This window comes from Halorubrum sp. Atlit-26R (assembly GCF_003666015.1).
Lineage (GTDB): Archaea > Halobacteriota > Halobacteria > Halobacteriales > Haloferacaceae > Halorubrum.
This window is the reverse complement of the sequence record NZ_QPLT01000017.1, coordinates 1-57,671: the sequence shown is the minus strand read 5'-3', so window position 1 is coordinate 57,671 and position 57,671 is coordinate 1. Positions and strand designations below refer to the sequence as shown.

Below are 57,671 nucleotides of genomic sequence, written 5' to 3'. Positions count from 1 at the left end.
CCCGACAGTGACGGCGACGAACGACGCGTTCGACGTGGTGGTCGGTGTCGATCCTGGGGTGCCAGTTTCGGCCCTTTTCGAGCGGTTCGACACGGTAAAATTGTCTGGTGAGGAGCCTCTCGACGAACAACTCCGTGCTGGCGAAGCGGTTGAAATCCTGTTAGAGACCGCTGATGACGGCCAGTACGTAGCTCACGTACTCGCGCCCGACGTAGACGGCGGAGCGATAGTTTTCAGCTCCCGCGACGTCGCCGCCCCGTTCGCCGATGATGTCGACGTTGGACAGGTCGCGAGCGTGATCAGTCACGATCTGCGGAACCCGCTCGATGTGGCCGGCGCACACCTGGAAGCCGCACGCGAGACGGGGGCGGACGAGCACTTCGATGCCATCGACGCCGCTCACGATCGAATGGAGCGAATCATTCAGGACGTGCTGACGCTCGCTCGTGGTGAGGCAGCGCTGAACCCTGAGCATAGTGTCTCAGTTTACGAGACGGCGGAGCGCGCGTGGCAGACCGTCGAGACCGAGACATGGACGCTCCAGTTCGACGGGTCGCTCCCGACGGTGAGAGCCGATCCCGATCGCTTCCAACGACTGTTCGAGAATCTCTTTCGGAACAGTATCCAACACGGATCCGACGACGGAATCGTTCGAGTGGGAACACTGACAGATGGAACGGCTGGGGTGTTTGTAGCCGACGATGGCCCCGGTATTCCTGTACCCGAGCGTGACGCCGTCTTTCGACCGGGATACACCGTTGACGAGGTCGGCACTGGCCTCGGCCTCGCGATTGTTGATCGGATCGCGGCGGCCCACGGCTGGACGGTTTCGATCGCCGAAATCGAACGTGATGGGACACGAATTGAGATCCGGTTTAACGCGGAGGAGTGACGATGAAGGATCGTCTCCGGAACGCGCCGATCGGCGTGATCACGGTGCAAGATCGGACCGTGATGGCGAGCAACGATATTGCGTCGGAGCTCCTCACGGCCGATGACCCCAGTAGCGAACAGATAGTTGACGTGTTTCCCAGATCAGTTGCGGACTCACTCTTGAGAGCGTTCGACGGGGAGTCGGTGACGGATACGACGTTCGAGGAGTACTACCCGACGATCGACCGATGGTTATCGGTATCGGTCGTTCCAGGCAACGGAACCGCGACTGTCTACGTCGATGACGTGACCGAGCGAAAGACCCACCAACAGGCGTGTGAACGGCTCCGTGCCGAACACGAGCGAGTTGCCGTCGTCGACCGTCTGATCGCCGACGTTCTCCGGGGACTGGTTGGTGCCGCCTCACGAGAGGAGATAACGGAGACGATCCGGGAGCGATTGGGGAACTCCGACCAGTATCAGTTCGCGTGGACCGGCGTCCGCGTTGCTGACGGCGAGGGCTTGGACGTGGAGGGCGTCGCGGGCGACCGAGGTGAGACCTTCCCGGCGGTCCGCGCGGCGGTCGAGCGCGGCGACACCACTCCCGAACAGCGGGCGGTTGAGCGACAACGCCCACAGCTAATCCAGTCGCTGAGCGGAGACGAAACGGTCCCGGAATCGGTCCGCGTCGCCGGGTTCGGAGACGGTATCCAGTCGGCGCTGGCTGTGCCACTGGTATACGGATCTAGCGTCTACGGGGTCGTCGGCGTCTACGCGGCAATGAAGGAGGCGTTCAGCGATCACGAGCGATCAAGCTTCGAGGCGCTCGGTGAACTCGCGGGGCTGGCAATCAACGCAACCCGAAACCGTCAGCTGCTACTCGCGGACACGATCACCGAGGTTACGTTCGAGCTCGGGTCGCACTCCCCGATCGCCCGACTCAGTGAGTCCTGTGACGCGGAACTCACACTCGACGGCACGGTCCCCGCTGGCGACGACGGCCTCACCTGTTTCCTCACCGTCTCAGGGGCTGCCCCGGAAGTGGTCGTCGACGCGACTGAACCGTCGAAGGACATCGATGGCGGGCGGGTTGTCCGACAGTTGGACGAAGGACACGGACGAATCGAACTCACGCTCGGGAGTGAGACACCGCTCGTGGCAGCCGTCACCCACGGGGCGACCATTCGGACGGCGACGTTCGAGGGTGGCACCGGTCGATTCGTCGTCGAACTGTCCACCGACGCTACTGTTCGCCGATTAGCTGTCGAAATCGGTGACGATGAGCCTGCACCTGTCCTCGCCCGCCGGGACCGGACGCGGTCGCCGACGACGGCACGAGAGTTCCGGGACGAACTGAGTGAACGGCTCACCGATCGACAGGAAACCGTGCTTCGGACGGCCTACCTCGCGGACTACTTCGAGTCGCCACGGGGGAGTACGGCCGAGGAAGTCGCCGAGTCGCTCGGGATCACGGGATCGACGCTGCTACATCACCTACGTGCGAGCCAGCGGAAGTTGCTTGACGCGTTCTACGACGAACACAACGACGACAGATCTTGACATCCTCCCACGGCTTCAGCCGTGGGATTCCTCTCGCGGGATATTGGCTATGCCGTCTCCCCGGAGGCAATTTTCCCGTCACTATCGACGGTACTCCGGTCTGTGCGCACTTCTTTAGGACTGTCGTGAGGGTGTGGTTGCCCCGACCAGTCGTGGTCGTCCCACTCGAATCGCACGGGCCGTGCCATCGGCCTGACTTCTTGCTCTGTCTGCCGCTCGAGAAACGTCTTCGACGCCGTGAGATCCGCGTGTCCCTCGAACCCACACACACACGTCAGCGTCTCCTGATTCCGCGTGGTTCGATCCGTCGACCCGCACTGCGGACATTCCTGACTCGTCCACGCTTCCGACCGCACTACCACCGAAATCCCGTACTCTTCAGCGGTACAAGCAAGTCGGTCCACGAATTTCCTGAACGCCCAGAAATTGTGCGTCTTGGCGTTTGCCTCGACGGACCAGTGTGTTTGTGAACTACCCTACCCTACTCGCTCACGGCCGACGCCGTCCGCTCCTTGAGGGTAGGGCTTCCTGTTTCCACGAAGCGCTTTACAGACACCGAATCGGTGTCCGTAGGGAGCGCAGTCTCCACAGGCGTTGATTCGGAGTATCCCACTCCTACGTCTTCGAGGCCGCGAGAAAGAATGTTCCACGCCGCGTTCGCGTCCCTGTCCGCCTCAAACCCGCAGGCGGGACAGGAGTGTTCACGGACCCACAACGGCTTCTCCGTCGAGACGCCGCAGGACGCACACTCTTTGGTCGTCCCTCTCGGGTTGACTGCCACGAAGTGCGTCCCCTCGCGCTCACACTTGTCATTCACCGCGAAGTCGGAGCGCGTAAGCGTCGGCGACCTCCCGCTCGTCGTCGACGACGAGAATCCTGGGGCCCTGGTCGGTTTCGGTATCCGCCATGGTGGAGCGTGTCCAAGACTCTCTACCGGATCAACATAACTGGTTTTGTTCGACGTGGGATACCGTGGTGGCCCCTCGCAATCTGTATAGTGAGATACGTGCAGATTCGCTCGTCTGGATACTGGGCATGTTCGACCAAGAGGGTTCCACCGCACCGTAGTCGTATGGCTGCACGTCCCCAATCGAGTCATGAACGCGCAGAAGAGCCGACTTCTCGACCGACGACCGCAGAGCTTCTTGATCTACTCGGCGACGAGTACACCCGTCGCGTGTTCGAGGCAGTCTCGGAACGCCCCCGCGGCGGGCGTGCCGTCGCGGAAGCGGCCGGCGTCTCGCGGGCGACGGCGTACCGACGCCTTAATGAGCTCCGGGACGCCGGGCTCGTCACGAGCGAGCATCAGATCTCTTCCGACGGTCACCACCGCAAACAGTTCGCTGCGTCGGCCCGACACCTCTCGATTTCGCTCGACGACGGCGACATCGAAGCGGCCGTCAGTTTCGGTCTGTAGCGTCGCCGGACGGGTCCCTCCTCTCGTCAGTGGACCTATTGGCATCATGAAAGCGGACGACGACGACGGTCCCTTCGGCGCTGGCCTGCTCGAATTCGAGTTCGGAACCGAGTTGATTGACCGCCCAGTTGACAAACCACAGCCCCACACCGAGCCCGTGTTCGAGCTGAGTTTCCCCCGTCCCGGTGAGCAGTTCGCGCTCGCGATCGGGGATGCCGGGACCCTTATCGGCGACGCGGAGTTGTGGAATCCCGTCGGTGGTCGTGCTGACTTCAATGTCGACTCGTACGGGAGCAGTCGAGTGGACGATCGCGTTCTCGACGAGTTCGACGACGAGTCGGCGAACTATCGTCCGATGGGAGGAGATTTGCAGGCTTTCGGGCGCATCGACCGAAACGCTGCTCTCGGGATGGTCCTCTCGGGCTGTCGTAGCGACCTCCCGGGCCACGGAGGCGAGATCGACCGGCGATGGGGGGCCGCTGCTCTCAGTCATCACCGCCTCGGCGTCCCGGGCTTTCCGGCTAATTGACGACAGATCGGTAGCACTGTCCCGGATCGCCGTCTGATGGACCTCATCATTGACGTAATCGGCGTGGGCGAGAATCACGTCGAGCTTGTTCCGCACATTATGTCTCAGGACGCGGTTGAGCACGGAAAGTCGCTGCTCCCGGGTGCGTTGGTCGGTCACGTCTCGGAGTAACACCGCTCTGGCGACCGGGGTTCCTCCGCTGTCGGTATCGTTGCCTTCGACGGCGGAGACGGTGAACTGGAACTGGCGGCGGCCTCGGGTCGTTCTGAGGGTGACGTTGCCGGTCGTTCCGGGTGACAGGTCCACATTGTCGATCCCATCGACGATCGACCCCATCGGCGTGCCGATCATCTCCTGAGTCGACTGGTCAAACAGGCTCTCCGCCGTTTCGTTGGTGTCGAGGACGTGACCGTCCCAGTCGACGACGACCACGGCCTCCTGTAGCGCTTCGAAGACGCGTGAACGAGCGACGTAGTCCGCCTTCGGGAATCCCGTCAGCACGGGGTAGCGCCGGATCGAGATTGCCAGCAGCATCCCGGAGAGGAGCAGTCCGGCCGTCACTCCGTCGACGATGCGACTGCCGTCGAGCCACGTGCCGACCACGTACGGTGCTGAGACAGCACCGAGCTGCGCCGCAAGCTGCGCCTTCGAGATTCGTCCGTGGCTCCACCCGTAGCTGAGGAAGACGGCAGCCGCGTAGACGTACACGATGAACAGGAGCATCAGTTCGGTCCCCGCGAGAGACGCCAGCGAGCGTTGGACCGCCTCCGTTGATGGGTCGCCCTCGAACGTGGCCGCCGCGCCGACAAGCGGAAGCGCGAGGAGGACGAACAACGCGCTCCGCGGGCGAGTCAGTCCGGTACCGCGACCGGTGTAGCCGAGCACGTAGACCAGCCATATCGCGGGGATGAATACGATCGGTAGAATCTGTCCGACAGCGGCCATCCCCGCACCCACCGACCACTCGTGTGGGAACTCTGAAACAAGCGACAGAAGCGCCCATAACAACAATCCGGCAGTCATGGCAGCGAAGGCGGTCGCGTTCGGTGGCGATCGATCCTTGGCGGCCTGCCACGTCACCCACGCCAACAGCCCGACGGCAACTCCGTCGATGGCCAGCGAGGCCGAGAGGGAGAAGACGTTCATCGTGTCGTCGAGACCGCTTGACTCTTCCGCCGCACCCGTATTGAGGCCGGTGATCGATCGCGGCAGCGTCGGTGTGAGCTCACTGTCGATCTCGCCTCCGAATTTGTCGGAACGTGTTGTCAACACTCCCCCCGGTTGTGATATTTCCATCACCGGCACCGCCGGGTGTACTCGTACTTGCGACGATGTCACCGACGGAGGCAGTTGACGGTGAGCGGAGCATGGGCGGGAACACGGCCACACCAAAGCGTAACAGCCAGTATTTCAGTCCATGATCGACCGATCGGCAGATGGAAACCGCCATACTGGTTATTGGGGTGGCCCCTCAATAACCTCACAGTGTGCGTTGCTGGCTCAGAAACACGATGAAGACCTGTTTCAGACTGCGAAACACTCCATCTCCTTATTTTCTTCCTGTATACGAAGCAGAAGATGCCCGTCGTGACGACCGACGGGTTGTGGTCCGCACCGCTCCCCCGCCGGCATTTCTCTCCCTCTGCCGGCAGTTCCCCCGCTGGCCCTCCAAGACGCTACGATCCACACCCCTTCGGGGGGACAGAACGGCCGGTCACTACCGGTCTCCCGCACTCGCTGTGCGTCATGGCTTCATCCGAAGAGCTTGACATCCTCCCCGAGCTGAAGCGCGATGATTCCCACGATGGAATATTGTCCACTATTTCGTGCGGGTACGTCACCAAGGGGGCGGTGTTCAGATAAGGATTGAAAGGTGAGGTGGTGCGTTTTCAAAGTGATCAATGCCCGAAAGCGACCACCTCAGCGACTGTTTAGACGATATCAACGGCTCTGTTGAAATCCTCAACCGGAGATATGTTCTTGGAGCCGTGCTGAATACAGAGCGCGAATTCAGTACGACTTACCGCTCAAGTTGAAGCATCGGTCTTACAAACCAGATTACTGGTAACGACACTGGAGTTCGATTTGGATCGGGAGAGCCCCCCGCTCTGCCCATCCTCCGTTTTCGGGTCTCACTCTGTTGAATCCGGTCACAGCAAGATCGCAACACAACTCCTATCATCAATATTCTACAAAGAATGGCTTCTCAATATTATCCCAGCATTTCAAATGGCATTAGATCATTATACCCGTATGTCTCGGTCGATTAACCGAAGGGACGTATTAAGAAGTGGAGGTGCTGTCCTGCTCGGATCAGTGGCTGGGTGCACGTCTTTAGAGTCGACCGCTCCAGAGGAAGTTCGCATCGTAAGAGCGTACATCATCAATTCAGTACCGTCACCGTTCGAAGTCGATTTCCATCTCTTAGATGGCGAAGAAACCGTGTATTGGGACACTGTCGCAGTAAATGCTGATTCCTCCGGATTGGAGACAGGCGGAACAACCCTTGATGATGTTCCTGAGGTCCCCGGCGAATACGTCGCATCTGTCCGATTAGCAAACATGCCCTCCGTCGAACCAGTGACGTTCAACATTGCCCGCGCCGCCAGAGAACACGACTCCGAATGTGCCCGCATCAGGTTGTTGATCAGAAAGTGGAAGGACGATGAACGGCCGTCCATCTCGTTCCGGGGGAGCCCCGCAGACGAATTCTGGAGTTGTGACCCAAATGCCAAATGACTCCTGAGGCGGGTTAATTTCTTAAATACACTGGATTAAATTAGATAGGCAATATTCTTCGATGCGCTGACTATATCCTCTGTATCTCGCACGCCGATCCTATCAATTCTTAAGGATTTCAACCAAAGCCGATTCGACTTAATCACTATCAGTCCCGGTAACCGTCGGCGTGGACTTCCTGAGCGCCACCCAGTCGGTGATGTCGACCACCGTCTCGTTGGTCAGGTCGACCGTCACCGAGTACTTCAGCTGAGTCTCCGGATCATCGGTTGGATCGCTAATCCTGACATCAGCTCGATCCTCGACGTAGGAGGGCTCGCGGTCGACGACGACCGACCGCTCTCGACTGTCCGACTTGTTGATTTCGACCTGGTACACCGAGACGTTGCGGGACGTATTTACCGACGTGACGTTGCTACTTACGTCGAGCGTCCTCATATCGAGTTTGTAGATCGGGTCGACCGAGAACTCGACGCGGTCCATCTCGTCGACCCGCTGTCGAACCGTTTGGTTGGCGCGGGCAATGTCGACGGCGCGCTCGCGCTCGGTGGCGGTCAGCGGTTGGCGGCGCTCGGCGTCGACCCGAAACTGACCGGCGTCGGTTTCCTCGATTTCGACAGTGGTGACGTTCGACAGGTTGTCCATCACTGTCACGGTCCGGTTGCGGTCGGCGAACGTGACGTTCTCTTCGGAGACGACGAACTCCGCGGCATCGTCGCCGGTCGCGTCGGCCGTCGGATTCCCGAAGCTGACACCGATCCCGGCCACCATCAGGCCAACGACGGCGAGCACGAGCAGCACCCCGAGTCGGGACCGAAGCGCTCGGTTCATTCTACGCCTATGTTGACTGAAAGAGCCTATGAATCCTGTGATAAAACGCGTTCCAAACCGGTTGTAAACGCGTTTCACGGCCCTTTCACGCGGAAAAACGGTAACTGTTAAGCCCCGGTGTTAGATATCCGGCCGTATGGATCGCCGTGGGTTTCAGGGTCGACAGCTCATCGCAGCGGTCGGATTCGTGGGTACGGTGGTCGTCCTTGCCGTTCAGCTGATCACTCCCTCGCCCGTGATGGTGTCGCTCGGCGAGAATGGCGCGGAAGCGACACAGGTCGGGCAGTATTTCACCTACACGGACGTCTCGCTGATCGTCGTCAGCGCCATCCTCTGTGGGGCGAGCGGCACGTGGCTACTGGTCGGCGGTACAGTGCTGAGAGGGTCCTCGAACACGTCTACCGCCCAACACGATGCGACCGGTAACCACGATACGACCGACAACCACGGCACCACGACACAGCACCCAACCGGCGACTCCGACCCGCCCGACATCGGGTCGAGCGACGGGACGCCGCCTGACCCCGAGCCATCCCCGCAAGACCGCTGGGAGCAGGCGGTCGACCGGCTCCGGAACAACGAGGAGACGATCTACGCGCTACTGGTCAAGGCCGACGGCAAACTCCCACAGCGGGAGCTCGTCAAGTCGACCGACCTCTCGAAGGCGACGATCAGCCGGACGCTCGACAAACTCGAACAGAAGGAATTGGTCGAGCGCAAACGCCGCGGCATGGGCAACGTCGTCCACCTCAAATAACCCCTTTCGCCCGGGTTTCGAACCGGTTTCAAACGCGTTCCGAACAGTTACCAATAAACACACATCTGGGCTTTCACACAAGCCAGAGTCGGGGCAGCGCGGACGGCTACGCAGCCGCTGAGGTCGCGTCGACGATCCGGCTGGCCCGAGACTATGCGATATACGACAGCAACACTCGCGGCACTGGCGCTGGTGGCCCTCGTGGCCGGCGGCGTCAGTGCGGCACCGATGACCCATCCGTCGACCGCAGCGTCGGCGGACGTCGCACAGCCAGTTAACTACACTACCGACACGGTCGACCCCGACGACAAACTGACCGACAGCGACGTCGAGACGGCCCGTGAACTCGCGTGGGCCAACGACTCCGTCCGGGCGGTCGTCGACGGAGACACACCCGTCCACTTCGACGTCTGGGCCCCGAACGGCGAGGATGATCACGTCTCGGTCTGGGTCGAACAGAACGAGACGACCGTCGCCATCGCCGACATCGACCTCGACGCCGAATCGGTCCTCACGGTCGACGAGCCGACGGTTTTGTCGACCGATGAGACCGAAACCTTCGAACTCGAAGCAACGCCCAATTCGTCGGCCGCGGATATCAAGACGGGTTCGTCGCCCAACGAAACGGAGGGTTTTGCGGTCGAAACAACGCTCAATTCGTCCGCTGCGGACTCGGTCTTCGAAGTGACTACCGACATCCCGGACGACAGGACGGTCGACGGTGAGAGCGACGAGTAACTGACCGACCCACTCCGACACGCATTCCCTTTTTTATTATCTTCTCGAAGCCCGCCGGTAGCTTCCATCTGATAAGGCAGGGGTCTCGACGGATAACTCAAAGAATTGTTCCACACTCTACAATATATTTACAGATGTCGTGCCTCTGTGGAGGCATGGATGAGCGACCCTCAGGTGTCGAGGCCTTGATGAACCTGAATTTAAACCGCCGTGGCCTACTGGCTGCGACCGGGATGGCTGTAGCTGTAGCGCTCGCTGGGTGTACTGTGAGTTCTCCACGAAACACTACCGCGGACGACCCCCCGAATACGACTGATGAGCCGCCAGCCGAGGAGCCTATGGGATCGCTGCCCGAGGGATCGCCCTCGTCGACGAACGACCGAATTGGTGAACTCGTCGCTGGCAACGCAGGCTTTGCCCTTGATATCCACGAGCAACTCACAGCAGCCGACGACGTTGACAACGTGTTCGTCTCACCCTACAGCGTCTCGATGGCACTTGCCATGACGTATGGTGGGGCAAGTGGTGAGACAGAGACCGCAATGCGAGAAACCCTTGGTTTTTCGCTCCAAGAAGAGACTCATCCTGCCTTCGGCGAGCTACAAGCAGCACTTGATACCAGAGCCACGATAGGCGTACCGAGAGGCTCTGAGAAGGAGACAATCGATGCCTTCCAACTCGAAGTGGCGAACGCCCTGTGGGGTTCGACCAGCTACCCATTTTCCGAGGCGTATCTGGATCTCGTCGACGAACACTACGGTGGGGGATTCAATGAGGCAGACTTTGGGAGCAACCCCGAGGCCGAACGCGAGCGCATCAACCAGTGGGTCGCCGATGCGACAGAGGGTCGGATCGAGGATCTGATTCCCAAAGGCGGCCTGTCGGCCCAGACTGTCTTCGTGTTGACAAATGCGATCTGCTTCATGGCGGACTGGCAACTTCCGTTCGATCCAGATAACATGAGCGAGTCAACCTTCAGGGCCCTTAATGGATCAAAGTCGGCTGTTTCGATGATGCACCAGAACCTCCGGACCAACTACGCCGATCTCCCGAATGTCCAAGCAATCGAACTCCCATACGTTGGCGGCGGGGTGTCGATGGTCGTGATCGTCCTCGATGAGGGTAAATTCGAAGAGGTTCAGACGGAACTCACCGGACCGACGCTTTTCGGCATCTTTGAGGCCTTAGGCGATGCCAGTGGGGATCTTCGAATGCCAAAATTCGAATACGAGTTCAATACTGAACTCAGTGAGGTGCTCAAATCAATGAGCATGGAGGCGGCCTTCGGACCCGGAGCAGACTTTTCAGAGATGGTCGACAGTGGTGGGGGTCCTAGAATAGACGATGTGTTCCACAAGGCGTTTGTAAGTGTCGACGAGGAAGGAACGGAGGCTGCAGCTGCGACTAGCGTTTTCATGATCGAAAGTGCGCCGCCGACGTCGTTCGATCTGACTATTGACCGGCCATTTTTGTTTTGTATTCGAGATCGGCCAACCGACGCCGTCCTCTTTTTGGGGCAGGTGACCGACGTGAGTGCTGCTCAATCGTGAGGTCGACTCGAAGTTGATCAGTGGCGCCACAATCGGCTCAAATATTTTCTCGTGGATCTGGCTGTGAGTTTCCTACGACCGCCGGAGGCTCACGAGAACGCTGCTATGCGCGCACCTACTACTCTGACAGTAGCGCCCGATGAAAGAGTATATTTCATTGGCTCTGTTGAATCCGATGATGGCACGGGGATTACAATCTCTGAAGGTGCGTTTATCTCACTCTTCGTCGGCGATGAATTGGATCGATCCACCCACTGATCTCGATCCTCTCACTCTCTGCCAAGATTCTATCTCCGAATTCTCTCGGTGGCGGTTCTGAACCAAGGACAGAATGACTCGATTCCGACGCCTTCCGCGGATTCAACAGAGCACTGGAGTGGGAAGTGCGTGAAGGAAGCCACACCTATTCGGGCTCGCCGCCCGGATGCTGACGGCATCCGGGCGGCCTCCCATGATAGTGCGTCCTTGGCAGGTAGGCCAATCAGATCCACGCGTCCTGAGACGCTGTTGAATCATCGGCCTTTGACCACCCCAGTACCTCTTCACGCACGCTGGGGACTTAGCAAGCTTTCATCCCATCAGAGCCGTTGTTTCAGCAAGAAACGCAGTCAACCACCCGGGTAGCGTGTCTGTGGTGTAGCTTCCATCCAGTGCCGCCTGGACCACTGTCTGCTCCTGTTCATCCAGAGCGTCAACAGTGGGAATCGGCCCAATCGGAGAGGTTGTTCAGCCGGACTGTATGTGAATATGTCGGCGTCACTAGCTGCGTGATTCCAGTGTCGGCAGCCGCTGGTATTGTGTCCACAGATTCTGTTGTGTCCGATTCAGTTGGCGACTCCGTTGTCTGTGGCCTCGTCTCACTGAGATGGCCACTTACCCCAAGGCAACCCGTTGCGAGCGCGGTAATGAGTATCCAGCGGTACATAGCAATAGACGGATGGCAATCCAAAAAGTGTCACTGGTACTTCAAATAGCCCTTTGAGAAACAGCGCTGGAACCCGATTCACCAATGTCGCGATAGCTATGATGAGATTATAGAGTCTATCGAGATTATGCGAAGAGCGGCAGATAGAGCCCACACGCGTCTCTCCCGGACATCTCAAGCCGGGTTTCATTCCTGATTCAACTCTACTCCACGTACTACAAGACGTCCACGATCTCGACCGCCCACGCGAGTGCGTCGGCAAGATCGACGCTCATGGCGACTGGGTTACCACTGAAGCCACAAGCCTGCTTGATGCCAAGTTAGTCACGGGTTCTGCGCAGGCACGTCGTTGCGTTCTAGCTCGACTGGCGTTGCTGCCGATTGGTGTCGGTTAGACTCACAACATTTCCCATCCCGCGGCGTTTCCGCTCGATGAGTCCATCGCGCTCGAGCAAATCCAACTTGCGACTGACTGTTGATTGTGAGAGATCCGTTTCCGCAACGACTTGTTGTTGTTCTAAATAGCCGTCATGCTGGAGGACCAGCTCGTAAATCTGCTGTTCATCACCCACGAGGGTTTCGAGATTCGATTCCCAGATGCGTTTTTGTCGTTCGAGTGGATCTGTCTCAGTTGCTGTCGCCGAGTTATCCGGGTCAATAGCTACCGTTTTGTTGTCGTCCGCGTCGGCAGTTGGCTGCGATGGCCCGTGGTCCGTGAACCACAGGTAGCTACTCGTGAGTCCACCAACCCAGGCTGCTGTGAGGAGGACCACTATATCACGGAGTGTGTACACACTCGGCACGCGATGAATGCTTGATGTACTTCCTTTGATCGTAACCATCACTGGAGTCGGGTTCCAGACCAGAAATATGACGGTCCCGATCGACAGCAGGCAGGTGACTGCTGCGAGGAGGGCTGTTCTGGAGAGCGGTCGCCAGGGCATACACAATATCGCTGTTAGTACCCTCCGGAAAAAGTATATCGTTTCACCGACATTCCAAGCGATTTCCAATCCTGCAAGGCTTTGGAAAGGCGATGGAATCGCCTCCTCTACCCACTCTATATCAGGTCTTTCACTCATAGGACTATGTGAGATCACCACCGATGGTGGTCTCAGGAAGCAGACATGACACGACAAATGTACAACCGCAAACTAGCGATCTATGGCCTTGTGGCCGTTGCTGTGGCCGTTGCTGTTGCCGGGATGATCGGCGTCACAGCAGCAACGGTCGCAGAGCCGTCGGATCGAGCAGTCAACCACACCGGAAGTGTCGAAGAGGTGTCGATCTCGAAGGGAACATCCAACATCAGTATCTCGGCTGACCACAACCTGCCAAACGAGAGTGCAGTCGACTCGCTGGACGGCACGCCGGTGTCCGAGATTGTCGACCGGCCTCGTGGGACGACGTTCGGCGAACTGACTGCCGATGAGATGCAGACACTCAAAGAACAAACTGTTCTGGGGACCTACTCAGATGAGCAACTCGCAGTGATTGAAGATAGCGCCATCGGTGCCTGGTCTGCATCCGACACCTCACTCACTGCCCGCGTCACTACAACTGTTTCCAACAGTAGCGATGCTGGCGTGAGCGTGCAGGCGCCTGAAAAACTCCCAGAAGAGAGTGTTGTCACGGAACTCCCGGGCACCCCAGTCAGTGAGATCGTCGATGCACCCAGAGAGACGACATTCGCAAATCTCTCTACATCCCAGCAGGACACCCTCAGAACAACAACGGCACTGTCGACCTTCTCCGACGAACAGTTCGAAGAGATGGTCGAGTCGAACAGGATGCAGATCGGGTCCGTGTCCGTGTTAGACGAGACATCTGGTGACAAAAAGGTCTGGTACACAACATCAACGGCTTGACATTTCCCCCGCCCTGAACGCGGAGGTCGTGCGTGTTCAGCCGTCCCGAGCGCGGGTATCTAACAGCCACGAGTGTGTAGCCTCCCGTTGGAGGAACAGGTCGTCGTAGGCATCCACGTCCGGCAGGCCGCTTCCGAGGTACGTACGGATGCCCGATTGGGTGTGTTCCTCGGGGAACGTCCCGAACTGACCGGGGACGAACACGCCGTGACTGGCTGACGCCCACGACCGCCACGGGCGACTCCCGAGCCGTGCCGACGGATTCCTGTGTGCGTTCACGTCGATCCGGAGCGCGAAGCGGCCGCATTCGAAGACCGTTCGGAACGGAACGACGTCGCCTGCCGAATCGACGATGAGCCGAAGGTTTCCGAACTCGTGGTCAGCTCGGTAGTTGTCCAAGAGAGCCGCCACGAGTAGCGTGTGGAACTTCAGCGAGGTGTACGGGTGATAACACCGACTCGTTGAATGCGGCGGCCACGTCCGATGCGAGCCACCGTTTGTGCGCAGTCTGTGCGTCCTCGATGCCGATGAGGTCAAGACCCGACAGCAGTGGAGATATTAAAACCTGCCTACAGAATATTGTCGCTAGGCTTCCTCAAATCGATCGAGGCCGAATAGATTGATGTGATGATCGGTTCGATCATCAATGGCTAAATCTGCGAGCACCTCTCCGACTACGCTTGCGAATTTGAATCCGTGACCCGAAAACCCAGCGCCAACGGTCACTTGGGGCTGGTCAGGGAGCGTGTCAAGGATGAAGTGGTCGTCTGGCGTGTTCGTGAACATACAGGTGGCGAGACGCATTGTCGGGCCGGTACCTTCGGGGAAGAATCGTTCAGCGTATTGGCGAAGCAGTTGCTCATCCTCAGAGTTGGGTTCTCGTGAGAAGGTGTCGGGATCGACCGTCTCTTCCAGATGGTTGAATTTCCCAAACTTGAATCCAGGTACGTCGTAACGAGGAAATCCGTAGTAGTGTCCTGAGCCGGTGTCGTGGACGAACACAGGGAATGAGTTAGGGTGAAACCGTTCGGGTGCGGTGGGCCGGAGCCACGCGAGAACTTGTCGTTCCGGGACAGCTACTGCCTCGAGGCTGGGCAGGAGTTTTCGTGCCCAAGCACCGGCGGTGATGACTAGATGTTCGGCCTCGTAGGTATCCTTATGTGTCGTCACCCGCACGCCACCGTCCGGGAGGGTTTCGTACTTCTCGGCAGCTTCGCGCGCTCGAACAGTAGCGCCCGCGTGCTGGGCAGCCTCAACATGGGCGACAATACATTGCTCGGGGACAAGAAAGCCTCCATCGGGCTGGTAGACTGCTCGATGGTTCGCAGGGAGGTCATAGCCAGGGAAGCGGTTGTTTACCTCGCTTGCGTCCAGTATTTGGTGGTCGATGTCATGGGTGATACAGGATTCGCGAGATCCAGCGAAGACGCGGCTGTCGGGCGGTCCAGCATCAATACCACCTGTGGTGTTGAGCAAGTCACGGTCCGTTTCAGCTTCCAGTTCGCGCCACAGGTCGTAGGCTCGGCGGATCAGCGGGACATATGCGGGATCTTCGTACTGCGGCTTGCGGATGATGCGGGTGACACCATGTGACGATCCCATCTCGTGGGGAATGTCATATCGTTCTAGTCCCAAGACATCAAGCCCCCGGTCGGCGAGATGGTACGTCGCCGCACTGCCCATTCCGCCAACACCGATTATAATTACGTCGTAGCGATGAACGGCATTTTGTGTCATATTTAGAACTCTCGTTCAGTTGAGCGGACAAGGAGTTCGCTGACGCTAGTAGCTGGGTGGGAGACGGTTAAGTGAGTGGACCCAACAATTGCTTTGGGGTCATGGATCGGGAGTTTCTCACAGAATTCTTCGAGTTCCATTCGTGTCAGATTTAGCCTCAGTGGGACTTGGTATCCGTAACGAATCGCGATTTTTATGTCATCTATGGAGGGCATCGTCGCAAGCTCTAATTGTGGAATTGAAAAGCTTAGCGGTTCCCCGCTATATATTTACGAGGGCATATTATCGAAGAAGAAACTGCTCTGTTGAATAGCGATCTTATCTGCCGATATCGACGGTTTAGAAGGGTGAAGTCGAGGAGATCGAAGTTGGTATGGAAATCGATATCCTCGACTTCATTGAGCAGTGTCGTGACCTAGCTAAACAAGCGTTGGGGAAGCACGCGGACGATTCCGCAGGGATTCAGACGACCGGGTCCGCTCGAAGTCTCCTCGAACTGTTAGACAACGAGCATACGCAGAATATCCTGAAAACGCTCTGTCGGGGGCCGAAGCGGGGGCGAGACCTAATAGACGCCTGCGAGGCGTCCCGGGCGACCATCTACCGGCGCCTGGATCGCCTCGAAGCGACCGGACTCGTCACGACCGAACTGTACGTCGACCCCGACGGACATCACTGTGAAACGTACCGATTACGGCTGGACCGGTTGTCGCAGTCGAGTCGGGAACGGTGTCGGTCACGGTACAGTCGACGACCCAGGAGCGACGGTAGCGACAGGATGAGATTAGGCACAGTCTCTGGCTCAGAAGCGCTGGGTCGATTTATATCCGAACGGTAGCCCTCACGATAATCCAAGCCAATGATCAACCCCCCTCCGAGACGAGACGATGAATAGTGCGTTACCACGACAGCCGCCAGTCGAACACGTACTGGAAGACCAGGTGCGACTCTCCGTCACCGGGGACGAATCCGCAGCCGTCTGTGAGTTACTCTCCTCGACGACGGCGCGAGCGATCGTTGCCGCGCTCAAGGAGAGACCCAAACCGGCCTCGGAGATCGCTACAGCGGTCGGAACGTCGCTCCAGAACACCAGTTATCACCTCGACCGCCTCGTCGAAGGGAACCTCGTCGAGCCCACCCAAACCTGGTACTCGAAGAAGGGGCGAGAAATGACCGTCTACGCGCTCCGAACCCGGGAACTCGTGATCCGATTCTGAGATTAAAACGGACTCCCGACCTAGGGGGTCTCGGTCGGCGACCGCCGACTGATACGCGCGTCGATCTCGGTGGCCGGTCGGACAGTCGAGCCGACATCGACGCCGACCTCGTCGACATCGTGGTCGACCCGGCAGCGGTGGACAAACGTCGCGAGGGCGATCTTGAGTTCGAGGCGGGCGAACCGCATCCCGATACAGTGTCTGGGACCGCCTTCGAACGGGAAGTACGCGTACTCGGGACGGTCCGAATCGGTTTCTTCCGTCGATTCCCACCGCGATGGATCGAACCGATACGGGTCGTCCCACCACCGGTCGTCGGTATGAACGTGGAACTGCGGAATGACGACGAACGTGTCCGCGGGCATCCGATACCCACCGATCCTCACGGCGGCGTCCGTCTCCCGGAAAATCGCCGCCGCCGGAGGGTATCGACGAAGCGTTTCGCGGAGGAATCGGTCGGTGTACCCGAGTGCCGGCAGATCGTCAAGCGTCGCATACTCACCGGTGACCACCTCGTCGACCTCCGCGGCGAGTCGCCGGGCGACGTCCGGGCGACGACCGATCTCATACAGCGCCCACGTGAGCGCCGTCGCGCTGGTCTCGTGGCCGGCGAACAAAAACGTCGCCAGTTGACTCCGAATTTCGTCCTCGCTCGGCCCGTCGGGACCGGTCGCCGCCTGTAATAGCGACAGGAGGTCGTCGCCGTCGGCAGCCGACTCCTGCTTGTCGAGGAGCGCATCAATGACTGACTCAAGTTGGGAGATTCCGCGGCGATACCGTCGGTTGCTGGGAGTGGGAAGCCACTCAGGAACGGCGACGGCGCCCGGCGCGTCGCTGCTCCGTTCCCGGATGGCATGGGCACCGGCCCGGACCGCCTCCCGGCGGTCGTCCGTTTCGATACCGAACAGCGTCTTGCCGAGGACACGAAGCGTGTACTCGGCCGTGGCGTCGGCGACGTCGACGGGAGCGTCAGCGGCACACCACTCGTCGGACGCCGCGGCCGCGTACGCGCCCATCGTCTCGGCGTACGTTTCGACCCGTTCGCGATAGAACAGCGGCTGGAGTTGTGACCGTTGTCGCTGCCACCGCTCGCCGTCAGTCAACAGCAACCCGTCTGCGAGGATGTCGACGCCGCCGACATAACCGCTATCGGTGGGCTGTTTGTCGCTGCCTTGGCCTATCGCGGCTATCGACGATACGGGTCCACGAAGATGCGTGCGCTGGCTGTCGGCATCGGATTGTTAACCACTGGTGTCTTCCTCGCTGCCATCACCACCGCTGTGATTGGAGCAGGAACCGGCGTTGTCCTACTTGTCCGAGGCCTCGTGACCGTCATTGGGTTGTGTACTGTACTCTACGCAATTCTCATTACGTAACGGTCAATCTGTTGAGAGTCCGATTCCTGAAAGGAAGGCCAGCCTGTTTCAGATCCAGAAGTTGCGATCGGGGATTTATCCAACAAGAGTGCTATTGACAAATCAATGAATACGACACAGCGCTCGGAACTTACAGGAATTGATCTCTCCGGTAGCCAATATACAGTTGAGCAGACAGGCAGCGATCAGAATTTTCGACCGGAGTACGAAGCCAGAGACGTAACCGGTGAAACGCTGTTTAGCGGTACGTATCGGATGTACGAAGGAAAAGACAGGTTCCAATTTGTCGATCCCGACGGGACTGAGATATTTACTGTGGAAGCAGGCGGGACCTGGGATATTGCTGGAGACTATCTCCTGACTGATAGCCAAACTGGAGAGGAGATTGTGGTCTTAGACAATGATTTGTCGCTGTTCCAGGATACGTGGCGGATTCGAGATCCCCATGACGGGTCGTTGTTTGCTGAAATTAACTCACGTGGAGGCGCCATCACACTGGGCCGGAAGATCCTCCCAGTGGGGCAGTGGATTGGCCACAAGTACGAGATCTCTGATTCAGATGGCGAACCAGTTGGGTCGATTGAAAGTGGGTTCGCGATTTTCGACGAATATGAGATAACGTTCTCAGATACGAGCTCTGTCCCGGTCGCTCCGATTGTCATTGGAGCGATCGTCATTGACGGGATTCAGGGAAATTAAACACAAGGCTCTGTAGTTTCGGTACACTGCGGCGGACTTCACGGGTATCGGACGCTCCGGCTATTGTACCCCTCGTCTTTCCAGGTACCGTCGACATCGGTGAGGAACGTTTCCGTCATCCGGATATTGACCGTGGTCTTCTCAGGGGATTCAGCTTCTGCCAGATCTCTGTGTTGAATTTGTGTAGCAATGACGGTTACGCTCAGCCCACCACTTCAACGGAGGACCGTGGTGACTTGACCGAATGAGTTCTAGAATATCTCAGCTCTTCAGTGAGTCTGCGTATTGCACAAAGCAAGGGTTGAGTATACAGAAAGGGTTTATCGCTCTCAATCTATGGAGAAGTGTGACTATTGAACCGCTCCGCGATAGGATTCTAATAGGCGTGGGTGGGATAGCCGTTTCTGCCGGGGCGTACCTCCCGTGGTTGAAGACTAACCCGAAACTCCCTCTGGACGCTGAAATACCGACGATCTACATTCCCGGGATGAACGTGGGATTCGAGGCGTTCGACTTTGCCCTGCTCGGTTTAATCGGGCTTGTCCTCGTATTCCGTGGCAGTTCACGGAAGCGGTTGCAGTCCGTAGTTACACTTCTGACGGGCGTGGGGACCGTGTTATTCTGTGGGCTCTATCTATCTGGCTCACTCACGGGATTTACTGCGACGTTCGTTCCCGCGTTCGGGTGGTGTCTCACGGTTCTCGGCGGGGTCTCGCTGACTGTCGCCGGAGTACTTCAGCATTTTCGAGGTGGAGCCCCCGACCTCAAGGAGCGAACGGAGTGAGCGAGTAGGTCGGGGAGGAAACCGACATGGGACGACACAACCGCCACACCGCGACCGACCGACTCCCAGGCCTATAAGTACCGTCGGGTACTCTCTGAGACTATGGGTGTGCGTCGAACCGCCGTCGTGAAACTCGCTGTTTCCGACGAGCAACGCGACGCCCTCCACCGAACTGCCGAGCAATACCTGTACTGCGCGAACCGAACCGCCGACTACTGTTGGTCCGACACCTCCTACACTGAGTGTAAGACCAACAAGCGAGGGGTTCGTGACGCGCTCTACGCCGACCTTCGAGAGGAGACGGACCTCCAAGCTCAACTTGTCCAAGCCGCTATCAAACGCGCTGTCGAAGCCGTCAAAGCGTGTGTCGAACGGTGGAAAAAGGGACAGCGCGTCTCTCAACCGACGTTCACGGCCGAAACGATGGACTACGACGCCCGGAGCGCGACCTTCTCCCGGAACAAGGTGTCGCTGGCAACTGTTGAGGGCCGAGTCGAACCGTCGTTCGTTCTCCCGGCAGACAGTCCGACGCCCTACGAGCGGTACGTACTCTCCGAGAACTACGAGTTCCGCGAGAGTACGCTTCGGTACGACGCGGCCACTGACGAGTTCTATCTCAACATTTCGACGCGGCGGATAGACGGTGACGATGAGGTTTCGGAAGATACCGGGCACTCCGACCAAACGGTCCTCGGTATCGACCTCGGCGTCAACAGCCTCGCTGTATCCTCAACCGGCACGTTTTGGCAGGGGGACGACTACGACCACTGGTGTCGTGAGTTCGAGAAGCGGCGTGGCGAGATGCAACAGCGCGGCACGCAGGCCGCACACAACGCGCTGCTTCGCCTCGGGAAGCGTGAAGAAGCCTGGCGCAAACAGTACATCCACACGATCGCCAACGAACTCGTTTCGGAAGCCGTCGAACACGAGTGCGACGTGATCGCGTTCGAGGACTTGAGCGACATTCGTGAGCGGCTTCCACACGCGAAGTGGCACCACGTCTGGGCGTTCCGACGCCTGTTTGAGTACGTCTCCTACAAAGCCCCTGAAGAGGGATTCTCCGTGGAGCAGGTCGAGCCGACCCACACATCCCAACGCTGTTCTCGGACGGACTGTGGGTTCACGCACGACGGCAACCGCCAGGGCGAACACTTCGAGTGCCAGAAGTGTGGGTATGAAGTGAACGCGGATTACAACGCCGCAAAGAATATTGGCGTGCGGTACGCTCGGAAGCGACAGCACAAACTCCGTTCCTCGCCCAAGTCGGGGTGCGGAGACGCACCAGTAGACGTGCGTGTGAATGGTGGGACGTTGAACGGCGAGAGTTACCAGCCTATTGCTGGCGACTGATTGCTGGGAGTCCACATCAAAGCCCTACCCTCAAGGACCGAGGCGCAGAGCGCCGAGGGAGTAGGGTAGGGTAGTTTACACGCCTAAAGCGACGGCGGCGCTGATAGACTAATCCTCTGTACTGAGTGATTCAGTCTATTCGAATCGGCACCTGATATCGTGCGAGTTACGCGCGCTGTATGTAGCACGCTCGTCGGAACCTGCTCGGATTCTGGCAGTAACAGCGTGCGAGATATACACTGTTTGATGAAACAACCGCACGATACACAGGTCGGTTGGCAGGTGTTAGTGCGGAATGTCGACAATTTGACGGCTTTGGTGGCAGATAAAGGATACGACTGGGAAGCACTTCGTACGAGGTTGCGTGCTGAACGTATCACACCGCTGATTCCGCAGCGCGGTCCAGGTTTCCGAGGATGGGAGAGAAACTTACTCATCCATGATCGGCGTATAACCAGCCTTCAAATGCTGAGTCCGTGTTTTTCGGATTGCGGCAGCGATATAGTGAGACGCTGTTGGCGAGAACGGGGTTCGGTCAATTCGGCGAACTTGTCATGAAATCAGCGGTGCGAAACATCGAACGCGCAATCGAGGTGGCTGACCACTGAACGCTGGCGTCTAAACAACGCCTAGAGAATCTACTCAGGACGATTTGTGAAGCTCAGTCACCGACCGGGGGGGTTTCGACAGGGAACTACAATCAACATCTAGTGCTAGAATCGACTTCGGTCACTACTTCGCCCTGCTTGATCGAGATTGTCTCATCCCGTAGATATACCCAACCGGCGACGAGGAGATAGCCACAGATGAAAACTGGAATGATGATGACCGGGTCGAGCGACTGGAATTGAAGCCTTGCCCCGGAAACACTGTGCTCCGTGCGCAAGACCGCCGGACCAACCGCTCCGGGCGGGCCAAAGAAGAGATTTTGCTCCGCGAAGTTGATGCCCGTGTGCAAACCGATCGGGAGTGCGAGCTCGTTCGAGAGAAGGTAGGCCAGTCCGAAAAGGCCGCCCATGACAGATGTCATGACCAGCGCGTACAGTAACGAAATCTCCTCTGGATTCGATCCCAGTGGACCGTGAAGGAATCCATAGACGAGCGAACTGCTCAGCCACGCGCCGAGTGCTGCCGTCGTTGGAGACAGGTCTCGAACAGACAGCCCTTCCGCAGCGTTCTTGAGAAAGAGGCCGCGAAACAACGTCTCTTCCCACAACCCGACGAATACCCAGCCGAGCAGGACGACTCCGAACCCAGTCATGAGCGTTTCTGCGTCTCCTGCTGAGAATGTTTCCACTGTAGTTACCACGCCAAGCTGGTGAGCGAAGCCGAAAGCGAGACCAACAAGCCCAATGCCGATGACAGCACCAACGACTGCTTCAAGCCCCCAACTGAAAGAGAGGGCAAATCCATAGTCTGAGAGTCGTCGGTGATCGATGTAGCGAGCCAGAAGCCCGGCTGTAGCGAGAACAGCGATAACGGCAAACAGGTGTGCAAAAAGGGGGACGAACAGGTCTTGTATTGCCACTTGCTGAACCACGAGTACGCCGCCCAGAGCACCGGCAAATGTCAGACCAACTGCGATGATGATTCGCCAAGAAGCACGCAAACGGCTATCGGTGGTTCCACGGAATATCCGGTTACCTGCGGCTCTCAATCGACTTTTCATGCGTATAGGGTATCAGTCTATTATAATAAAGCAGGAGCCTGTGTTCCAGAACCGGAAACACCGGCTTTGTTGAAATCCTCAGAAGTTGATAGTTTCACACCCCCAATCGCTCAGTACAGGAGACTCACGAATCGCTCAGTACAGGGTCGACATCGATCAGTCCCAAACATGGTACCTGTCAGGGTTCAGTTGCCTGCCCGGTGGGAGTCTCCTCAAGCCAGCGTTCAAGCTCTTCTTCGTGTGCTTGCCAGTCGGCGAGCAGCCGCTGATACTCGTCACGGGCGGCCTCTGCACCCTGGTAGGCGGCGATGGATTTTAATCGATTTTTCAGCGCTTTCTGGCACATCGCTGTCTCATCATACCAGTCGTATCCACACTGTACTAACATATCGTGGATGGCTGCCCAGAATCCAACTTGCTTCGGATTCTCATCGTGGCCATCGCCGACTATCGGGAGTGGCTCCTCGAATTCGCGGTAGTAGGCGAGCGAAAACTGCGTGATGAGCTGTTTCAGCCGGTACTCCCACTCGCCACCGATCTCCCCCTTCGCGTCGGTTTGCTGGTCCAAGAGGCTGTCATACCCTTCGTCTTCGTATCGCTGGAGGTGCCACGAGGTGAGGCCACTGAACTCGTCCCATCGATCAGATTCAGCCTCGACGACCTCATCCGGAGTGCCCTCAAACACCAGCCGCACTAATCCCCCATCCGGTCCGGTATCGTACTGAGCAAACTGTCTATAGGACCAAAACCAACCGGCTGTCCAGTACTCGCTCGTCTCGAAGCGGTCCCACGCGTCTGTGAGGTACGTCCGGACGAATCGTTCCTCGGATACGGGCGAATTGAAATGGAATTCGACAGTTGCGCCGACCATGGGTCAGCCTCATGTGGGATTTTGATATACTTTTTGTGTGTCAAATATGAACTGCGTTCAAGAAAGTCAGAGTCGGTAGATACGCAGGAGCAGTTTGACGGGTGATTCGCTACTGAACCTGTGAAACCAATCCCTTGTGAAGTGTTCTATGACACCCTCCGTTGAGCCTGCCGTCAGGCAGGTCTACGATCGCTCGTGTGTCGGAGATTGAGGGGTAGAAGCGCTAGCGGTTGTTGATGTCCGTGGCCTCCTCTAATCGCTCGACGCGTTCGCGCAGCTCTTCGAGGTTGGGATCCTCGGCACGCGCATCCTGTAGCGGACGGACGTCGGTGAGCGCTTCGTCGACGCGATCGTCTTCAGCTTCGCCACCGAGGTAGAGGTCGCGACGATCTTGGTGGAGACTCCGGAGCGTCGACTCGGCGATGCCGGTGTCGCCAGCGACAGTCGCGAACGACTCACCGCGGTCGACACGGGTGAGGGCCTCCCGGACGTGTAGGAACTCGGACGGATCAACGTGAAGGTAGCCATCCTCGACGACGAACCCTGCTGGCGGCCTCCCGGTCCACTTTCCGGCGGACTGTGCGGCGCGGACGCCCGACCGTATCCGCTGGAGTTTTTGCTGGTGTTCTATTTGGGCGAGGTCGCCCATCAGCCGAGCAACCATGCTGTATATTGTCTGCTGAAGCTCGCCGTCGTCGACGTGAATCTTCAGGCCGACGTCGAGAGCCTCAACGCCGGTGTCGTGTTCCAAGCAGTGCTGGATGAATTCGTGAATCTCAGTCGGGCCGAGGCGAGAGAGCCGGCTGATCTCGTGAACGATCACGATATCGAACTCCCCACTCTCGACGTCGTCGAGGAGTTGGTTGTAGACCTCGCGAGTGTCGGTGTCGGCGGCGCCGGAGACGATCTCCGGATACTCCTCGACGTCTTTGACACCGAGACGCTCCAGGTGTTCACGCGCCTCGTCGAGCTGCCGAGACACGTCCTGATCCGATGTCGAGACCCGGGCGTAGATCGCCGCGGTCGTGGGTCCGTTTTCGCTCATGTTTTCGAGGACGTACAACTAACTTAAACAAGTGGGGGTTACTGCGGTTTTGTGTATAGCACTACCTTCTCGACGCAGTTTAGGGTTCAGCTGTCTCGTACTAAAGATAGCATATCGGTTGTGTATTTTAGGAGTTTGCTAGGTCAGCCAGAACAAGGCTTAGAGGCTACAGCCAGACTAATTTCTAGGTGTGTCTAGATTTGTGGCTGGCCCAGAGCGGAGTGTTCCGTCAGAATCGCACTCACCCAGACTTGTATCGATGAGCTACCACCGTGACGTTTGTCACGGAGCGCCGTGCGTCGACGTTGAACGTCCGGAGGTCACTACAGAACCGACCCGATACTCGATAATCGCCGTGGACTACCCGCTGTCAGTCTCGTCGACGGTCAGCTCGTAGCCGGGGTAAGTGTTTGTATCGCTTGTCACATTGATATGAACCCGGGGTCAGCATCCATCGCAGTGAATCCGCCGTCACCACCTAGATCGGTGGATTCACCTCCATCGCCAGTAATTCTTTGATCCGCTAGCACAACCTCCCGGATGAAGTGAAAGATTTTTGTCATAGGTGACCAAATTCTCTAGTTTAATCCTGTTGATTCAGTGACACATGTCGCCTCGGTATGATAATTCCACATAACCGGGGTCAGTATAGTGATACAAGTACTGTTAACAAGCCGTGCGCAGGTCTCAGTGTCATGAAACCGTAACCTGCTGGGTCTGGCTTGATGTCTCCCCATCGTCGTCAGTTACGGTGATGGTTATATCGTACTGCTGTCCACCAGGGTTCGGAGATTGGTCTGGCCCCCTAAGGGATGTCACTCCGCTGGCGCTCGCTCCCGAAACAGATGGTGTCGCACTGTCGACCTCGTTGCCAGAGCCCACTCTTGCCATCGTCAACTCTAGACTTTGTACTTGACTGTCGTCGGAAACCGTCCAGTCAACATCGAACTGGGCGTACTTCGGATTACCACCAGTCTTGCTGGTGTCTGTCGTCTGGAAGGTATCAATCGTCGGAGCTTGGTTTCCACCACTGCCGGCATCCCCACTGTTTGGCGTGATAGTAAACGTCTTCGTCTCGGTTCCGCCGCTCGCTGGCTGGTACGTAATCGTGATTTCCACGTCCTCACCGCTCATGTCGACAGACGAAAAGCCGTTAGTGAACTCATAGAGGTAGAACGTGGCCGTTGCGCCGTCCGAAAGTTGTGCGTTCCCGTTATTAGTGAACCCGTCGGTGTCTAGATCGACAGTTTTCGGAAGGGCGGTTCCATCGTCGTAATCAACGTAGGCATCGGCCAAGTCCGCGGCAACGTATACCTCACTTGTCACGGGTTCGCCATTCGGTAATCCGTCGTCGCTGAGGTCACTGATGGCGCTGTTCCTCGGTGTTACTCTGACATCAGTGATCGTGACGTCTTCGCCAACGCGGTTCGTGACGGAGAAGTTTACCCCACCAGCGACAGCATCGAAATCGTTGCCGTCATAGGCCACGGCATCGTTCTGGTAGATAAGCTCTTCAACCACCGGGGGATCGTTCTGGCTGGTTGACCCACCAATACGTGCATTGCTGTTCTGAACTGGCTCTTCAGGTACTTCCTGTACGCCGACAGTATCGATAGTTAGACTACTGGTGGTTGTCTCAAGCGTTAGGTTGTGGATTCCGTCGTCGTTTACATCGTCTGTAACGCTATACTTATTATTTGAAATATCTGCGCTGTTCCAGTACTCTCCATTGCTCAACCGCGTTGGAACAGTGATATTTAGATCAGCTTCAGGGATGTCGCCAATAACATTTTCAGCTGGACGGAGTTCAAGAGTGACTTGGCCGGTCCCGCTTCGGCGAAACTCGTTTTGGAGAGCCGTAATTTGTACCTCACCGTCACTATCGACGAGGTTCTGATCTTCAATTACTGCGATTCCACCGCCCTCGTCACGAGCATCAAGGTAAAGCACGGATGCGTCATACCACGTCGGAGAGCGGTCAAGTTCGTTGTACCCCGGTCGGTACTCGATGAACCGAGTCGGAATAGTCTCGATCACCGTTTCATTGGATTCGTACGCAATCGTGATCGGATATGGCTCGCTGGTACGTATCGTCCCAGCCGGCGCTGGAGGATTTATTGTGAATACACGGGTTGAATATGTAGTACCCAGCTCAACCGTCTGGTACTGTGGCTGATCGATGCTCCCGGCTTGTAGAATACCTGCTCTGAGCTCGACAAGATCGTTGCGAACCTCTCCAGAGTGTTGGAACTCGGTCTCTGCATTCTGCTGTGGAACGATTTCTACCTGGTATAGTGAGAGCGCAAGGATCAGAAACCCAAACAAAATAACGACCCCGATTACTGTCGAAACAGCACGATTGTCGTCTATTGCGGACATATTACTTGAATGTCCACTCATTGTGGATTCACCTGAACATGCTGTGTGTCTTCTACCGACGGCCAGATGGCTAGTCGAATATCTGCAGGGCTGGGAATGATATAGAGGAACCAGTACGCTATCATAAGATGATGGAGGTAGTACGGATCTGCGATTTTAATCTGTTGCCAAATACCGGTCTGAATAGCGACGGCAGCAGCCACGCCGCCGACAAATAGAGGGGCAAGTGCAATCATCCGGAGTGTGGCTTTTGCCGGCAGTCTCTCAAAATCGAGGCGAAGTCGGAACGGGACCCATGAGGTCTGTTCAATCGAAAGCGGGCAGACAATCCGGGCGACTGCTAGGTGGGTCAGTTCGTGGAGTCCTATCGTAAGAACCGGGAAACAGATAGCAAGAAAGATTGCTTGAACTTCAGCCATACCAAGTCACTATCTGCTAAGCATTTAAATCTGGTACTGAGATTTGACGTTCGTGATAATCGGCTACAGTGCCATATTTCGGGCTTGCGGCCCCTATCTCGATATGTAGGGTTCGTCTGAAACCCGCGGATACGGACGTCGAGCTCCGAGCGACGGGCTCGCTTCAATCCCACAAGGGTTCGCCTGAAACGGGTTCCCATCCGCGTGCGTCCGCGCCGTCGCCTTGCTTCAACCCCACGAGGGTACGTCTGAAACGGAGGGTGTGTGTGGGTGGGGAGTGGCTAACCTCAGCTTCAACCCCACGAGGGTACGTCTGAAACGTCGCCTTCAATGTCGCCGCCAACGTCGACCACCTGCTTCAACCCCACGAGGGTACGTCTGAAACCATTATGGGTCCGTTGTGTACGAACGCCGACACTTAGCTTCAACCCCACGAGGGTACGTCTGAAACAGCGACCCGGACGAGTGATCGGCGACCATGACCTCGCTTCAACCCCACGAGGGTACGTCTGAAACTCAGCAGTCTCGATCAGGCCGTCGAGCTCTTCGTGGCTTCAACCCCACGAGGGTACGTCTGAAACTGTTCGGCCACCTCGTCGGGGATATTGTGCCAAGCGCTTCAACCCCACGAGGGTACGTCTGAAACTCGACGTGGAGACGGTCGGACTCGACACCGCGGAGCCGCTTCAACCCCACGAGGGTACGTCTGAAACAACGGCATGGTATTCGACCGCGATACACCGAACGGGCTTCAACCCCACGAGGGTACGTCTGAAACCGACGTGTATAGCGACCTCGAAGTGCCGCCCGAGGAGCTTCAACCCCACGAGGGTACGTCTGAAACTCGTACTTTACCGATGCGGTCAGACGCCAGATCCGCTTCAACCCCACGAGGGTACGTCTGAAACACAACTCACGGGTGGGAAGCCCGACGTGTACGCCGAGCTTCAACCCCACGAGGGTACGTCTGAAACCTGGTAGTGATGCTCGTCGATCCACTCGTCGACGTTGCTTCAACCCCACGAGGGTACGTCTGAAACCTGGTAGTGATGCTCGTCGATCCACTCGTCGACGTTGCTTCAACCCCACGAGGGTACGTCTGAAACGTCGACTCAGGCGATTCCGGCAGTACGGGCGAGGGCTTCAACCCCACGAGGGTACGTCTGAAACACCTCCCGGGCGGACGCAGCCTCCGACGCGTTCGTCCGCTTCAACCCCACGAGGGTACGTCTGAAACCGGTGATACCCTTGCTGCCGCGAAGCGCGCCGGCGAGCTTCAACCCCACGAGGGTACGTCTGAAACGATAGCGGGCGTCGCGGGGCTCGTCTACGTACGGATGCTTCAACCCCACGAGGGTACGTCTGAAACTGTTCGACCCGTCACTGCCGTTCTCCTTCGTGTTTGCTTCAACCCCACGAGGGTACGTCTGAAACTGTGGGGTTGATTCATCAACCATCCTCCGATGGATGGCTTCAACCCCACGAGGGTACGTCTGAAACCGGCGAAGTTCACGGCGACGGTGTCGGGCGGGCAAGCGCTTCAACCCCACGAGGGTACGTCTGAAACCACTAACCGACGCCTCCGGCAGATCCGTGCGACGATCGCTTCAACCCCACGAGGGTACGTCTGAAACGCGTAGAGCGCGATCTGGTCGACAAACGGTATATTGCTTCAACCCCACGAGGGTACGTCTGAAACCCGCCCGCTCCGAGCGGCTCCTGCCAGCCTGATATGCTTCAACCCCACGAGGGTACGTCTGAAACCTACGACGACGTACCCGCCCGCGAGTGGCAAGGGCTGCTTCAACCCCACGAGGGTACGTCTGAAACACCCTGAACAGATATACAAGCGCAACGTGTTCGACCGGCTTCAACCCCACGAGGGTACGTCTGAAACCACCGACCTCGTAGTATTTCGGATCGCGGAGTGACTGCTTCAACCCCACGAGGGTACGTCTGAAACCCACCGCCGCGGGCCGGACGACCCGGGCTACCGGCGGCTTCAACCCCACGAGGGTACGTCTGAAACCGCCAACTCAACGACGCACCACAACCGCTACTACTCCGATAACGCTTCAACCCCACGAGGGTACGTCTGAAACGCGTCACCGAGGCGTACGCGCGGACCTCGCGGGCGCTTCAACCCCACGAGGGTACGTCTGAAACGACGTGCGACCACACGAGTAGCTCGTGGCGCGTCTTGCTTCAACCCCACGAGGGTACGTCTGAAACGCGTACCTGTTCGGCTCGCCAAGGATCGATGTGCCGGCTTCAACCCCACGAGGGTACGTCTGAAACTCTGGTAGATCTGTGAATTCTGGCCAGTCTGCGCAGCTTCAACCCCACGAGGGTACGTCTGAAACTAGCTGGATGCCGCCGTAGTCGTCTTGCCCGATGCTGCTTCAACCCCACGAGGGTACGTCTGAAACGTGGGGCGGCCCGGCTTGACGCCGCGGCGAGTGTCGCTTCAACCCCACGAGGGTACGTCTGAAACCATAGGGCCATCCGATAAGCACGACCGGGCGCGCTGCTTCAACCCCACGAGGGTACGTCTGAAACAATCCCTAGGTACCTCAGGATGCTTTGAGATATGCTTCAACCCCACGAGGGTACGTCTGAAACGGCACGCGACGAGCGCGGACAATCCGTTTCTCGCGGAGCTTCAACCCCACGAGGGTACGTCTGAAACGCGCTGGAGCGGTTGATCCGTAAAGAGCGCGTACCGCTTCAACCCCACGAGGGTACGTCTGAAACGTCGCAGTAGATGGGTCCGCGGCCGTAGGTGTCGCTTCAACCCCACGAGGGTACGTCTGAAACCAGATTCGATCTTTGCGATAAGCGTTTTCAGGTCTTGCTTCAACCCCACGAGGGTACGTCTGAAACTAGCGACATCGGCGACGGCCGGTGGGTCCACGCCGAGCTTCAACCCCACGAGGGTACGTCTGAAACATTACGTCGCGCACGGTCGTCTCCGCGATCGGGACGCTTCAACCCCACGAGGGTACGTCTGAAACCGTCGAACAGGTCGATCGTCGGCTTCTCAGGGGTGCTTCAACCCCACGAGGGTACGTCTGAAACGCGAGTACATCCGCGAACTCATCCGGGCAGACGCGGCTTCAACCCCACGAGGGTACGTCTGAAACTCAGGTGTCGAACGATCGCGGTGAGACGTACCTCCCGCTTCAACCCCACGAGGGTACGTCTGAAACCTGACGCTCCCGGACGTAACCGAGGTAAATGGTGTGCTTCAACCCCACGAGGGTACGTCTGAAACCGGGCGATGAAACTCTCGAAGGCGCTGATCGGGCAGCTTCAACCCCACGAGGGTACGTCTGAAACCTATGCCGATCCGCCGTGGTCGTACCGCGACGACGGGCTTCAACCCCACGAGGGTACGTCTGAAACTCGACGATGAACACCGCCCACCAGACTGTTTTCACGCTTCAACCCCACGAGGGTACGTCTGAAACGCCGCTGTCGACTGGGCCGCCGCGAGCGGTCCGCCGCTTCAACCCCACGAGGGTACGTCTGAAACAACTCATCCTCCCCGTTCCGTTCGTGTGCGATGTTCGCTTCAACCCCACGAGGGTACGTCTGAAACCCTCGCGTGCTGGATGTTCGACGGACCGCTGCGCGCGCTTCAACCCCACGAGGGTACGTCTGAAACTGGGACGGCGACCGCGCAGAGCGGAGGCGGCCAGCTGCTTCAACCCCACGAGGGTACGTCTGAAACCTCTCGGACGCGGACGACTACGTCCAGCTGGCCTCGCTTCAACCCCACGAGGGTACGTCTGAAACGCACCAGTAGCGCCTACAGTCCGACGCCACTCATCGCTTCAACCCCACGAGGGTACGTCTGAAACCACGCGGCGGCGAACTCTGCCAGCTGCCCGAGGCTTCAACCCCACGAGGGTACGTCTGAAACGATACGGATGCCGTCGCCGGCCTCCTCGTACTCGCGGCTTCAACCCCACGAGGGTACGTCTGAAACTCGAGGTGCAGGTCCGCCCGCGCGTCGTTCCCGACGGGCTTCAACCCCACGAGGGTACGTCTGAAACCGACAGACGGCGACACGTTAACTTACTCTGTCGAAGGGCTTCAACCCCACGAGGGTACGTCTGAAACCCGAGAGTCCACGCGTGGAGTCGCGGGCCGCGAGGGCTTCAACCCCACGAGGGTACGTCTGAAACTGCCGCCGGTCGCGCCGGACGGATCTACCGGAGCGGCTTCAACCCCACGAGGGTACGTCTGAAACTATCGGCGGGGACCCGAGCGTCGTCTACAACGGGCTTCAACCCCACGAGGGTACGTCTGAAACGTCGGTGACTCGAAGCGCGGAGGCCGGAGAGACGAGCTTCAACCCCACGAGGGTACGTCTGAAACCCCCGAGCCCGAGTTGCCGGAGTATCTCGAGGAGGCTTCAACCCCACGAGGGTACGTCTGAAACGTCTGCGTTTATTGTCGCCGTGTCAGAGCCTAAACGCTTCAACCCCACGAGGGTACGTCTGAAACAACAGCGATAGCTCCCGCCACCGCGCCGGCCCGTCGCTTCAACCCCACGAGGGTACGTCTGAAACAACCAGAGCTTGCCGAGGGGCGTGATCCCCGAACGGCTTCAACCCCACGAGGGTACGTCTGAAACCACGATGCTGTTCAGACCGCTCAGGAGCGGCGTGAGCTTCAACCCCACGAGGGTACGTCTGAAACCTCGAGGACGAGGTCGGTCTTGACCTCGACGTTGAGCTTCAACCCCACGAGGGTACGTCTGAAACACGTACACCTTCTCGGCGATACACCCGGTGGCCACACGCTTCAACCCCACGAGGGTACGTCTGAAACACATCTGGTCGAGTCCGCTCGCGGGTTTCGCGCGTTGCTTCAACCCCACGAGGGTACGTCTGAAACGCGACCGACCTCGGTTCAGCGGCACACAGACGACCAGCTTCAACCCCACGAGGGTACGTCTGAAACCGATCTCGGAGATGAACCAGTCCAGATCGACGCCGCTTCAACCCCACGAGGGTACGTCTGAAACTGTGCGATACGCTCAACATCAGTCCGTAGGCTGGAAGGCTTCAACCCCACGAGGGTACGTCTGAAACCGTGGGGCGGCCCGGCTTGACGCGGCGGCGAGTGTCGCTTCAACCCCACGAGGGTACGTCTGAAACCGGTCCGAAGCAGAGAGGCCGACCTCCACGAGGTGCTTCAACCCCACGAGGGTACGTCTGAAACGTCGAGAGGTCTGTCGTTGTGTCCGGTGTTGTGGTGGCTTCAACCCCACGAGGGTACGTCTGAAACCGCGGGTTGAGCCCGCGGTACTGGTTCCTCGAGCTTCAACCCCACGAGGGTACGTCTGAAACGGGTGTTTTTTAAGCAGAGTCGAAATACCCGGGTGGCTTCAACCCCACGAGGGTACGTCTGAAACCTCGGCGCGCTCGCACAGGCGACATACGGCACCGCCCGCTTCAACCCCACGAGGGTACGTCTGAAACCGGGAGGAGATGCGTGCCGTGATCCGTCGGCACGAGCTTCAACCCCACGAGGGTACGTCTGAAACCAGATACTGGTTCGGACGTATCTATCCAGACATTAGCTTCAACCCCACGAGGGTACGTCTGAAACTTTCAGCGCGATATGCTTCGAATCCTCGATCGGGAGCTTCAACCCCACGAGGGTACGTCTGAAACGTCGTCCGGATCAACGGCGTTCTTCAACTTTCTGAGCTTCAACCCCACGAGGGTACGTCTGAAACCGGTGTCTTGATTTATTCGTCGGTTAGTATCGGCTAGGCTTCAACCCCACGAGGGTACGTCTGAAACCAACGCCGCTAATCGTCGCGCTTTCGGTGGTATTAGCTTCAACCCCACGAGGGTACGTCTGAAACTCGGCAAGACGCTCGCTCGTCACGCCCGGCACCGTCTGCTTCAACCCCACGAGGGTACGTCTGAAACGATAACGACCTTGCCAGTGTTCTGACCGACTTCGCCGCTTCAACCCCACGAGGGTACGTCTGAAACGTCGCCGAGGTCGCGTCCATCACCGAGTTCATGAAGGCTTCAACCCCACGAGGGTACGTCTGAAACCATGGTCGGCCCGACTTGGATGCGTCCGCGCTTGCGCTTCAACCCCACGAGGGTACGTCTGAAACGAGGCGCACGCTAAACGTCGTCAGATATTGGTCCTTGCTTCAACCCCACGAGGGTACGTCTGAAACGCCGATCCAGACACTCGGATCGCCACAGACGTTTAGCGCTTCAACCCCACGAGGGTACGTCTGAAACGCGTCGGTCGCCACGTCGCCCGTCTTGGAGTCAACGCTTCAACCCCACGAGGGTACGTCTGAAACTCTGACGACGCAAGTGGTGGGGGTCAGACGGACACGCTTCAACCCCACGAGGGTACGTCTGAAACCTCGGTCATCCGCGGATTGTCTCGGGGTCGTCAACCGCTTCAACCCCACGAGGGTACGTCTGAAACGATGGCCGGCACCCACACGCCCCGCCGGTCGGAAAGCTTCAACCCCACGAGGGTACGTCTGAAACGAGCGGGACGCGCTGACCGCGCTCGACGGCCCGCAGCTTCAACCCCACGAGGGTACGTCTGAAACTGCGCGCTCGCGACTCCAGTCACTCCAGAACTGGTTGCTTCAACCCCACGAGGGTACGTCTGAAACACCGAGAGCAGCGGCTCACGACCTGCGGTAGCCAACAGCTTCAACCCCACGAGGGTACGTCTGAAACGCCTGTCCTCCTCGACTTCGTCCATCGCGGGACGGTCGCTTCAACCCCACGAGGGTACGTCTGAAACCTGGAGATCGCCGTTGGTGTTGAGCGTCACCTCGCTTCAACCCCACGAGGGTACGTCTGAAACACGTCGCGATGGCATCGATGATGTCGATGATCGCGACGCTTCAACCCCACGAGGGTACGTCTGAAACTTGGTCGATCCGTCTGGGATACGGACGAACTTGTGGCTTCAACCCCACGAGGGTACGTCTGAAACCGGGATCGCGCGTCTCGCTGACCTCGGTCCATTCGCTTCAACCCCACGAGGGTACGTCTGAAACCTGTGAGCTCTGATCAGTCCTCGGGCGCTATCTCGCGCTTCAACCCCACGAGGGTACGTCTGAAACCGCGTGTTGACCGGCGCGTCGACGCCGTCGCGGCTTCAACCCCACGAGGGTACGTCTGAAACCCGTGGTCGTTCACCCCGTCTCCCGACACAGCGTCGGCTTCAACCCCACGAGGGTACGTCTGAAACGGGGAGACGGAGGCCGACACGCTCGCCAATCAGGAGGCTTCAACCCCACGAGGGTACGTCTGAAACTGCTGCTCGGCGCGCTCGTGTTTCGCGTCGACGCGGCTTCAACCCCACGAGGGTACGTCTGAAACTTCGTCGACGTCGAGGACGGTCTGAGCGAAGATGCGCTTCAACCCCACGAGGGTACGTCTGAAACGCGAGCAGCGACGCGTGCTCCAGCTGGTCGCCAACGTGCTTCAACCCCACGAGGGTACGTCTGAAACTAGTCATTGAGCGGCCCTCCGTTGACTTCAGACGCGTGCTTCAACCCCACGAGGGTACGTCTGAAACGATCGGCGACTTCAACGAGCGGCAGTGCCAACTCCTGCTTCAACCCCACGAGGGTACGTCTGAAACTACGGCACCAACCGCCTCACGCTCGCCGTCGTCGTGCTTCAACCCCACGAGGGTACGTCTGAAACCCTGGGTTCGGCGTGTCGCTCGCGGGCTGTACGAGTTGCTTCAACCCCACGAGGGTACGTCTGAAACCCTGGACTTCACGCTCCACGAGCTCCTCCTCGAGCCGCTTCAACCCCACGAGGGTACGTCTGAAACGACGTCGTCGACGAGTACGGCGACCAGTTCGACTTCAAGCTTCAACCCCACGAGGGTACGTCTGAAACGCTCGCAGCGAGGACCTCGAGCGGTAGGCCCTGGCTGCTTCAACCCCACGAGGGTACGTCTGAAACTCGACGTCCATCACCTCGGGAGCGGCGACCTCGACGCTTCAACCCCACGAGGGTACGTCTGAAACAACTTCGACCTTCCCCTGGGCTTTGCCGGAGCCGCTTCAACCCCACGAGGGTACGTCTGAAACCAAGCACTCCTCGCAGGACAACGAGCACCCGACCGAGCTTCAACCCCACGAGGGTACGTCTGAAACCGATGACGATGCGCGGCGACTGCTACCGTGACGAAGCGCTTCAACCCCACGAGGGTACGTCTGAAACCGGACTCGGAGATCGTGCTCGAGGGCGAGGTCGTGCTTCAACCCCACGAGGGTACGTCTGAAACGGGCGAGCGTTTCACGGCGCTCAGGGGGTTCCGGTAGCTTCAACCCCACGAGGGTACGTCTGAAACCGTCGTCGACGGCGGCCCGAGCGACGCCGAGCTCGCTTCAACCCCACGAGGGTACGTCTGAAACAACTCGTCGATCGAGGCCGCGACCTTGCACTCAGGGCTTCAACCCCACGAGGGTACGTCTGAAACCGCGACGGACAACCGCGACCGCCTCATCCTCATCGCGCTTCAACCCCACGAGGGTACGTCTGAAACGCGACCCCTGGATCTGGGTGTTCGCCCACGACGAGCCGCTTCAACCCCACGAGGGTACGTCTGAAACCGAACCACGAGGTCGACGTCGGCGTTCCTCCAGGACCGCTTCAACCCCACGAGGGTACGTCTGAAACCCGGACTCGGAGATCGTGCTCGAGGGCGAGGTCGTGCTTCAACCCCACGAGGGTACGTCTGAAACGGCGCAGACGGAGAGCCTCCAGGAGGCCTACCGGAAGGCTTCAACCCCACGAGGGTACGTCTGAAACCATGGTGATTTTGCCCACCATACCACCTCTACCAGTGGAATACACTTCATCATTTCCGTCGACCCGCAATCCCCCCCAAACCCCCTGGGGGTCGACATCAGCTAGAGGAACCGACTATCTTCGGTCGGGTCGTCCCCGTACACGGTACGGTTCAATAGCCGGTCCGAAGAGAGTTCGTAGACCATGACTGACTCTCCCTCCTGAAGGAGATCTTCAATCTCTCCCTTCAGTGTCGCTAGATCTCCCTCCGAGATTTCCCCTTCCAGTACTGAGTTCTGAACATGAACAAGATATCGGCGACAGAGCTTCAGCATCAGGTGGGTCCTGTCAGCCTCCATGTCGTAGACGACGATGACGTACATCTACCACCACCGCTTGAACGAATCATAGGATTCGCCGGTTAACAAGTGCTTTTTGAGCTTGTATACCTCCAAGCGAAGCAGATACTGATAGCTCACCTTCCGGTTCAGCGTCGGATGCTCGACTGTTCGTTCGAGTGTCTCCTCAAACTCCTTCAGAAACGTCGTTCGCCCTTCCTCATTAAGTAGACAGGAGCCGACCTCGTCTCGGAAATCGTCCCGGCTGATCTGCTTACGGTTGACCAGTCTGAACAGCAGCCGATCCGTTAACACTGGTTTGAACAGGTCGGCAATATCCAACGAAAGGGAGTAGCGCCGTTCTCCCGGCTCGTGGAGATAGCTGATGGTCGGGTCAAGTGCGGTAGCACGGATTGCGGAGACACAGTTTGCGTACACCATACTGTTCCCGAACGAAATGAGCGCGTTCACCGGATTCGGTGGTGGATTGTACTCTCGGCCGTCGAACGCGAACGAGTCGGGAAGAACCGCCTCGAACGTCTGGTAGTACGCTCTCCGGGCCGTCGCTTCCACACCCATGAGCTCGGAGATATCGCCAGCGTCGTCGATACGCGCAGTCGCGTTGTCCAACTCCTCGATTACGCCACCGAGCTCGTACTCCCGACTGTCGTAGTACGTGACGTTCGTCCGCATGTTGTGGATACTCCCACGGACGAACGAGGCAGCGAGAGACTGCCGTTGCTCGGGATCGTCGTACGCCCGGACCTGCTCGACGACAGTTCGACCGCTCGTCTGCCCGCGTTCGGGCATCAGTGACCCTGCATAGCGATCGTTCCATCCGAAGACATGGACAGCAACGCCGTGGTCATTGAGAAACGACATCAGCCGCGTGTTGAAGTCGATCTGTCCGTGCAGGTAGATCGCCTCAGCGTGTTCGACGGGGATATGTTTTTTCTCGCCATCATCGGTCTCCAACCTAACTGTATCCTCGCTCCGTTCGATGCGGCCGTCCGAAAAGATGTGGTAGTTCTTGTCCATGATCAGACCCAACAGAAGTCGTGATAGGCACACGACTCGCAGTACGGTTTCTCAGTGGCTTCCGGCGGGCTGTCTGCGGTCACGATCGTGTGAATCCCTCGGATTGCCGACTCGACTTTGTCGCATCGGTCGTCGTCGAGGGAAACGTCCTCACGTCGACGCTCAGTCGGGTGTGCCAACACGCCCTCACGTTCGACGCCTAATACCCGATCGAGGTACCAGAGGTAGTACGAGAGCTGCATTCGCGCTGGCTCTGTCAACGTTGATGAGGGTTTCACCTCCACCACCCGACCGTCTTCAAGTAGGTCGAGAGCGATCATCCCGAGTCGAAGGTTCTCCTGTGAACGTTCGCCATAGGAGGATTCATCGACGCGAGTCCCTCGGGCAACGCTTGCGTTCTCCCGGTCGATTTCGACGTTCCGGCTCTCGAACCAGAGCTCGCGTTCACAGACGTAGTAGTACTGCATCATCACGCCAGTGACGCGAAACGGGTTGTCGACGGCGTCGCCCTGTGCCGTGGCCACCAGCCGAGAGACGGGATCGCTCACAGTAGACGTGCCTCCACGCTCGTGTCAGGGATGACGACGCCGTCGGTGGCGTCGAAGTAGCCGTCATGCCGTCCCGGGCGCCCGTCGAGCACCAGCCGGTCGGTGTCGGGGAACAGCGGCTCGCATGCAGCGAGCTTCTCCATCGTGTCGTCGTCGCCGGGGTAGACGGGAACGGAGACCTGCCAGTCCGCGGTCGACTCGACGAGGCCGTCCAGGTCGTCCCACCGGTACTCGCCGAACGCTCGCCGGATCTCTTCGACGGTCTCGCGCTCATCGGCCGTTCTCGTCACGATCACGTCGACGGCGGGCCGCTCGTCGATGAGCGAGAGTCGCCCGAGCTGTTCGGCTTCTGCCCGCTCGAGGTATTCCACGTACTCGTCGGCACCGACATCACGCCCATCGAGCAGGTCGAAGTAGTGTTCGACGGCGTTTCGAGTAACGTCTGGCTCGGGCATCGGGTCACCGTCGTAGACCGTTGCCAGCGCTTGGCCAGTCAATTTGGTGAGACTCTCTCCTCGACCGTAGACCGCGCTTGCGGGCGTTGTCTCACGGTTCGGCGGCGGCGCAAGCTGCCAGACCGTCACGCGCCCACGGTCGTGGCCGTATGACCGGTTACACCGACCCGCAGCCTGTACGAGGCTGTCCATCGGCGCGAAATCACGGATGACCTCGTCGAAGCTCACGTCGACGCCGGCCTCGACCAGCTGGGTGGAGACGAACAACACTGGTTCACCCGCTTCGGCGAGGTCGGACGCCACGTCGATGAGGTGGCGTCGGTCACACGGCCGGTGGCGTGTCGTGAGGTGGACCAACAGCGGTTGCCCCGAGCGTCGTCGACGGACCGCGTCGGCACTCGTTCGCTTGGGCGGTATCGATTCGGTCGATTCATCCGCGTCGTTGAGCAGTTCGTCGTACACCTCATTGACGTCCACTGGTATTGTTCGGTCGGCAACTGACTCGGCGAGCTCACGCGCGCTGTCGATCGTGTTGCAGATCGCCAACACCGAATCGCCGTCGTCGGCCCGGGTCGCAACGAGGTCGCCGGCTCGGTCGTAGGAGAGTGCTGCTGACTGCGCGTCGTCGTCGATCGTGTCGCTCTCTTCACTGTCCTGCCCGGGAAGCATCGCGATCGCGGACGGGTGAAGCACGAAGTCGAGCCGGTCCAGCTCGTCGTAGTACGGATCAGGATCCGCGACAAGGGAGAACGGCTCTCGGTCGCCCGCAGACAGGAGTTCGGGCTGAGTGGCCGTCATGGCGATCACCGACGCACCGTACTCCTCGGTCAACAGTTCGACCAGCCGGTCCACAAGCGGCCACCACTCGAGCGGCAGCGCCTGCGGTTCGTCAAGAACTACCACGCTCCCGTACAGCGAGGGGAGCTTCATCGAGCGGGCGTTTGTCGGCCCGGCCAGACTCTCGAACACCTGGACGAACGTCGTCACGACCATCCCCGACCGCCAGCTCTCGCCGAGGAGGGCGGCGACGTTCTCGACGGCGTCGTCGGCGACTGATTCGGGCTCGTCCGGCGGCGAGACGAGGGTATCCGCAAGGTGGTGGTCGACGGTGAGCCGTTCGCCTCTCTCACCGGTCCCGAACAGTTCGCGGCTCTGTTCAGCCACCTGATCGATAATAGACGTGTACGGCAGTGCATAGACAAGACGCCCCTCGTTAGGGTTCGACGCCATCTCACTCCCCTCGAGCACTGTTAGGGCGGCGTCCAGTCCAGTGAGTGTCTTCCCCATGCCCGTCGGGAGCGTCAGCGTCGCGACGTTCCGATCGTCATGGACGAACTCTTTGGCGCGAGCGTGAACCTCCTGTCGAGCGTCCTCGCGCCGCTCGTTCATCTGTTCCGTGCGCGGGTCCAGCTCTGTCTCAGCGTTCTCAGTCTGGAGTTTGTCGATGTACGCGTCGATTTCTAGCCGCCCAGGGGTCGGCGACCGGTAGGCCTTCCGGCCGATTTCGATTCCGGTCGATAGGTACGTCGCGCTCGCCTTGTCGGCGAAAACGAGCGCACTCCAGACCTGTAGCACTGACTCGTAGAAGCTGGGAGGAAGTTTCTCCGGTGCGGGGCGAAGTCGCCGGCCGCTACAGACGGCTTCCGCGACCCACGGGAGCTCGATGGCTGTATCGGAATCGGCGAGCCGTTCGTGGAACGTTTCCCAGTCTCCAGCACCGCCCGTCGCTCGGTCCACGAGTGCCTCAGCGAGTTCAGGAACCGTCTCGTCGATGTGTGCTGCCTGTTCGAGCGCGTCGGACCGGTAGAGTGTCTGTATCCGTCCAGACTGCTCGACGCTCGCTCGGTGCACGTAGTCGGCGGTATCGGGGAGGCGTCCGTGGTGTCTCGCGACGGCCAGAAAGCCGACGAGCTGATCGGCGCCGTCGAACCCGCGTGCCTCCAACGCGTAGTGGGCGAGTAGCGCCGATATCGGGGCGTGGTGTTTCGGTCCAGCTGGCTGTGCGTCGTCCGAAAGGAGATGCTCGCGGAACCACGCGGTCAACTTTCCGAAATCGTGGACTCGTGTCACCACCTCCGCCAACTCGGAGAGTGAGTTCCCCTCCGGCGTCTCGGCGTCGTCGGGGACGAGCCATCCGACCCGCTCGCGGACGTCGTCGAGATGCTCTTCGAGTGGGATCTGTTCCCCGTCTGGTCCGATGTGTGACGGTCGGTCGGTGAAATCGACCATGACTACGCCCCCTCGCGGCTCACGAGAACATCACCCGTCGACCGTCGACCTCGTGGGTCTTGACATCATGTACTCGGAGTGGCTCCGCTCCAGTTGCGTACGCAATCGACTGGAACGCTGTCGTCGTCCGACCACCTTCGTCGGCCGCCATAAACGCCGGTGACCGTTCGACTTTGACCTCCGTTTCAGGGGTAAGTTCGACGCTATCGACGGCTTCGAGTACCGCCGAATCGACATTGGCAGTCTCGCGCTCGTGTGGCGTTACCTCGAACTCGCCGAGATACGTGACCTCTGCAAGATGCTCCGAGAGGCCGAGACTCGGCGGGTAGTAGGACGTCCCATCGCGGAGTCGGTCCTGCAGTCGGCCTCGGAGATCGTCGTTCGCGAGCTGAAGGTCGACACGGTAGGCCGGTTCGACCAGCACCTCGTAGTTATGTTGCTGGCGGAGTTCCGACGGGTCCGGCATCGAGATCCGTGCATGCCCGCGGCTGGGCATCGTCGTCATGTGCTCTTTGGCCGTCGAGAGCGTGTTCATCGGCATATTGATCGCTCGGAGCTCGTCGATCGGCTCCACCGCGACAGCCGACACGTTCTGGCTGAACGCCTCGTAGTAGCTGTCTCGGTCTAGTCCGAGCATCGCGGCGACGAGGCCGGCGACGGTCGTCCGGGGAATGATCCGGTACGTCTGTTTGACGATGTTCCCCTCAACCCGTCGAAAGTGACCCCACTCTCCGCGGAGTTCGAACGAGAGACACGTCTCTGGGAGCCCGTCGCCCTCGTCGGTCCAGCTCTCAAGTGACTCTTGGGTCATCACTTGGGCATCGTCGCGGCAGCCTCGTCGTAGACGTCGACGACCTCGACCGCGTCGCCGACAGCCTCGCGGAGCGCGTCATAGAAGCCATGCTCGCTGGGCTTGTCGCCCGCAGTGTAGACCTCATCGCCGACGGTCACGTCGAGCACGTCGCTGGCGACGACACGAACGCGGGCGATACGGTCGGCGTGGCGGCCCAACCGAGAGACGAGCTCAGTCCCATCGAGCGTGAACTCTCGGACGTTTCGGAGTTCGTCCACAGGGGCCGAGCGCTCTTCGTCGATGTCGAGATCGCGAGTGAGCCCGCCGAGGTGGAAGCTCTCGTCCTCGTACTCCACACGGAGGTAGAGTCGTGGCTCTTGGCCGACCTTGCTCCGGCTGATGGTCTGATTCTTGATCGCACGCCACGGGAGGGTGTCGAGACGCTCGACGTCCGCCTCAGAGAGTTTCGTGTCGGCGGCACCATTCTCGTCGACCAATCCGTGAAACGCTATGAAGCCGTACTGAATACGGTGGTCGTCGAGGTCGAACCCACCCTGCTCTTTCCCCTCACCGGTCGCGATAACGCTCGTGAGGCTGTTGTACTCCTCGTTCTCGGTTACAGGGTGAAGCGTCTTCGCGGGCGAGAACTGGACCGGCCCGGTGAAGTGGTCTGGAAGGTAGTCCTCGAACCCCTCGTAATTTCCCTTCATGTCGACGCTCATCGTCGCACCGAAGTAGCGCACGTCGGCGCTGGCGCCGAGGAATGTGCCGAATACTTCCTCGCGGAGTTCGGCCGCCTCGTCGTCATCCAGATCGTCGAGATCCCAGTCCTCGGGATCCAGTTCGCGCATCCGATCGGCGAGCAGGTCTTCACGCGAGGACTGCTTGCCCGCCTCGTTTTTCACGTTTCGCACGTAGACGCCGTGGCCGTCGTCGTCTAGCTGGTCGCGGAGGTAGCGCTTCAGCCGGACATCGGTCACGATCGCCTGCTGGGTCTCGGGATCGATTCGCGGCCGGTTCGCCCCGCTCAGGGGGTTCCCGTTCGGGTTGGCGTCGACGGCGTCGTAGCAGAAGACGATCTCGGATCGGTTCGTTACCGGCTCGTAGCTGTCGTCGGCGTATGTGTCGTCGGTCATGCTTCTTCCTCCTCGGCTGCGGGCTGGCCATCGGCCTGTTCGTCGTCGCTGCTCGCCCAGTTGTTCATCCCGTAGGCAACCCCGAGCGAGTAGTAGAATCGAAGGTCCGTCGTGTCGAGTTTCCAGTCGCCGTCGATATCGATCTGGGGGAGCGTCGTCACCAGCCGATCGACAACCTCGCTGTACATCGTCCCCGCCATATTGTTCTCCCGGGAGTAGACGATGTTCTTGTCGAGCACGTCGCTGGCAAGGCGCTTCAGCTTCGACTCTGTGACGGCCTTGATCGGGTACTGGTCGATTAGCGTCGTCGAGCGCCCCTCACTGACTTGCTGGTAGCCGGTTACTTGACCGACCAGTGCTCCGAGGAGGAAACTGCCACGCCGTTCAGGCTGATCCTCCGCGAGCGCCGGCGTCTGTTCAAGGAACTGTTCGAGCTTCGTCTCCCGAGCCGCGGCGACGTTCCCGCCGTCAGCTCGGGCTGGTGTGTCCTGTTGCATATCGTCTGTATGGTTGTGTGTCAACTGCCGCGGCTCTGTAACCGGTTCGTACGCGTCGCGTCCGGTGAGAAGCCCCGCTTCAGCGAGCGCACAGAGCTGTGCGTACTGTGCGGAGACACGGAAGCTCGGGAACTCCTCGCCCTCGTCCTCGAGCAGTCGTTCCACGTACTCTGTGAGCACCATCTCGACATCGAGCGGTTCGCCCGAGAGCACAGCCACGAGCGCACGGATCCGGTAGTCGTCGGCGCTGGCGTCGTCGTCATCGGCCGGCGCGAACGTCTGTTCGAAGTACCAACCGGTTGCGAGGATGCTCAGCAATGCCGACTCCTCCGGAACGAAGATGTCCCAGTTGTCCGGTGTCGGGAACGCGGCTCGAAGCCCCGGACCGGGGTGGTCGGCGTCACCCTCCGCGTCGTACAGCCACGACTGGAGCACCCGCTGGTGAGCTCTAGTGAGCTCGACCGGCGAGAATAGCGTCCCGTCCATGCTGTCGCCGAACACGTCGAAGCGCTTCGTCTGGTGTTCCATCACCGCGGCGACGTAGAACCGGAAGCGTTCTCCCACTTCCTGCAGTCGCGGGGTGTCCTGATAGCTTCGGTAGGCGCTCTCTAGCGGGCTCATCTCTCCGGCGTGTACTAGGTCGTAGAGGAGTCCGTAGAGGTCCCTCGCGTCTGCCGGACCGAGCCGCCCGAAGAAGTACGGGAGGTAGTAGACGTTCGCTCCCATCGTGTAGTAGTCGCAGGCGTCGACGAACGTACTCGCGTTCATCAGCGTCACTGCAACGTCTTCCGAGACTGGGTGCGTCCGCCACGCCTCGTCTGGATCGAACCCGGGGAACTTCTCAAGCTGCTTGCCAAGGAAGTAGTTCAGCGGATCCTCAGCTGTCCCGACAGTCGGGCCTCGATTGCCGGTCACGAGATCGGTTGCCTCACCGATGGAGTCCGTAGCCTCTCCCTTCGAGACGAGCTTCGATCGCTTGCGCGCTCGCATTGCTTCGTTGAACACGGAACTCGCCTCACCCGGAAGGAGATACTCGCCGTCAGGCTCGAGTTTGACTGCGACGGTCGTGAGCGCCGTCGTCTTGCCGTCGAGCTGTTCGTCGACGGCTGTCTCGATGCGCTCTCTAAGTCCCTCACTCTCGCCGAGTTCGGCGAGCGCGTCGACGATCCATCCGTCTTCGTGATCGGCGACAGCCTCTTGGATCACGTCGTCGGCTGCCCACGCGGTGAGTCGTTCGTGGAGATACTCCGCGACCTTCTCTGGCTCTTTGTTCTTGCCCGTTCGGTGGGTGACACTGTGGTCGAATCCTTTTGCGGCGTTATACCACGAGTGGGCGACTGCCTCGACTTTCTCCTCGCCGTAGCTCTCGACACCGATCGGTTGGTCGGGGTCGAGGCGGGGCTTGTCTCCACTCAGATCGACGCGGAGATAGAGTAGGCTCTCGGGCTCGTCGAACAGGTCGGTCGATTTTTCCGGCGTCAGGTAGGCTGCGTACTCGCCACCTCCGGCGGTTGCAAGCGTGTATAGACGCCCGTAGACGTACTGGAGATCGCGGAGCGAGGTGATCGGTCGATCAGGCAGCTCGCTCGCCAGCTTCTCGTCATCGCTGTAACGCTTCTCGAACGTCGACGGCTCGGGGAGCAGACTCATCCGTGGACCTCCGCCGCGGGTTCGCCGTACGGGTTGCGCTTCTCGACCAGGTTACAGAAGCCCAATCCCAGCGCGTTTCGTTCCCCAAGCCCGCAGTCCAGCGCGAGGTTGAGGTGGCGTCGATGGTCATCGTCTCGGACGGTGTAGTTGAACTGCCACTTCGAGAGCACGAAGGTTAGCTCCTGGTCTGCGGTTACCTGGAGCGGGACGGCGAACGTCTTCAGTAGCTCGTATCCCTCGAAGAGATCGCCCTCAGTGTCGCTTGGGCCGGGAAGGTATTCCGGGCTGAACAGATCGTGTTTCTGGTCGAGATTCGCTTCGACCTGCTCGCGCAGTGGCTCGATTGTGTGTTCTGGCTGCCAGTACACCGCCTCTTCGCCGGGGTTCTCAATTCCATAATCGTCACAACGCCATGGTGGGATGCGAACGAGGAGTCCAGTGCCAGTCTCGATCGTCCCGCTGCTCCCTGGTTCGCCGACATCCGGTGATAGTGACGTGAGTTCGTCGATATGGAACGGCATCTGGCCGATATTGAGCTCGCGATCGGCAGTCAGGTCTTCTGCAACATCGGCCAGTAGTTGCTCTTGGGGGGCCGAAATCAGCAGAGTTCGCTCGTCCCCTTCCTGCATATCTCCCGGCGGGAAGGGGTTACTGTAATTGAATCCCGGTGGGCGGTTTTCGTCATGATACTGTTCGTACTCCGTGCCTTGCAACGCTCGCCAGATCCGACCTCGGAGCTTGTGGTGATACGCGTTGTCGTATGCGGCATCAGCCCGCGCGTGTAGCCGTGCTAGTAGTCTCACAGTGTTATGTCGATTTAGGTACCGATCCTATGGTAGTTATTCTTTTCCCCTGATGAGAAGTACATGCCAACACCCACCTCACCGAAGTTCATCTGAAACTTGTGACGGTGTTGACACCATACTGGTAACTTCAACCGCAGTTGCGTTCATCTGATACAGATTGGGTGCCTCGTCAAGCCACAAACATCATGAGTGCTGGACGTGTACTCACCTATCGCAGCAGTTTCCGTACGGTGCTTGCATGCCTAGGGTCTGGAGTAGATATCGGGAATATCTACTCCCCTGAGGCAAGCATCATATTATTGGCTTCATCAACAGCCTATTTTCTCGCTACCGGCTTAATTCTTTCTACCAATATGGAAATTACTTGGTCGGCTTAATTTTTTTACTAATATGGGAGTGACTTGGTACCCACACGCTCCTGCTTCAACCTCACAAAGGCATGTCTGAAATGCGGTCTCGATCATGTCTCGCAGCTTCAGGAGGACTCGTAGCTTCAATCACATGCCGGTGCGTCTAAAACGTACCCGAACGGGCGTTCGATTTGACAGCTGCCACGGGGAAGTGGTTTCTGTCGGTATCTGCGTAGCGGTCGCGCAAACGTCGACGCCGGTTGGCATCGACGTATCGAGACGATCTTTTCGAGACAGACGTCTACGAGATCGAGGAGAGCGAGTATGTGCGGAAAGCCGACGTCGACGAGGAGCGCAAAGAAACGCGCCTGTAGGGACTGAAGGATCAGTTGGCGCTGAGCGACGATCCCAACGCCGAGGAGCTTCGTCAGGAAGTCGACGAGCATGAGCAGCGCTGAGGAGTTGACCGAGTTCAAACCCGGGAGTGAGGTCGGGTCGCCGTCATAATGCGCATACGAACTGTTATTCCGGGACCGAATCCCTCGGCTCTGTTGAAATCCTCAATGGGTGAGATATGGGCACCCAATTGAGGATATTGAGTCCTACCTCAATGACGACCTCGAACTGTTTCGGACGACATCTGACAACGATCTCGTCCACGTCTGGGGTACCTCAGTAGATGGGACGTGGCGGAACGTCGAACGCAACGACATCGCGCTCGTCTACCACGATGGCGCGTTCGTCGCGAGAGGTCAAGTCCTCCAACTCCGGCACGACCCGGACCTTGCGGAGTATCTCTGGAGAGAAAACGTTGAACACGGGCGTTGGAACGAGGAAAGCCCGTGGGAGTACATGACCTTCCTCACCGATGTTGAGGAAGTCGACGTCGACATTGAGGAGTTCAACGAACTCGTTGGCTATGATGAGACCTATCGCCCGCAGGGATTCACCCGGGTCGCTGACAAGCGCCTCAACCAACTCTCTGGCGAGGAATCAGTCGAGACTGCCATTGCCGACCTGACCGATGCCGGCGAACGTGTTCACCCCGTCGACGACGAAGACGACGAACCAGCTCCCGACCTTGCTGACCAGCTCCAGGCGGCCAGCACAGATGGGAACGCCCACGAGGAGTTCGAGAAACTCGTTGCGAAGGCCTTCTCTCGGCTGGGCTGTGCCGCCGACTGGATCGAGGGAGGGGGTGACACCGACGTGGAGATCCGATCCCCCGAACACGTCGTTGTCGAAGTGAAGGCCCGAGGGAACGGACGAGTCAACTCTCTAGAGGTCACCAACGTGGACAAACACCGGCGCCAGCGTGGGGCTGATCACGCCATCGTGGTCGCCCCAGGCTTTGCTCCGAAGGTGATCGATAACGCCGAAACGACCGAGCTAACGACCATCGCCGTTGACGACCTCGTCGAGCTCCTCAATCGCCGGGACGAGTATGCCGTCCCACCCGAGGAGATACTGGCCCTCTTGACACGCTCAGGAGCCTTCCAAGACGACAGGCTCGACCTCCTCAATGAGTACATCTAGGACCGCATCGATGCTGGAGAAACCCTGCTTGCGGTCATCCGAGCTCTCGAGCGTGCCGACGGAGCCGTGGAGACAGCGGAGGACGTCCGGTGGATCGTCGTGGGCATGGAGGACTCGAACGATATCCCAACCACCGAAGAGGTTCGATCCGCCCTCCAACTTCTTGCGCATCCCAGTGGTCCGATCCCTCGGAGATATTGTCCAACCACCGGGAAGAGAGGAGTAGATCACCGGCCTCCGCGACGGCACCTCGCTTGTCTCTGTCCTCACCCTCCGGCGCTTCGAGTGTTTCGAGCTGTACGCCGACAGCGATCGACGCTGAAATCCCAGCCGATCTCACACACACACCACGTCTTCAAGTGTCTCCGAAGACCAGATGTCGACCTTACACACCACTCGTTCAAGTGTTCAAACCACCGACGCGATTGCGTACAATCTGCTGACGGTCCTGTCGAGGCCAGTTCGTCGTCGGGGCAGTACGTCGAAAATAGATGTTATATCGAGGACAACAGAATCCAGTTAATCGATGAGACTCTCAACTATTTATGCCGCCTTTTTTATAGCCCCTTCTTCTCTCGTGGATAGCTTCGGAAATAGTGGTGTGTGGGTTCCCGCTATCTCTTGTCACCAAAAGCTTCGGAAACGGGAGAGGGACAGACCCTCATTGTCGAGAGGATTTTCAGCAGTTCTACACAAAGACGAGATGACTTAACCAACACGCCAGACGCTTCTGCCGTCTATGTTGGTTAATCAAAGCGAGGTCCAACTCACATGGATTGTGCTGTGGAAGTTCTTGCTCAACCCGTATCTGATTTCTCAATGTGCTACGCGTTCCGATCGATCCAGTCACAGAACTCGTCAAAGTCTTGCGCACCCGCTCCGTCGGCGATTTCACGGAGCGTCCCGGTTCGAAGCTCGTCGTGTAACGGAACAGTCACCTGGCGGCGATCATCTTCGTTCGTCGGATGCTCATAGTACAACTGTGCGTGGTCTCCGGCTGTCCGCCGCCATTCGAAGCCACCAGCATTGACGAGGACCTTGGCAATTTCGTGTCCTGAAAACGTCCGTCTTCCCATCTATTCGAGCACGTCCGGGGGGTGCTGTTCCCCGGTTGTGTTGTCCTCCGGATCGATACCTAACTCCTCGAGTTCTACATCCGTCGGTTCGTGTCCAATCTCTCCTCGATGGAGAGCCACTGCTTCATCGAGATTCTCCAACGCAACGGCGCGTGAGGTCCCCTGAGTCGTCACCCCCGTCTCGACGTCTTTGGCGACCCACCACCCATCTTCCCGCCAGAGACGGATCTCGTCCTCGTGGTCATCGCCCTCTCTCGTCGACGTGGCCATGCTCTATCTACGTGATGAAAGCCGAATAAGGGTTTGGGGCGTTACCAAGCTACTTTTTCACGAGCCTGACGCTGCGCTACTGGCTATCCGTACCCATTTATTGGAGTTAGTTAGCAATGAACCAGTCAAAAAGAGATCTGTATCAAAACTTGTCGAGAGTCATGTCTCCATCAATTCCGTCAAACAACTCTTGTAGGCGACTATCTCCTTGGAGTACATCACGCACGATGTCTGCACGAATTGAGAACTCGTACTCATAGTAACTCCCACCTTTCGGGCCTTTGTTTTGCTCGCGAACGTCAAGAAATCCTTTCAGCGTCAACTGGGACAAGCGGTTATGAATAGTGCGGTCGGTACGGACATCCGCGTCGATACGCTTTGCAGCCAACACATACCGCTCGTAGATCCGATTTCGCTTAGCTGGGAGCGCACTCTCCTGCTCGAGCAACAATAGTCCGTACAGCGTTAATTTTGATTGTGTGGGGAGTCGTCCTAGTTCCTCCCGCACTTTATCCCGCTCAACCGCTTCATCCGCACGACGAACATGCTCCTCAGTGATACAGTCACTTTCCTCGTCACGCGCCATATCACCGGCCTTGTACAACAGCTTGAGCGCTTGCCGGGCGCTCCCAGAATCTTGCGCCGCGAACGCTGCACATAACGGGATCACATCATCTTCAAGAATATCTGATGATAACTCGAACGCTCCATTATCAAGTTGCGATGCAGTCGTATCGTGGAATGCTTCGGATGCTCGTTGCTTCAAGATGTTCCCGAGTTCATTCGCATCATACGGTGGGAAATGAATCTCCTCGTCGCACAGGGAGTCTTTCACCCGTGCAGAAAGGTTATCTCGGAAAGTGAAATCGTTCGAGATCCCGATAACCCCGACAGACGTCTCTCTGACATTCCCATTATCGTTAGCGCGAGGAAGTTTGTATAGGATGTCGTCATCATTTCCGATAGCATCGATCTCGTCTAAAACTACTAGGCAATGCGTAGCGTCGAGTTTTTCGAGTTCTTCGAATAGCATCGTGTATATCATCCCAGATGGATATCCTGTCGGCTTGATCTGCTCCTCCGGCTCTCGAAACTCGTTTATCAGATTCGCAGCTACCTGGTAGCTCGAGTTCAGCGATTTACAATTCAATTCGGCAAAGTGTACATCAACGTCATCTAGATTCTGTTGATCCTCGTCTAGCCGCTCAATAATCATTCGAGATGAGAGCGTCTTTCCCACGCCTGTCTGCCCATATAGAAACAGGTTTTTCGGTGGTGCTCCGTTGATCACGGGTTTCAGAGCCGACTGGTACTGCTTGAGTTCGTTATCTCGCTCGATTAACTGATCAGGCCGATACCCGTCTCGAAGCACTGCTTCATCAGCAAAAATTGTAGAATCGGGTTTGAACCGTTCCAGCCCCATTATTACTCGACTTGTAACCACGGCGTTACTTAAAACCACACCTTCATGAGTCTCATCAGTTTCATCTGTGTACACCATGCCTTCATGAGACATAGATACACCACACAGATACGGTAGTATTCGCGAACAAAACTAGACAGAGATGACGAACCCCCTCCCCCCACTTTTCACGAGAGTTCCGCGGTAAAGACGGTGGGGAGGGCCGAGATCCCTTTACTAACACGCAAACCTTTATACCACATCGCTCGGAACCATACCCGCACGGCTATTATAGCGGTTAATTGTGCTGTAGAAGAGTGCTAAGAGAGTAGCAGACATCGTTTCACTACCTCGTCTCTAATAGCAACTCTCGTGAAAAATGGGGGGTGGGGGGTTGTAGACAGTACGACCACGTTGGTATGTTCGTACAGAGAAACGAGAGCTGGAGCAACTCTCGTGAAAAGTGGGGTGGGTGGTAGCAGACAATCGTGTGCTTGGTGAACTGTAGCTCTCGATTTTAGTTGTGTGCTGGATATATTCGAGAACTCTCGTGAAAAGTGGGGGGTGGGGTAGTAATCAGGACAGACGGAACTCGCGAAACGACCTCTGTCACCCCACACCTAGGCGGTGTCGGAGATCTTGGAAAGATCCTCTGAGGACAAGTTCGAGCCATTAACCAACAAACTGGCGCTTCTGCTGCTATCTGTTGGTTAATCACGGTGAGCTCAATCACGTACGCCCGTATGTTTTTGTCTCGCAGTACTGAATCGCCAGTATGTCGTTTCGAGTGACGTGGGACAATCTCCTCGACAACGTGGAGGAGCTTCCAGCAGACGCTACACTCCTCACTCCGCTCTCTCAGAAGCCGTTTCACATCACCGACGTCCAGCAACACCGAGTACTGATCGAGTATCAGGGCGACAGTGAGACCGTCCCGCTCCAGCGAGAGCAGTTTGAGACGCTGTTTGAGCGCGTTGACGATGCGACTGGGTCGTTCGATCTCGATCGCCTCCCACCCGGGGCTGAACCGTATGCCACCGTCATGAGTCTCCATCCGCGATTCACTATCGACGACCGGGACGGGACCCTCTCCGAAAGTGAGACGCCAACACCGTCGCCGCTTGTCGAGGCGCACACGGTTGAACACGACGATGGTCCACGAGAAGAGCCCGATATCCCGGTCTATGCAGATGCCCTCCTGTTGATCGACGCACTCGAGCAGCACGATGTGACGTCACTCACCGAACTAGACGTGCCGACGCTCGTGAATCTCTACACGCTGCTGTCCGACGTCCAGCGCAACGCCAACGATCTTCGGCAGGAGGTCCGTGGCGTCTTGCTTGACCGCCTCCATCACGATCAACCTGTGAGTGGTCAATACGGGTCCGTTCAACGGGCTGTCCGTCGGAATCGAACACTCAAAGATGACGAAGCAGTCCTTGAGCTACTGGAAGCAGAAGGGATCGACCCTGAGCGGGTGATGAGCGTCGACACGAGCAAACTCGATGACGCGTTGGAGGTAACGTCACTCTCTGAATCCGATGTCTACGAGATTGAAGAGAGCGAGTATGTACGGAAGGCCGACGTCGACGACGAAATGAAAGAAAGCCGTCTCCAAGGGCTGAAAGATCAGTTAGCTGGAGCCGACGAAGACACAACCGAGCTCCAAGCTGAGATCGAAGAGTTAGAGCAGCGTATCACCGAGCTCACCAGCTTTGACTCCGGGACATCCTTCCATACTCGTTCAACTGGTGGGTAGCCGGCGTCTGGGCGGATACTGTCACGGCCGAGACTGCGGGAGGACTGTTCTATCGTACTCGTTGGGAGACGACAGACCGGCCACGGCAACTGGCCAGATGGTGTATCCGGATCGTACTCAAGTTGGGTTTTATCAGTAGAATAGACCTAGGACCTGGTATGACCGACTCGCCGTCTCCAAGCGTCTCTGTCTCGTTATCTGAGCCTACTAATGTTTCAACAGTCCTGGACCGGGCCGGAATCGATTACGTCACCGTTCATGAGCAGCGACTGCTGGCGATCTATCATACCGGGATTTTCAATGTGACAACCGAACCGGAGTCGGTGTCGAATGCGCGCACGCTCGAGATCGAATGCTGGGAAGCTCCACTCCCGTCTCGTAGTGATGAGCGATCGCCACAGGAGCTTCTCGAAGACTTTGCGGCCGTGTTTGATGCTGGCGATGAGTCCTGAAGTGGTCTCTCGGGAACCTTGATCAGACCGACGGTGTTCAGTTGAGAGCACTAGAAACGCTAGAAACAAGTCAGCTGGCACGAATCAACACAATACGCGATTTATGGACATTTCTGAGACGCTCCAAACACTGTATACTGGGACTGTTGAGGAGGACGATGGCACCTACCAGATACCTGTGCCAGACCGTGAGATAGCCACCGGGACACTCTCTGAGGATAAAACATACCGTGTTGCGCTCATATCGACATCGACGTCCGATACCGAAGCCACCGACACGACTGAGGTCACTCAGTCAGATGACCACGCTGCTCAGCAACACGAATACGACGGCCCGCCTGTCGAGGAAGGTGAACAGCGAGACGTTGAAATCGAGAATCTCGGTGACCAAGGTGACGGGATCGCGAAAGTTGAGCACGGTTACGTCGTGATCGTTCCCGAAACGAGTGTCGGAGACCGCGTCACCGTCGAGATGCAACAGGTGCGTGAGAACGTTGCGTTCGCTGATGTCGTTGATGACGCCCTTCGCGGGGAAGTCTAGGACCGTAGGTTGGCACGAACGGGTGGTTATGACAAACCTCCAACACCACTACTCACTTTCTGGCTTCCCGACGTACTCCGATTTCATTGTGCCGTTCTCACGATAGTAGCGATAGAGATACGGGCCGTGTATATCAGCTGGATCTCCGCTGGCACATTTACGCGGAGGAGGAGGTCAATACTCTTCGTCGTCGTCGGTATCGTCGTCTGCGAGCGCCTCGTACAGTTCTTCGTTCTCCTCGACGTCCTTCGCCATCTCTCGCTCACTGTCCCAGTTCATTATATACCGTTATCTAGGTAGCCGTACAGTGAAAAGCGTACCTCTCCCCGGGATGCTCGTTAGTCGATGTCGACCGTGGCGTGTTCTCCTCGTTACGTCGGCCGACTCACCACTACTCACTTCCCGGCTTCCCGATGTACTCTGATTTCATCGTCCCATTCTCACGATAATAGCGATAGAGATACGGGCCGTGCATATCCGCGGGGTCTCCGCTGGCACATTTACAGCTCGCGTCGCCACAGGTGACTTTCTCTTTGACGACGGTCCCGCTTCCTTCGCTATCAGACCCCTCGACGGGCTCGGCAGTCTCGGGGAGCTCCTCGGTGTCAACCGACTGGTCGCGATACTCGATGAGCGCCTCGACGTAGCTCTGTACCTCTTGGAGCGTCTCCGTGTCCTGTTTTGGAAGCCCCTCAGCGAGATACTTCGGGAGCGAGGTGGGTGGTGACGGCTGCTCCATGCCTTATGTAACAATTGGGGCCATATTAGCGTTCGGGTGCTACATAAGGTATTGGACTCCTTCCACCAACTGTGAGCCCTTCAGCAATTACTCCAGGTCGTAGGCCGCAATCTCGTCAGAGCCACACTGTGGACATTCATCGACGTCTTTCTCCACGCTGCACCCACAGTGACGGCACTCGTGGTGAACTGTTGATGACGGCTCAGGTCTGACGATCTGCTGGATGAACTGTTTACTGAGCATCGGTTGGGTCAACGATCTCGCCACAGCCTGGACATTCGGCCCACACGCCAGGGCCACCGTCAGCGGTCTCATAGTGGATGATTGCGTGCCGACCGGTGACTGTCTCGCCACAGAACGAGCAGTCGCCACGGACCGTCTCTGGGTCATTAGGACTCATTCTCACGAGTTCACGGGCTACTTCGAGGGGAGAGGGAGCGTGTGACACTGTTTTAGAGCTGATCTGGTTGTTGAAACCGACTCAGCGGTGCTCCCTCTCCTCAAAATTTGAGACTCTGTGACTTATACTTCGGGCGAGCGGAGTGGAAGTACTTCTCCGAGGCGGGTGCCTGACTGTGAGTTGTGAATGGCCATCACGTAGCTACAGTCACCAGCGGTGATGTATTAGATACCTAGGCTGTCCTCACCGCTGTCTGTAGTTTTCTGCGCCCCGAGGAATACGCCCTTAACAGAAATTAAGACGCTCTCGACGGAGGTGAGAATGCGCCTCCGCCCCTCGGCGGGCGCTGATAAACTTAACCAACAAAGAGCAGTAGTTACCTCCGTTTGTTGGTTAAACTGGAAGAGATGTTGGGTCAGCCCTCAGTAACCACTCCGATGATATCCTGTGCACACGAACTGATTCGACTGAGACGCTCCTGGAGGACCACCGAGTCGTCGTCCTGCCACGCGGCAAGGTAGAACGCTGACCCACTGGTGTCGAGTCCGCAGTACCGCCCGACGATGTACCCCACAGCTTCGGCTTCCACCTCTCGTTTCGCGCGCTCAGTCGCGTCGTCGACATCGTCATGAAGCAGCGCGTGAGCGTACTCATGAACGAGTGTTACCGCCAGGTCGGCCTGATTCTCACGGGCTTTCGCCTCGACGACAGGGCGGTCATTGTCTGGCTTCTGATGTTTACAGATACCCTTCGCGTCGCCATGGTCCCATTCGGCAGCGTCGACGATCTCCACACTCACGCCGAGGTCATCAGCTGCAGCCGTGAGTACGGGCACCAACCCTTCGCCATCCCCAGTGGCCTCCGTTTCGAGTTCGGGAAGCGGCTCGCCCTCGGTCTGGGAGGCGTCGAAGACAGCTGTGGGCTTGAAGCCAACCAGACCTTTGGACCAGTCCTCGGACGGTGTCTCGTCGTACTCACAGTCACTGTCCTCGTGGTAGCTCGGCGAGTTCTCGCATTCCGGGCACTGCTTGGTGATGATCGGCGCCCAGATCCAGATGGCCGACTCGCCCTCCTTGACGTGGCGGTCGAACTCCTCCTGCCACGTACGGTAGCCCGCCACCCGGCTCGCCTCGGGACACTGCTGCTTGATGAGGAGCGTGTTCCGGTAGGAGTAGTCGTGAAAGCGACTCTGGATGTCGAGCCACTCCTGGAACTCCGCGCTAGCCTGCGCGTCGTCGACGCCGACGACGAGGTCGTCGATCCACTGTTCGATCGTACTGTTCATCTCGTCGGATCGCGTGTCGGTCTGGTCGAAGGAGACCGACGAATCACTAGTCGTAGCCATTGTATTCACCGAATCGAGTTTACCGCGACTGCGTCAGTTCAAGACGCGCCGCACCCTCCGGGGCGCACAAAAAACCGCTTGCGGTTAGCGGAGCTCGTGGGGTTCGTCCCCGAAGCCAACCGTGACGAGGTACTCGAGGAACTCGTTGAAGTGTTCGACGTCGCTGGGCGTGTCGGTCGCGAGGTGCCGCGCCCACTCGATGGCCCATCGAAAGGCGGGATCGGTGCCGCCCTTTCCATGGATGTACCACCAGCGAGCTGCCTTCAGCACGATGAGCGGATTGGTCGGTGGATGCTCACCGGCGAGCCCACGGGTGATCGATTCGATCTCTTCGGGTACCTCAGCGGAATCGACTTCGCCTGATTGGGTATTCGATACGTCGAGTGGAATGTCGTCGATTGAGACGTCGTTCGGACGCTGTTGTTGACTCACGATAATCTCCTTCTCGGAGGACTCACTGGCTTGAGCCCCCGCCCTTTCTGGGGGCACAAAAACAGCACGATGCGTTACGCCGGCGGGAGGTAGACGCTCGTCTCGCTCACTTTGAGTTGGCCGTCGTCGCCGAATGCGGTCTGTCGTTGAATTTTGATTTCAGGCAGGCTCCATGCGATAGTTCGCATCTGTATCGACGTCGTCGTACATCCGGCCGAGCATGTCGAGTGCGGACTCGAAGGTCGCGTAGTACTCGTTTGCGAACGCCACGGTGTCCTGAAGCGGGATGACGGGTCGTCCGTCGACCATCTCGGCCTCGATTTCTGAACGGGGCTCGAGGACGATCTGGATGGCACCGTCGAATTCGGCGGCAGGTTGGCGTTCCTCCGCAGTCGGGATCTCAAATCGGTCGAAGAACGCCGTCCAGGCGTCAAAATCGGACTCGTGGACGGCGATGAACAGCGGATAGTCCTGCGGTTCGCGAGCGACCTGATAGCCACCGCGAGTCCAGACGTAGACTGCATCGATAGCGGTGAATGCGTAGTCCATGCCGGCGAACTGCGGAAGGACGTACGCCTCCGAGATTGACGGCGGTGAGGTAGCCGCTGCTGCGGCCAGGAATTCGAGCCCGACATCCCGAATCGTCTGATCAAGGAACTGGAGACCATCATCATACGCGACGTAGCCGGCCTCCTCGAGACGGTTCACGACGCGCCGAATCGTCTCCCGATTCTCGTCGATCTTCCGTGCGACGCCGGAGATGGAATCGCCTGGGTCGAGCGCGAGGAGGACCTTGAATTCCTTCTCACCGCACACTTCATACATTCTATAGATACACAAATTTGTGTAACAGACAAAAGTATTACTCTTTGTGTGGGTCTGCTGGCTGGATCTGGCGGGCGTCCTCAGCGAGATCGTGGATGTACTCCCGGAGGATTTCCATGTCCTCGCGGGCGTCTTCGAGGGTCTTACCTTTCGCCTTCGCAATCACCTCGTCCTGATCTCGAGTTCCGGTTCCACGTTTGAGCTTCACGGTGAGGGAGACGCCGACGTCACTACGTTCGACGTACTCCGTACGTGACGGCTGCTCACTGGTTTCTGTCGATTCAGCGTTCGTATCAGCCTGCTGAGTGTGTTCTGACATAGATTGCTCTCGGTGATCGGTTTAGATAGTCGGTGCGACCGGTTCGTCGGGTGTTTCGTGAGGGACTGCGTCGATTTCACTGGCGGTGAGTCGCCAGTACTCGTCGGACCCAGTACAGTCCAGTTGGCTCACGACCTCGGTTTTGAACTCCTGATAGTGGTCGAGGGCGAACGCTTCGTCACCCGTGTAGTCGAGGAGGAGTGCGAGCGCGAGTTGCGCCGGACCACTGCCACAGTATCCAACCTCGAATCCGCTCGGACTGTGATTTGTGAGTTCCAGGCTTCGATCAGGCGTTAGTCGCGTTCCTTCGGGTACCCGCACAACGACTAGTCGGCCTTGCCGCCGTTCCCCGATGTAGGCCTCAGGTGTCATTTGAATTGCTGTGTTGAATAGCGATCTAATCAGCTGTTATCACGGAGTAGAAGGACGAAGCCGAGGAAATCGATTCTGTCCATGGAAGTCGATCTCCTCGACTTCGTTGAGCAGTGTCGTCGCCTAGTCAAACAAGCGTTGGGAAAGCACGCGGGCGAGCCCGCCAGCGGCGGGTTCGCCCGCTGGAAACACGTTGTGCTACACTGTCTTC

45 protein-coding genes, 6 pseudogenes and 1 CRISPR repeat array (1 of these 52 running past the window's edge) are annotated in these 57,671 nt (G+C 58.3%); of the genes and pseudogenes, 19 read left to right on the top strand and 32 right to left on the bottom strand.

The window, feature by feature from the left end:
* Positions 1 to 892, top strand: partial view of a HAMP domain-containing sensor histidine kinase gene (locus DVK07_RS16010; RefSeq protein ID WP_167330251.1) — the 3' portion only. It extends 80 nt beyond the left edge of the window; 892 of the gene's 972 nt are visible here — the last part of the coding sequence; its start codon lies beyond the left edge, outside the window; the stop codon is at positions 890 to 892.
* Positions 893 to 894: 2 nt separating this feature from the next.
* Positions 895 to 2,433, top strand: a complete 1,539-nt coding sequence (locus DVK07_RS16005; RefSeq protein WP_049902099.1) for a bacterio-opsin activator domain-containing protein — start codon at positions 895 to 897, stop codon at positions 2,431 to 2,433.
* Positions 2,434 to 2,480: 47 nt separating this feature from the next.
* Here DVK07_RS16005 and DVK07_RS16000 read toward each other — a convergent pair.
* Positions 2,481 to 2,900, bottom strand: a pseudogene (locus DVK07_RS16000) (transposase); the annotation flags it as partial.
* A gap of 14 nt (positions 2,901 to 2,914) precedes the next feature.
* Positions 2,915 to 3,241 (bottom strand): annotated as a pseudogene (locus tag DVK07_RS15995) (zinc ribbon domain-containing protein); the annotation flags it as partial.
* Positions 3,242 to 3,505: 264 nt separating this feature from the next.
* Here DVK07_RS15995 and DVK07_RS15985 point away from each other — a divergent pair.
* A complete protein-coding gene (locus DVK07_RS15985; RefSeq protein ID WP_049902102.1) occupies positions 3,506 to 3,850 on the top strand; it encodes a winged helix-turn-helix domain-containing protein in 345 nt (114 codons plus the stop codon).
* On the opposite strand, the gene DVK07_RS15980 is transcribed toward DVK07_RS15985, so the two are convergent.
* A complete protein-coding gene (locus tag DVK07_RS15980) occupies positions 3,834 to 5,675 on the bottom strand; it encodes a histidine kinase N-terminal 7TM domain-containing protein (RefSeq protein WP_080506843.1) in 1,842 nt (613 codons plus the stop codon). The two genes, DVK07_RS15985 and DVK07_RS15980, sit on opposite strands and share 17 nt — an antisense overlap.
* Before the next feature lie 1,581 nt (positions 5,676 to 7,256).
* Positions 7,257 to 7,949, bottom strand: coding sequence for a hypothetical protein (locus DVK07_RS15975; protein ID WP_121597974.1), 693 nt, complete (start codon positions 7,947 to 7,949; stop codon positions 7,257 to 7,259).
* A 136-nt stretch (positions 7,950 to 8,085) separates the two neighbouring features.
* Between DVK07_RS15975 and DVK07_RS15970 the strand changes: the two genes are divergently transcribed.
* From DVK07_RS15970 to DVK07_RS15960, 3 genes are all read left to right on the top strand, one after another.
* Complete coding sequence (locus DVK07_RS15970) at positions 8,086 to 8,706, top strand: MarR family transcriptional regulator (RefSeq protein ID WP_121597973.1); 621 nt, start codon at positions 8,086 to 8,088, stop codon at positions 8,704 to 8,706.
* Positions 8,707 to 8,898: 192 nt separating this feature from the next.
* A complete protein-coding gene (locus tag DVK07_RS15965; protein ID WP_121597972.1) occupies positions 8,899 to 9,444 on the top strand; it encodes a hypothetical protein in 546 nt (181 codons plus the stop codon).
* A 155-nt stretch (positions 9,445 to 9,599) separates the two neighbouring features.
* On the top strand, positions 9,600 to 10,994 hold the full coding sequence (locus DVK07_RS15960; RefSeq protein WP_233565463.1) for a serpin family protein: 1,395 nt from the start codon (positions 9,600 to 9,602) through the stop codon (positions 10,992 to 10,994).
* Positions 10,995 to 12,275: 1,281 nt separating this feature from the next.
* On the opposite strand, the gene DVK07_RS15955 is transcribed toward DVK07_RS15960, so the two are convergent.
* On the bottom strand, positions 12,276 to 12,761 hold the full coding sequence (locus tag DVK07_RS15955) for a MarR family transcriptional regulator (protein WP_233565462.1): 486 nt from the start codon (positions 12,759 to 12,761) through the stop codon (positions 12,276 to 12,278).
* A 28-nt stretch (positions 12,762 to 12,789) separates the two neighbouring features.
* On the opposite strand from DVK07_RS15955, the gene DVK07_RS23695 reads away from it, so the two are divergent.
* Positions 12,790 to 13,050 (top strand): hypothetical protein, encoded by a 261-nt coding sequence (locus tag DVK07_RS23695; protein WP_233565461.1) that lies wholly within the window; start codon positions 12,790 to 12,792, stop codon positions 13,048 to 13,050.
* An 8-nt stretch (positions 13,051 to 13,058) separates the two neighbouring features.
* Entirely contained in the window at positions 13,059 to 13,787 is a 729-nt protein-coding gene (locus DVK07_RS22310) for a hypothetical protein (RefSeq protein ID WP_147441187.1), read from the top strand.
* A gap of 7 nt (positions 13,788 to 13,794) precedes the next feature.
* Here DVK07_RS22310 and DVK07_RS24395 read toward each other — a convergent pair.
* The 3 genes and pseudogenes from DVK07_RS24395 to solA all read right to left on the bottom strand — a co-directional run.
* Positions 13,795 to 14,006, bottom strand: a pseudogene (locus DVK07_RS24395) (hypothetical protein); the annotation flags it as partial.
* Positions 14,001 to 14,322, bottom strand: a pseudogene (locus DVK07_RS24390) (hypothetical protein); the annotation flags it as partial. The pseudogenes DVK07_RS24390 and DVK07_RS24395, both read right to left, overlap by 6 nt.
* A 50-nt stretch (positions 14,323 to 14,372) precedes the next feature.
* A complete protein-coding gene (solA, locus tag DVK07_RS15940; RefSeq protein WP_121597970.1) occupies positions 14,373 to 15,524 on the bottom strand; it encodes an N-methyl-L-tryptophan oxidase in 1,152 nt (383 codons plus the stop codon).
* A gap of 887 nt (positions 15,525 to 16,411) precedes the next feature.
* Between solA and DVK07_RS15930 the strand changes: the two genes are divergently transcribed.
* Positions 16,412 to 16,741, top strand: a complete 330-nt coding sequence (locus DVK07_RS15930) for a winged helix-turn-helix domain-containing protein (RefSeq protein ID WP_233565459.1) — start codon at positions 16,412 to 16,414, stop codon at positions 16,739 to 16,741.
* A 20-nt stretch (positions 16,742 to 16,761) separates the two neighbouring features.
* Here the strand turns inward: DVK07_RS15930 and DVK07_RS15925 are convergent, their stop codons facing one another.
* Positions 16,762 to 17,850, bottom strand: coding sequence for a cytochrome P450 (locus DVK07_RS15925; protein ID WP_158603170.1), 1,089 nt, complete (start codon positions 17,848 to 17,850; stop codon positions 16,762 to 16,764).
* Between the two features lie 372 nt (positions 17,851 to 18,222).
* Between DVK07_RS15925 and DVK07_RS15915 the strand changes: the two genes are divergently transcribed.
* From DVK07_RS15915 to DVK07_RS24385, 4 genes are all read left to right on the top strand, one after another.
* Complete coding sequence (locus DVK07_RS15915; RefSeq protein WP_121597967.1) at positions 18,223 to 18,816, top strand: hypothetical protein; 594 nt, start codon at positions 18,223 to 18,225, stop codon at positions 18,814 to 18,816.
* A 346-nt stretch (positions 18,817 to 19,162) separates the two neighbouring features.
* The gene (locus tag DVK07_RS15905) at positions 19,163 to 19,600 is read left to right on the top strand and encodes a hypothetical protein (RefSeq protein WP_121597966.1); all 438 of its coding nucleotides are present in this window, start codon (positions 19,163 to 19,165) and stop codon (positions 19,598 to 19,600) included.
* 102 nt (positions 19,601 to 19,702) lie between these two features.
* Positions 19,703 to 20,950 carry an RNA-guided endonuclease TnpB family protein gene (locus tag DVK07_RS15900; RefSeq protein WP_121597965.1) on the top strand — a complete coding sequence of 416 codons (1,248 nt, stop codon included), beginning with the start codon at positions 19,703 to 19,705 and terminating at the stop codon, positions 20,948 to 20,950.
* Positions 20,951 to 21,196: 246 nt separating this feature from the next.
* On the top strand, positions 21,197 to 21,508 hold the full coding sequence (locus DVK07_RS24385; protein ID WP_199719553.1) for a transposase: 312 nt from the start codon (positions 21,197 to 21,199) through the stop codon (positions 21,506 to 21,508).
* Between the two features lie 142 nt (positions 21,509 to 21,650).
* Here the strand turns inward: DVK07_RS24385 and DVK07_RS15885 are convergent, their stop codons facing one another.
* From DVK07_RS15885 to cas6, 13 genes are all read right to left on the bottom strand, one after another.
* On the bottom strand, positions 21,651 to 22,619 hold the full coding sequence (locus DVK07_RS15885) for a CPBP family intramembrane glutamic endopeptidase (RefSeq protein WP_121597964.1): 969 nt from the start codon (positions 22,617 to 22,619) through the stop codon (positions 21,651 to 21,653).
* Between the two features lie 178 nt (positions 22,620 to 22,797).
* The gene (locus DVK07_RS15880; protein ID WP_121597963.1) at positions 22,798 to 23,490 is read right to left on the bottom strand and encodes a hypothetical protein; all 693 of its coding nucleotides are present in this window, start codon (positions 23,488 to 23,490) and stop codon (positions 22,798 to 22,800) included.
* Positions 23,491 to 23,713: 223 nt separating this feature from the next.
* Complete coding sequence (locus DVK07_RS15875; RefSeq protein WP_199719551.1) at positions 23,714 to 24,535, bottom strand: recombinase family protein; 822 nt, start codon at positions 24,533 to 24,535, stop codon at positions 23,714 to 23,716.
* 693 nt (positions 24,536 to 25,228) lie between these two features.
* A complete protein-coding gene (locus DVK07_RS22305) occupies positions 25,229 to 26,914 on the bottom strand; it encodes a hypothetical protein (protein ID WP_147441186.1) in 1,686 nt (561 codons plus the stop codon).
* Positions 26,915 to 26,931: 17 nt separating this feature from the next.
* On the bottom strand, positions 26,932 to 27,333 hold the full coding sequence (locus tag DVK07_RS22300; protein WP_147441185.1) for a hypothetical protein: 402 nt from the start codon (positions 27,331 to 27,333) through the stop codon (positions 26,932 to 26,934).
* A 160-nt stretch (positions 27,334 to 27,493) separates the two neighbouring features.
* Positions 27,494 to 36,173: direct repeats of the CRISPR family, unit length 30 nt; unit sequence GCTTCAACCCCACGAGGGTACGTCTGAAAC.
* 101 nt (positions 36,174 to 36,274) lie between these two features.
* Complete coding sequence (gene cas2 / locus DVK07_RS15865) at positions 36,275 to 36,535, bottom strand: CRISPR-associated endonuclease Cas2 (RefSeq protein WP_053772986.1); 261 nt, start codon at positions 36,533 to 36,535, stop codon at positions 36,275 to 36,277.
* Positions 36,536 to 37,528: a type I-B CRISPR-associated endonuclease Cas1b gene (cas1b, locus tag DVK07_RS15860; RefSeq protein ID WP_121597961.1), complete on the bottom strand. Its 993-nt coding sequence runs from the start codon at positions 37,526 to 37,528 to the stop codon at positions 36,536 to 36,538.
* Positions 37,529 to 37,530: 2 nt separating this feature from the next.
* Entirely contained in the window at positions 37,531 to 38,076 is a 546-nt protein-coding gene (cas4, locus tag DVK07_RS15855; protein ID WP_121597960.1) for a CRISPR-associated protein Cas4, read from the bottom strand.
* Positions 38,073 to 40,760, bottom strand: a complete 2,688-nt coding sequence (locus DVK07_RS15850) for a CRISPR-associated endonuclease Cas3'' (protein WP_121597959.1) — start codon at positions 40,758 to 40,760, stop codon at positions 38,073 to 38,075. Before DVK07_RS15850 ends, cas4 begins: the two co-directional genes overlap by 4 nt.
* Before the next feature lie 19 nt (positions 40,761 to 40,779).
* Entirely contained in the window at positions 40,780 to 41,571 is a 792-nt protein-coding gene (gene cas5b, locus DVK07_RS15845; RefSeq protein WP_121597958.1) for a type I-B CRISPR-associated protein Cas5b, read from the bottom strand.
* Positions 41,571 to 42,689 carry a type I-B CRISPR-associated protein Cas7/Csh2 gene (gene cas7b, locus DVK07_RS15840; RefSeq protein WP_121597957.1) on the bottom strand — a complete coding sequence of 373 codons (1,119 nt, stop codon included), beginning with the start codon at positions 42,687 to 42,689 and terminating at the stop codon, positions 41,571 to 41,573. The genes cas5b and cas7b overlap by 1 nt, the downstream gene beginning before the upstream one ends.
* Complete coding sequence (cas8b, locus tag DVK07_RS15835; RefSeq protein ID WP_121597956.1) at positions 42,686 to 44,836, bottom strand: type I-B CRISPR-associated protein Cas8b/Csh1; 2,151 nt, start codon at positions 44,834 to 44,836, stop codon at positions 42,686 to 42,688. The genes cas7b and cas8b overlap by 4 nt, the downstream gene beginning before the upstream one ends.
* Positions 44,833 to 45,639, bottom strand: a complete 807-nt coding sequence (gene cas6 / locus DVK07_RS15830) for a CRISPR-associated endoribonuclease Cas6 (RefSeq protein ID WP_121597955.1) — start codon at positions 45,637 to 45,639, stop codon at positions 44,833 to 44,835. The genes cas8b and cas6 overlap by 4 nt, the downstream gene beginning before the upstream one ends.
* Before the next feature lie 634 nt (positions 45,640 to 46,273).
* On the opposite strand from cas6, the pseudogene DVK07_RS15825 reads away from it, so the two are divergent.
* Together DVK07_RS15825 and DVK07_RS15820 are read left to right on the top strand one after the other, a co-directional pair.
* Positions 46,274 to 46,499 (top strand): annotated as a pseudogene (locus DVK07_RS15825) (hypothetical protein); the annotation flags it as partial.
* A gap of 60 nt (positions 46,500 to 46,559) precedes the next feature.
* The gene (locus tag DVK07_RS15820) at positions 46,560 to 47,528 is read left to right on the top strand and encodes a restriction endonuclease (protein ID WP_121597954.1); all 969 of its coding nucleotides are present in this window, start codon (positions 46,560 to 46,562) and stop codon (positions 47,526 to 47,528) included.
* Here the strand turns inward: DVK07_RS15820 and DVK07_RS22745 are convergent.
* From DVK07_RS22745 to DVK07_RS15805, 4 genes are all read right to left on the bottom strand, one after another.
* The gene (locus DVK07_RS22745; RefSeq protein WP_158603169.1) at positions 47,478 to 47,759 is read right to left on the bottom strand and encodes a hypothetical protein; all 282 of its coding nucleotides are present in this window, start codon (positions 47,757 to 47,759) and stop codon (positions 47,478 to 47,480) included. The genes DVK07_RS15820 and DVK07_RS22745 overlap by 51 nt on opposite strands.
* Positions 47,760 to 48,352: 593 nt before the next feature.
* Positions 48,353 to 48,604 carry a type II toxin-antitoxin system HicA family toxin gene (locus DVK07_RS15815; protein ID WP_007992872.1) on the bottom strand — a complete coding sequence of 84 codons (252 nt, stop codon included), beginning with the start codon at positions 48,602 to 48,604 and terminating at the stop codon, positions 48,353 to 48,355.
* A complete protein-coding gene (locus tag DVK07_RS15810; protein ID WP_007344139.1) occupies positions 48,605 to 48,874 on the bottom strand; it encodes a hypothetical protein in 270 nt (89 codons plus the stop codon).
* Positions 48,875 to 49,016: 142 nt separating this feature from the next.
* Positions 49,017 to 50,297: a Cdc6/Cdc18 family protein gene (locus DVK07_RS15805; RefSeq protein ID WP_121597953.1), complete on the bottom strand. Its 1,281-nt coding sequence runs from the start codon at positions 50,295 to 50,297 to the stop codon at positions 49,017 to 49,019.
* A 754-nt stretch (positions 50,298 to 51,051) separates the two neighbouring features.
* On the opposite strand from DVK07_RS15805, the gene DVK07_RS15800 reads away from it, so the two are divergent.
* From DVK07_RS15800 to DVK07_RS15795, 3 genes are all read left to right on the top strand, one after another.
* Positions 51,052 to 52,035, top strand: coding sequence for a hypothetical protein (locus DVK07_RS15800; protein WP_121597952.1), 984 nt, complete (start codon positions 51,052 to 51,054; stop codon positions 52,033 to 52,035).
* Between the two features lie 158 nt (positions 52,036 to 52,193).
* Entirely contained in the window at positions 52,194 to 52,487 is a 294-nt protein-coding gene (locus DVK07_RS22295) for a hypothetical protein (RefSeq protein ID WP_127341344.1), read from the top strand.
* Between the two features lie 103 nt (positions 52,488 to 52,590).
* On the top strand, positions 52,591 to 53,028 hold the full coding sequence (locus tag DVK07_RS15795; RefSeq protein WP_121597951.1) for a TRAM domain-containing protein: 438 nt from the start codon (positions 52,591 to 52,593) through the stop codon (positions 53,026 to 53,028).
* Between the two features lie 391 nt (positions 53,029 to 53,419).
* On the opposite strand, the gene DVK07_RS15790 is transcribed toward DVK07_RS15795, so the two are convergent.
* The 6 genes from DVK07_RS15790 to DVK07_RS15765 form a co-directional block, all read right to left on the bottom strand.
* Positions 53,420 to 53,767 (bottom strand): DUF6788 family protein, encoded by a 348-nt coding sequence (locus DVK07_RS15790; protein ID WP_121597950.1) that lies wholly within the window; start codon positions 53,765 to 53,767, stop codon positions 53,420 to 53,422.
* Positions 53,768 to 54,582: 815 nt separating this feature from the next.
* Positions 54,583 to 55,512 (bottom strand): ArdC-like ssDNA-binding domain-containing protein, encoded by a 930-nt coding sequence (locus DVK07_RS15785; RefSeq protein WP_121597949.1) that lies wholly within the window; start codon positions 55,510 to 55,512, stop codon positions 54,583 to 54,585.
* Between the two features lie 84 nt (positions 55,513 to 55,596).
* Positions 55,597 to 55,944: a hypothetical protein gene (locus DVK07_RS15780; RefSeq protein ID WP_121597984.1), complete on the bottom strand. Its 348-nt coding sequence runs from the start codon at positions 55,942 to 55,944 to the stop codon at positions 55,597 to 55,599.
* Positions 55,945 to 56,103: 159 nt separating this feature from the next.
* Positions 56,104 to 56,769, bottom strand: coding sequence for a helix-turn-helix domain-containing protein (locus DVK07_RS15775; protein WP_121597948.1), 666 nt, complete (start codon positions 56,767 to 56,769; stop codon positions 56,104 to 56,106).
* Positions 56,770 to 56,806: 37 nt separating this feature from the next.
* Entirely contained in the window at positions 56,807 to 57,088 is a 282-nt protein-coding gene (locus DVK07_RS15770; protein ID WP_121597947.1) for a hypothetical protein, read from the bottom strand.
* A gap of 21 nt (positions 57,089 to 57,109) precedes the next feature.
* Positions 57,110 to 57,460, bottom strand: a complete 351-nt coding sequence (locus tag DVK07_RS15765; RefSeq protein WP_121597946.1) for a DUF6166 domain-containing protein — start codon at positions 57,458 to 57,460, stop codon at positions 57,110 to 57,112.
* Positions 57,461 to 57,541: 81 nt separating this feature from the next.
* On the opposite strand from DVK07_RS15765, the pseudogene DVK07_RS15760 reads away from it, so the two are divergent.
* Positions 57,542 to 57,671 (top strand): annotated as a pseudogene (locus tag DVK07_RS15760) (IS5/IS1182 family transposase); the annotation flags it as partial.

What these genes read in the sequence shown, in the direction of transcription:
- DVK07_RS16005 (WP_049902099.1), top strand. Translation starts at nt 895, where the DNA reads ATGAAGGATCGTCTCCGGAACGCGCCGATCGGCGTGATCACGGTGCAA.
- DVK07_RS15985 (WP_049902102.1), top strand. Translation starts at nt 3,506, where the DNA reads ATGGCTGCACGTCCCCAATCGAGTCATGAACGCGCAGAAGAGCCGACT.
- DVK07_RS15980 (WP_080506843.1), bottom strand. Translation starts at nt 5,675, where the DNA reads ATGGAAATATCACAACCGGGGGGAGTGTTGACAACACGTTCCGACAAA.
- DVK07_RS15975 (WP_121597974.1), bottom strand. Translation starts at nt 7,949, where the DNA reads ATGAACCGAGCGCTTCGGTCCCGACTCGGGGTGCTGCTCGTGCTCGCC.
- DVK07_RS15970 (WP_121597973.1), top strand. Translation starts at nt 8,086, where the DNA reads ATGGATCGCCGTGGGTTTCAGGGTCGACAGCTCATCGCAGCGGTCGGA.
- DVK07_RS15960 (WP_233565463.1), top strand. Translation starts at nt 9,600, where the DNA reads ATGGATGAGCGACCCTCAGGTGTCGAGGCCTTGATGAACCTGAATTTA.
- DVK07_RS15955 (WP_233565462.1), bottom strand. Translation starts at nt 12,761, where the DNA reads ATGGTTACGATCAAAGGAAGTACATCAAGCATTCATCGCGTGCCGAGT.
- DVK07_RS23695 (WP_233565461.1), top strand. Translation starts at nt 12,790, where the DNA reads ATGACGGTCCCGATCGACAGCAGGCAGGTGACTGCTGCGAGGAGGGCT.
- DVK07_RS22310 (WP_147441187.1), top strand. Translation starts at nt 13,059, where the DNA reads ATGTACAACCGCAAACTAGCGATCTATGGCCTTGTGGCCGTTGCTGTG.
- solA (WP_121597970.1), bottom strand. Translation starts at nt 15,524, where the DNA reads ATGACACAAAATGCCGTTCATCGCTACGACGTAATTATAATCGGTGTT.
- DVK07_RS15930 (WP_233565459.1), top strand. Translation starts at nt 16,412, where the DNA reads ATGAATAGTGCGTTACCACGACAGCCGCCAGTCGAACACGTACTGGAA.
- DVK07_RS15915 (WP_121597967.1), top strand. Translation starts at nt 18,223, where the DNA reads ATGAATACGACACAGCGCTCGGAACTTACAGGAATTGATCTCTCCGGT.
- DVK07_RS15900 (WP_121597965.1), top strand. Translation starts at nt 19,703, where the DNA reads ATGGGTGTGCGTCGAACCGCCGTCGTGAAACTCGCTGTTTCCGACGAG.
- DVK07_RS24385 (WP_199719553.1), top strand. Translation starts at nt 21,197, where the DNA reads ATGAAACAACCGCACGATACACAGGTCGGTTGGCAGGTGTTAGTGCGG.
- DVK07_RS15885 (WP_121597964.1), bottom strand. Translation starts at nt 22,619, where the DNA reads ATGAAAAGTCGATTGAGAGCCGCAGGTAACCGGATATTCCGTGGAACC.
- DVK07_RS15880 (WP_121597963.1), bottom strand. Translation starts at nt 23,490, where the DNA reads ATGGTCGGCGCAACTGTCGAATTCCATTTCAATTCGCCCGTATCCGAG.
- DVK07_RS15875 (WP_199719551.1), bottom strand. Translation starts at nt 24,535, where the DNA reads ATGAGCGAAAACGGACCCACGACCGCGGCGATCTACGCCCGGGTCTCG.
- DVK07_RS22305 (WP_147441186.1), bottom strand. Translation starts at nt 26,914, where the DNA reads ATGTCCGCAATAGACGACAATCGTGCTGTTTCGACAGTAATCGGGGTC.
- DVK07_RS22300 (WP_147441185.1), bottom strand. Translation starts at nt 27,333, where the DNA reads ATGGCTGAAGTTCAAGCAATCTTTCTTGCTATCTGTTTCCCGGTTCTT.
- cas2 (WP_053772986.1), bottom strand. Translation starts at nt 36,535, where the DNA reads ATGTACGTCATCGTCGTCTACGACATGGAGGCTGACAGGACCCACCTG.
- cas1b (WP_121597961.1), bottom strand. Translation starts at nt 37,528, where the DNA reads ATGGACAAGAACTACCACATCTTTTCGGACGGCCGCATCGAACGGAGC.
- DVK07_RS15850 (WP_121597959.1), bottom strand. Translation starts at nt 40,760, where the DNA reads ATGGTCGATTTCACCGACCGACCGTCACACATCGGACCAGACGGGGAA.
- cas5b (WP_121597958.1), bottom strand. Translation starts at nt 41,571, where the DNA reads ATGACCCAAGAGTCACTTGAGAGCTGGACCGACGAGGGCGACGGGCTC.
- cas7b (WP_121597957.1), bottom strand. Translation starts at nt 42,689, where the DNA reads ATGACCGACGACACATACGCCGACGACAGCTACGAGCCGGTAACGAAC.
- cas8b (WP_121597956.1), bottom strand. Translation starts at nt 44,836, where the DNA reads ATGAGTCTGCTCCCCGAGCCGTCGACGTTCGAGAAGCGTTACAGCGAT.
- DVK07_RS15815 (WP_007992872.1), bottom strand. Translation starts at nt 48,604, where the DNA reads ATGGGAAGACGGACGTTTTCAGGACACGAAATTGCCAAGGTCCTCGTC.
- DVK07_RS15810 (WP_007344139.1), bottom strand. Translation starts at nt 48,874, where the DNA reads ATGGCCACGTCGACGAGAGAGGGCGATGACCACGAGGACGAGATCCGT.
- DVK07_RS15805 (WP_121597953.1), bottom strand. Translation starts at nt 50,297, where the DNA reads ATGGGGCTGGAACGGTTCAAACCCGATTCTACAATTTTTGCTGATGAA.
- DVK07_RS15800 (WP_121597952.1), top strand. Translation starts at nt 51,052, where the DNA reads ATGTCGTTTCGAGTGACGTGGGACAATCTCCTCGACAACGTGGAGGAG.
- DVK07_RS22295 (WP_127341344.1), top strand. Translation starts at nt 52,194, where the DNA reads ATGACCGACTCGCCGTCTCCAAGCGTCTCTGTCTCGTTATCTGAGCCT.
- DVK07_RS15795 (WP_121597951.1), top strand. Translation starts at nt 52,591, where the DNA reads ATGGACATTTCTGAGACGCTCCAAACACTGTATACTGGGACTGTTGAG.
- DVK07_RS15790 (WP_121597950.1), bottom strand. Translation starts at nt 53,767, where the DNA reads ATGGAGCAGCCGTCACCACCCACCTCGCTCCCGAAGTATCTCGCTGAG.
- DVK07_RS15785 (WP_121597949.1), bottom strand. Translation starts at nt 55,512, where the DNA reads ATGGCTACGACTAGTGATTCGTCGGTCTCCTTCGACCAGACCGACACG.
- DVK07_RS15775 (WP_121597948.1), bottom strand. Translation starts at nt 56,769, where the DNA reads ATGTATGAAGTGTGCGGTGAGAAGGAATTCAAGGTCCTCCTCGCGCTC.
- DVK07_RS15770 (WP_121597947.1), bottom strand. Translation starts at nt 57,088, where the DNA reads ATGTCAGAACACACTCAGCAGGCTGATACGAACGCTGAATCGACAGAA.
- DVK07_RS15765 (WP_121597946.1), bottom strand. Translation starts at nt 57,460, where the DNA reads ATGACACCTGAGGCCTACATCGGGGAACGGCGGCAAGGCCGACTAGTC.